The organism is Lysobacter sp. Root916, from assembly GCF_001429785.1.
Taxonomy (GTDB): Bacteria; Pseudomonadota; Gammaproteobacteria; order Xanthomonadales; family Xanthomonadaceae; genus Lysobacter.
The window spans coordinates 293-57963 of record NZ_LMJF01000011.1 but is presented as its reverse complement, the minus strand read 5'-3'; the positions used below and the strand labels follow the sequence as shown (position 1 = coordinate 57963).

At 69.1% G+C, this 57671-nt stretch carries 44 protein-coding genes (1 of these 44 cut by a window edge); 16 read left to right on the top strand and 28 right to left on the bottom strand.

The features are described 5' to 3' along the window. A protein-coding gene (locus tag ASE35_RS07945; RefSeq protein WP_057163500.1) for a DUF3106 domain-containing protein crosses the window boundary here: on the bottom strand, window positions 1-338 show its 5' portion. The gene continues 322 nt to the left of window position 1, outside the view; only the first 338 of its 660 coding nucleotides appear in the window; its start codon is at window positions 336-338; its stop codon lies beyond the left edge, outside the window. After that, entirely contained in the window at window positions 325-1356 is a 1032-nt protein-coding gene (locus ASE35_RS07940; protein WP_057163499.1) for a hypothetical protein, read from the bottom strand. Before ASE35_RS07940 ends, ASE35_RS07945 begins: the two co-directional genes overlap by 14 nt. A 440-nt stretch (window positions 1357-1796) precedes the next feature. Here ASE35_RS07940 and ASE35_RS07935 point away from each other — a divergent pair, with 440 nt between their 5' ends. After that, entirely contained in the window at window positions 1797-4028 is a 2232-nt protein-coding gene (locus ASE35_RS07935; RefSeq protein ID WP_057163498.1) for a primosomal protein N', read from the top strand. A gap of 19 nt (window positions 4029-4047) precedes the next feature. Here ASE35_RS07935 and ASE35_RS07930 read toward each other — a convergent pair whose 3' ends face one another. The 4 genes from ASE35_RS07930 to ASE35_RS07915 all read right to left on the bottom strand — a co-directional run bounded on the left by ASE35_RS07930 (window position 4048) and on the right by ASE35_RS07915 (window position 9322). Then, window positions 4048-5847, bottom strand: a complete 1800-nt coding sequence (locus ASE35_RS07930) for a 7TM diverse intracellular signaling domain-containing protein (RefSeq protein WP_057163497.1) — start codon at window positions 5845-5847, stop codon at window positions 4048-4050. Window positions 5848-5906: 59 nt separating this feature from the next. After that, on the bottom strand, window positions 5907-6590 hold the full coding sequence (locus tag ASE35_RS07925; RefSeq protein WP_057163496.1) for a response regulator transcription factor: 684 nt from the start codon (window positions 6588-6590) through the stop codon (window positions 5907-5909). A gap of 117 nt (window positions 6591-6707) precedes the next feature. Further along, a complete protein-coding gene (locus ASE35_RS07920; protein ID WP_057163495.1) occupies window positions 6708-8423 on the bottom strand; it encodes a VanW family protein in 1716 nt (571 codons plus the stop codon). Window positions 8424-8491: 68 nt separating this feature from the next. Next, window positions 8492-9322, bottom strand: coding sequence for an NYN domain-containing protein (locus tag ASE35_RS07915; protein ID WP_057163494.1), 831 nt, complete (start codon window positions 9320-9322; stop codon window positions 8492-8494). A 151-nt stretch (window positions 9323-9473) separates the two neighbouring features. On the opposite strand from ASE35_RS07915, the gene tal reads away from it, so the two are divergent. From tal to ASE35_RS07900, 3 genes are all read left to right on the top strand, one after another. Then, entirely contained in the window at window positions 9474-10427 is a 954-nt protein-coding gene (tal, locus tag ASE35_RS07910) for a transaldolase (protein WP_056177946.1), read from the top strand. A 10-nt stretch (window positions 10428-10437) separates the two neighbouring features. Continuing rightward, window positions 10438-11712: an NAD(P)/FAD-dependent oxidoreductase gene (locus tag ASE35_RS07905; protein WP_057163493.1), complete on the top strand. Its 1275-nt coding sequence runs from the start codon at window positions 10438-10440 to the stop codon at window positions 11710-11712. Window positions 11713-11827: 115 nt separating this feature from the next. Further along, window positions 11828-13318: a hypothetical protein gene (locus ASE35_RS07900; RefSeq protein ID WP_057163492.1), complete on the top strand. Its 1491-nt coding sequence runs from the start codon at window positions 11828-11830 to the stop codon at window positions 13316-13318. Window positions 13319-13382: 64 nt separating this feature from the next. Here ASE35_RS07900 and rpoH read toward each other — a convergent pair whose 3' ends face one another. From rpoH to ASE35_RS07855, 10 genes are all read right to left on the bottom strand, one after another. Then, complete coding sequence (gene rpoH, locus ASE35_RS07895; protein ID WP_056177941.1) at window positions 13383-14261, bottom strand: RNA polymerase sigma factor RpoH; 879 nt, start codon at window positions 14259-14261, stop codon at window positions 13383-13385. A 331-nt stretch (window positions 14262-14592) separates the two neighbouring features. Further along, entirely contained in the window at window positions 14593-14778 is a 186-nt protein-coding gene (locus ASE35_RS07890) for a hypothetical protein (RefSeq protein ID WP_057163491.1), read from the bottom strand. Window positions 14779-15165: 387 nt separating this feature from the next. Then, window positions 15166-15618, bottom strand: coding sequence for a hypothetical protein (locus tag ASE35_RS21120; protein ID WP_157489352.1), 453 nt, complete (start codon window positions 15616-15618; stop codon window positions 15166-15168). Between the two features lie 1406 nt (window positions 15619-17024). Then, complete coding sequence (locus ASE35_RS07885; protein WP_057163490.1) at window positions 17025-22133, bottom strand: non-ribosomal peptide synthetase; 5109 nt, start codon at window positions 22131-22133, stop codon at window positions 17025-17027. Between the two features lie 309 nt (window positions 22134-22442). Beyond that, entirely contained in the window at window positions 22443-24419 is a 1977-nt protein-coding gene (locus tag ASE35_RS07880) for a serine hydrolase domain-containing protein (protein WP_057163489.1), read from the bottom strand. Next, on the bottom strand, window positions 24416-25567 hold the full coding sequence (locus tag ASE35_RS07875) for a hypothetical protein (protein ID WP_057160163.1): 1152 nt from the start codon (window positions 25565-25567) through the stop codon (window positions 24416-24418). Before ASE35_RS07875 ends, ASE35_RS07880 begins: the two co-directional genes overlap by 4 nt. 7 nt (window positions 25568-25574) lie before the next feature. Next, complete coding sequence (locus ASE35_RS07870) at window positions 25575-26630, bottom strand: DUF1611 domain-containing protein (protein WP_057163488.1); 1056 nt, start codon at window positions 26628-26630, stop codon at window positions 25575-25577. A gap of 72 nt (window positions 26631-26702) precedes the next feature. Next, entirely contained in the window at window positions 26703-28958 is a 2256-nt protein-coding gene (locus tag ASE35_RS07865) for a TonB-dependent receptor (protein ID WP_057163487.1), read from the bottom strand. Window positions 28959-29020: 62 nt separating this feature from the next. Continuing rightward, window positions 29021-30172 (bottom strand): membrane dipeptidase, encoded by a 1152-nt coding sequence (locus ASE35_RS07860; protein ID WP_057163486.1) that lies wholly within the window; start codon window positions 30170-30172, stop codon window positions 29021-29023. Continuing rightward, on the bottom strand, window positions 30169-31212 hold the full coding sequence (locus ASE35_RS07855; protein WP_057163485.1) for a dipeptide epimerase: 1044 nt from the start codon (window positions 31210-31212) through the stop codon (window positions 30169-30171). Before ASE35_RS07855 ends, ASE35_RS07860 begins: the two co-directional genes overlap by 4 nt. 141 nt (window positions 31213-31353) lie before the next feature. Here ASE35_RS07855 and ASE35_RS07850 point away from each other — a divergent pair, with 141 nt between their 5' ends. The 4 genes from ASE35_RS07850 (at window position 31354) to ASE35_RS22200 (ending at window position 33732) form a co-directional block, all read left to right on the top strand. Further along, window positions 31354-31956, top strand: a complete 603-nt coding sequence (locus tag ASE35_RS07850) for a TetR/AcrR family transcriptional regulator (protein ID WP_235570031.1) — start codon at window positions 31354-31356, stop codon at window positions 31954-31956. Window positions 31957-32050: 94 nt separating this feature from the next. After that, complete coding sequence (locus ASE35_RS07845; RefSeq protein ID WP_057163484.1) at window positions 32051-32914, top strand: SDR family NAD(P)-dependent oxidoreductase; 864 nt, start codon at window positions 32051-32053, stop codon at window positions 32912-32914. 10 nt (window positions 32915-32924) lie between these two features. Then, entirely contained in the window at window positions 32925-33608 is a 684-nt protein-coding gene (locus tag ASE35_RS07840; protein ID WP_057163483.1) for an NAD(P)H-binding protein, read from the top strand. Next, the gene (locus ASE35_RS22200; RefSeq protein WP_255356373.1) at window positions 33601-33732 is read left to right on the top strand and encodes a hypothetical protein; all 132 of its coding nucleotides are present in this window, start codon (window positions 33601-33603) and stop codon (window positions 33730-33732) included. Before ASE35_RS07840 ends, ASE35_RS22200 begins: the two co-directional genes overlap by 8 nt. Here ASE35_RS22200 and ASE35_RS07835 read toward each other — a convergent pair. From ASE35_RS07835 to ASE35_RS07825, 3 genes are all read right to left on the bottom strand, one after another. After that, on the bottom strand, window positions 33729-34163 hold the full coding sequence (locus ASE35_RS07835) for an EamA family transporter (protein ID WP_057160157.1): 435 nt from the start codon (window positions 34161-34163) through the stop codon (window positions 33729-33731). The two genes, ASE35_RS22200 and ASE35_RS07835, sit on opposite strands and share 4 nt — an antisense overlap. Before the next feature lie 64 nt (window positions 34164-34227). Continuing rightward, on the bottom strand, window positions 34228-35901 hold the full coding sequence (locus ASE35_RS07830) for a phosphoethanolamine--lipid A transferase (protein WP_057163482.1): 1674 nt from the start codon (window positions 35899-35901) through the stop codon (window positions 34228-34230). Next, window positions 35898-36758: a phosphatase PAP2 family protein gene (locus ASE35_RS07825; protein ID WP_235570030.1), complete on the bottom strand. Its 861-nt coding sequence runs from the start codon at window positions 36756-36758 to the stop codon at window positions 35898-35900. Before ASE35_RS07825 ends, ASE35_RS07830 begins: the two co-directional genes overlap by 4 nt. Before the next feature lie 272 nt (window positions 36759-37030). Between ASE35_RS07825 and ASE35_RS07820 the strand changes: the two genes are divergently transcribed. Both ASE35_RS07820 and ASE35_RS07815 read left to right on the top strand, forming a co-directional pair. Continuing rightward, entirely contained in the window at window positions 37031-37738 is a 708-nt protein-coding gene (locus ASE35_RS07820) for a response regulator transcription factor (protein WP_056177913.1), read from the top strand. Then, window positions 37728-39023: a HAMP domain-containing sensor histidine kinase gene (locus ASE35_RS07815; RefSeq protein WP_056177911.1), complete on the top strand. Its 1296-nt coding sequence runs from the start codon at window positions 37728-37730 to the stop codon at window positions 39021-39023. Before ASE35_RS07820 ends, ASE35_RS07815 begins: the two co-directional genes overlap by 11 nt. Window positions 39024-39038: 15 nt before the next feature. Here ASE35_RS07815 and ASE35_RS07810 read toward each other — a convergent pair whose 3' ends face one another. The 3 genes from ASE35_RS07810 to ASE35_RS07800 all read right to left on the bottom strand — a co-directional run bounded on the left by ASE35_RS07810 (window position 39039) and on the right by ASE35_RS07800 (window position 40983). Continuing rightward, window positions 39039-39443: a DUF3037 domain-containing protein gene (locus ASE35_RS07810; protein ID WP_057163481.1), complete on the bottom strand. Its 405-nt coding sequence runs from the start codon at window positions 39441-39443 to the stop codon at window positions 39039-39041. Further along, a complete protein-coding gene (locus tag ASE35_RS07805; protein ID WP_057163480.1) occupies window positions 39421-40197 on the bottom strand; it encodes a HipA family kinase in 777 nt (258 codons plus the stop codon). Before ASE35_RS07805 ends, ASE35_RS07810 begins: the two co-directional genes overlap by 23 nt. Before the next feature lie 96 nt (window positions 40198-40293). Continuing rightward, window positions 40294-40983 (bottom strand): NAD(P)H-dependent oxidoreductase, encoded by a 690-nt coding sequence (locus ASE35_RS07800; RefSeq protein WP_056177906.1) that lies wholly within the window; start codon window positions 40981-40983, stop codon window positions 40294-40296. Window positions 40984-41129: 146 nt separating this feature from the next. Between ASE35_RS07800 and gcvA the strand changes: the two genes are divergently transcribed. Next, window positions 41130-42026, top strand: a complete 897-nt coding sequence (gene gcvA / locus ASE35_RS07795; RefSeq protein WP_057160153.1) for a transcriptional regulator GcvA — start codon at window positions 41130-41132, stop codon at window positions 42024-42026. Here gcvA and ASE35_RS07790 read toward each other — a convergent pair. Then, on the bottom strand, window positions 42023-42421 hold the full coding sequence (locus tag ASE35_RS07790; protein WP_057163479.1) for a 4-oxalocrotonate tautomerase family protein: 399 nt from the start codon (window positions 42419-42421) through the stop codon (window positions 42023-42025). The genes gcvA and ASE35_RS07790 overlap by 4 nt on opposite strands. A gap of 93 nt (window positions 42422-42514) precedes the next feature. Between ASE35_RS07790 and ASE35_RS07785 the strand changes: the two genes are divergently transcribed. The 4 genes from ASE35_RS07785 to ASE35_RS07775 all read left to right on the top strand — a co-directional run bounded on the left by ASE35_RS07785 (window position 42515) and on the right by ASE35_RS07775 (window position 46159). Next, window positions 42515-43396: a LysR substrate-binding domain-containing protein gene (locus tag ASE35_RS07785; RefSeq protein WP_057163478.1), complete on the top strand. Its 882-nt coding sequence runs from the start codon at window positions 42515-42517 to the stop codon at window positions 43394-43396. A gap of 88 nt (window positions 43397-43484) precedes the next feature. Next, the gene (locus ASE35_RS07780) at window positions 43485-45527 is read left to right on the top strand and encodes a TonB-dependent receptor (protein ID WP_057163477.1); all 2043 of its coding nucleotides are present in this window, start codon (window positions 43485-43487) and stop codon (window positions 45525-45527) included. A 30-nt stretch (window positions 45528-45557) separates the two neighbouring features. Beyond that, complete coding sequence (locus tag ASE35_RS22195) at window positions 45558-45692, top strand: hypothetical protein (RefSeq protein ID WP_255356371.1); 135 nt, start codon at window positions 45558-45560, stop codon at window positions 45690-45692. Beyond that, on the top strand, window positions 45689-46159 hold the full coding sequence (locus ASE35_RS07775) for a copper chaperone PCu(A)C (protein ID WP_057163476.1): 471 nt from the start codon (window positions 45689-45691) through the stop codon (window positions 46157-46159). Before ASE35_RS22195 ends, ASE35_RS07775 begins: the two co-directional genes overlap by 4 nt. 645 nt (window positions 46160-46804) lie before the next feature. Here the strand turns inward: ASE35_RS07775 and ASE35_RS07770 are convergent. From ASE35_RS07770 to ASE35_RS07740, 5 genes are all read right to left on the bottom strand, one after another. Beyond that, window positions 46805-47341: a response regulator gene (locus tag ASE35_RS07770; protein ID WP_235568676.1), complete on the bottom strand. Its 537-nt coding sequence runs from the start codon at window positions 47339-47341 to the stop codon at window positions 46805-46807. Further along, a complete protein-coding gene (locus ASE35_RS07765; RefSeq protein WP_057163475.1) occupies window positions 47338-48558 on the bottom strand; it encodes an ATP-binding protein in 1221 nt (406 codons plus the stop codon). The genes ASE35_RS07770 and ASE35_RS07765 overlap by 4 nt, the downstream gene beginning before the upstream one ends. A gap of 405 nt (window positions 48559-48963) precedes the next feature. Continuing rightward, window positions 48964-49158: a hypothetical protein gene (locus tag ASE35_RS07760; protein WP_200943987.1), complete on the bottom strand. Its 195-nt coding sequence runs from the start codon at window positions 49156-49158 to the stop codon at window positions 48964-48966. A 321-nt stretch (window positions 49159-49479) separates the two neighbouring features. Next, window positions 49480-53196 (bottom strand): hypothetical protein, encoded by a 3717-nt coding sequence (locus ASE35_RS07755; protein WP_057163474.1) that lies wholly within the window; start codon window positions 53194-53196, stop codon window positions 49480-49482. Window positions 53197-56713: 3517 nt separating this feature from the next. Continuing rightward, the gene (locus ASE35_RS07740; RefSeq protein ID WP_162259040.1) at window positions 56714-57301 is read right to left on the bottom strand and encodes a hypothetical protein; all 588 of its coding nucleotides are present in this window, start codon (window positions 57299-57301) and stop codon (window positions 56714-56716) included. Here ASE35_RS07740 and ASE35_RS21945 point away from each other — a divergent pair. Next, the coding region (locus tag ASE35_RS21945; RefSeq protein WP_057163470.1) for a hypothetical protein at window positions 57290-57671 on the top strand (382 nt) is incomplete at its 3' end. The two genes, ASE35_RS07740 and ASE35_RS21945, sit on opposite strands and share 12 nt — an antisense overlap.

Genomic DNA, 57671 nt, shown 5'->3' with positions numbered 1-57671 from the left:
TAGCGAGCGGCCGCGGCCTGGGCCAGCGCGCGCTCGTCCGCGGGCAGGGCCAGCCAGGCGGCGTAGCGTTCGCGCGCGTTTGCGCGTTCGCGCGCGGGCAGCGCGTTCCAGCGCGCGGCGCGGGTGGCGAAGGCGGCGCGTTGCTCGGCGTTCCAGGCCGCCCATTGCGCCGCGTTGGCCTGCAGGCGCGCGCGCGCGTCGGCGGGCAGGCGCTGAGCGAGTTTTTCGTACTCCGGCGGCAAGCTCTGCGCCGCGACCGCGCCCAGCAGCAGGCTCAGGCCCAGGAGGGCAACGGCGCGCAGACAGGCGCGCGGGCGGGCCGCGTCAGCCCGGGACATCGGCGCTCTCCGTTTCGGATTCGGTCGAGGTTTCCGCGCCCGGCGCGGTCGCCGCGTCGGACTCGGCGGGGACCGGCTCGGCGTTCTCGCCGGGCAGGCCCGCGGGGCCGGCGCGCTCGCGCGCGGCCAGCCAGCTGTGGAAGGCGAGCTCGCGCGCACCGGCCTCGCCCTCGGGATCGGCCAGCAGAGCGAAGTCGCGGTCGCCGATCAGGCCCGCTTCGTGGCTGTAGCGCGCGGCGGGGGCCTCGGCCTCGGGCAGGGCCTCCACCTGGATGGGCGGGCCGCCCAGCCAGTCGGCGACACCGCCCAGCGGCCACCACCAGGTCGCCGCGAACGCGAGCGCGCACAGCGCCAGCAAGGTCCACAGCAGGGCCATGAGCCAGCGCGGCCGTCGCCCGGCAGCGACGACGCGCGCGTCGCCGCGCTGGCCCTCGGCCGCGACCGGCGCGCCGCGCAAGGCGGCTTCGCGCGCCGCGGTCAGCCGCGTCAGCCGTTCCGGCGGCAGGGTCTTGATGCGGCGATGGATCTGCTCGCGCAGCTGCTGCCAGGCCGCCGGATCGGCGCTGCCGTCGGCGTGGTGCGGCAGCGCGCGCTGCAGGGCCAGGCGGTAGGTCGGCTGTGCCACGCCCAGGGCCGCGGCCGCGTCGGGCTCGGACAGCCCGGCCGCCAGGCGCAGCAGCAGGGCCGCGCGCGGGCCATGGCCGAGTTCGCCGAGGCGGTCGGTGGCGTCCAAGGGGATCGCGACGCGGGTGCGCTGGTGCAGCCCGGGCTGGGCCAGCAGCTGCGACCAGAAGCGGCGCGGCCAGTCGGCCATGGGCGTGGCCTCGATGCCGGCGCGGAAGGCCTGCATCGCCGCCGCCAGGGCCGCGTCGCCGGCGCCGGCGTCGCCCGCCTGCAGCTCGGCCAGGACCGCGCCGCGACGCTCGACGCCGCGCAGAAACGCGGCCAGGGCGGCCGGCGCATCGTTCGAGTGCCCGGCGGTGCCGGAGGGTGTGGAGCCCGTTGCGGCGGGGCTCATCGCGTACGCATCAGCATGGCCGCATCATAGCGAGGCGGCCGTCGCATAAAACCGCTTGACACGGCGCCAATACCTGCTCCGCGAAGCAGGACGCGGCCTGCAGGAAAAAACGGTTGTGCACAGCGGTAACGGAACCGTCATGGGGCTGAGGAAGAACCCCCAAAAGCCCTGCATTACAACGATGTTTCACGATCAAGCCTTTGATTATCAAAGAGATATACGCATTGGCGATTTTTTCACCAACCTGGCTGCAGAGCTTATTCCAGCGTCATCGCGCAGCCCTGCCGACACGGCATGCACAGATTTATCCACAGCTCGTGTGGATAAGGGTGAATTTTCTTTAAGCACCGCCACTTGCGTGCGCTTTGTCACGGCGGGGGCAGCAATAGGTCGCAACTGCGTCGGCGCCGATTCGCGACCGCGCTCGCTAGACTGAGCGCATGTCCGACGGCTCCGCTCAGTCACTTACACACGTCTGGCGGGTCGCCCTGCCCGTGCCCCTGCCGCGCCTGTTCGATTACCGCCCGGCCGACGGCCTGGAGGCGACGGCGGCCGACGTCGGTATGCGGGTGCGCGTGCCCTTCGGCAGCCGCGAGCTGGTCGGCGTGGTCGCCGACACCGGCGCCGCCGACGCCAGCGCGCCGGAACCCAAAGCCGCGCTGAGCCGGCTCGACCCGCAGCCGCTGTTCCACGGCGAGCTGCTGGAATCGCTGCGCTGGCTGGCCCGCTACACCCACGCCCCGCTGGGCGAGGTGTTCGCGACCGCGCTGCCGGCGCCGCTGCGCCACGGCGAACCGCTGGCCGACACTCACGCCTGGGCCTGGCGGCTCACCGAGACCGGGGCGACCGCGCGGCCGGGCCTGCGCGCGGGCCGCCCGCGCCGCCTCGCCGACCGGCTGGAGGCCGGCCCCTGCGACGAGGACGCGCTGGAGCTCGTCGACGCCGCCCACGATCCCGACTGGCGCGCCGCCGCGCGCGCGCTGGCCAAGCGCGGCCTGGCCGAGCGCATCGCGGTGCCGGCCAACACCATCGCCGCCGCGCCGCAGCCCGGGCCCGCGCTCAACGAAGAACAGCAGGCCGCGGTCGACGCCATCCTGGCCGTGCGCGACGGCTTCGCGCCGCTGCTGCTGGACGGCGTCACCGGCAGCGGCAAGACCGAGGTCTACCTGCGCGCGATCGCCGACTGCCTGGCGCGCGGCCGCCAAGCCCTGGTGCTGGTGCCGGAGATCGGCCTGACCCCGCAGACCCTGGCGCGCTTCCGCGCGCGTCTGGGCGTACCGGTGCATGCGCTGCATTCCGGCCTGGGCGACGGCGAACGCGCGCGCACCTGGGCCGCCTGCCTGCGCGGCGAGGCGCGGGTGATCGTGGGCACGCGCTCGGCGATCTTCCTGCCCCTGCCCGAGGCCGGCCTGATCGTGATCGACGAGGAGCACGACGGCAGCTTCAAGCAGCTCGACGGCATCCGTTACCACGCGCGCGACTTCGCCCTGGTGCGCGCCAAGGCGCTGAACGTGCCGGTGCTGCTGGGCAGCGCGACGCCGTCGCTGGAATCGCTGCGCAACGCCCAGGCCGGCCGCTACGCGCACCTGCGCCTGCTGCAACGCGCCGGCGACGCCAAGCCGCCGCGGGTGCGCGTGGTCGACGTGCGCAAGCGCCCGCTCGAGGCCGGCCTATCGCCGGAATTGATCGACACCATCGCGCGCGCGCTCGACGCCGACGGCCAGGTGCTGGTGTTCAAGAACCGCCGCGGCTACGCGCCGGTGCTGATCTGCCACGACTGCGGCTGGAGCGCGCACTGCCACCGTTGCAGCACGCCGACTTCGCCCACGCCGATGACCGTGCACGCGGCCGGACGCCGCCTGCAATGCCACCACTGCGGCGCGCGGCGACCGGCGCCCAACGCCTGCCCGGACTGCGGCGGGCTGGCGCTGCAATCGCAGGGCGCCGGCACCGAGCGCATCGAGGAGGCCTTGGCCGCGCGCTTCCCGGACGTACCGGTGCTGCGCATCGATCGTGGGACCACCCAGCGCCGCGACGCCCTGGAGCAGCACCTGGCCGAGTTCGGCACTGCGCGCGGCATCCTGGTCGGCACCCAGATGCTGGCCAAGGGACACGACCTGCCGCACCTGACCCTGGTCGCGGTGGTCGGTATCGACGAAGGCTTGTTCAGCGCCGACTTCCGCGCGCCGGAAAAGCTCGCGCAGCTGCTGATCCAGGTCGCCGGCCGCGCCGGCCGCGCGCACAAGCCCGGCGAGGTTGTGCTGCAGACCCATCATCCCGAGCACCCGCTGCTGAGCACCCTGCTGGCCGGCGGCTATGCCGCCTTCGCCGAGCTGGAACTGGCGCAGCGCGAGCTGGCCGGGTTCCCGCCTTACGCGCACATGGCCTTGCTGCGCGCCGAGGCCAAGGAAACCGAGATCGCCAACGCCTTCCTGCAGGCCGCGCGCATGGCCCTGCGCGAGGTCGGCGACGACAGCCTCGAACTCAACGGCCCGGTGCCGGCGCCGATGCCGCGCCGCGCCGGCTATCAGCGCGCGCAGTTGATCCTGTCGGCGCCGGAGCGGCGCGCGCTGCACGCCGCGCTGGATCGCGCGCTGCCGACGATCCACGCCCTGCCCGAGGCGCGCAAGGTGCGCTGGTCCTTGGACGTGGACCCGGCGGACTTGTACTGAGACGGCCGCGCTGTCGGCCTCAGGCTGGCAGCGGAAAGTCCAAGCGCAGGCCGGTGCCGTGGGGGCCGGACTCGATCCGCAGCTCGCCGCCCAAACGCTGCGCGCGCAAGCGCATGCTGGCCACGCCGGCGCCGCCGTCGGCGGCCATCGGCGCGGATGCGATGCCTTCGCCGTCGTCGTCGATGCGCAGCTGCAGGCGGTCGTCGACGCGGCGCAGCTGCACCTCCACGCGTCGCGCGCGGCTGTGCTTGAACACGTTGGTCAACGCTTCCTGCAATAGCCGCAGCAGGTCCAGGCTGCGCGCGCTGCCCAGCTCGATCCCGTCCAGCCCGTCCAACTGCCAGCGGCTGTCGATGTCGGCCGTCTCCAGCAATCGGCCCAGGCGATGCCGCAGCGGCGCCAGTTGCGCGCTCAGATCGGCGTGTTCGCGCGCGGTGCTGTCGATCACCAGGCGCAGGTCGTCGCGCAGGTCCTTGAGGGTGGCGATCACCGCCGCCTTGGGCATGTCGTCCGGCGCCTGCTGCAACTGCGCGATCGCGCCGACCAGGGTGCCGCCAAACCCGTCGTGCAGATCGCGCACCAGTTGCAGGCGCTCGCCGGCGCGGCTGTGCGCAAGCTCCAGCGCGTGCTGGCGCGACAGCGTGGTCGCCAGCTCGGACGTCGCCGTATCGACCTCGCGCTTGAGCTCCAGGTTGAAGCCTTCCACGCGCCGCATCGCGCTCACGAAGCGATAGGACAGCACGAAGCCGATGCCGACCAGGGTCAGTACCGATGTCAGGCTGAGCCAGTAGGTGGTGCCCTGCACCCAGCCGAAGAACAGCGCGAAATCGCGGAACGAGACCAGCACCGGCAGCAGCAGGCAGGCCGCCAGCACCAAGGCGTCGGGGCGGCGGCTGCGCCAGGCCTGGATCAGGAACCAGCCGATGCTGATGTAGTAGAACGAGCCGCCCAGCGCGAACCACAGGTTGCGATGGTGGCCCATCCAGGTCGGCGCCAGCGCGGCCACCAACAGCGACAGCGCCGACAGCGCGGCCAGCACGCGCTCCAGGCGCGGATGGCGGCGCTCGCAGTAGCGCAGCAGGAACAGCGCGTAGCAGGCGCCGGCGGCCACGTAGAACGCGGCGTTGAAGGCCTGCCAGGCATCGGTGCCGGGCAGCGGCCATATCTCGGTGGCGATGTGGTTGTAGGCGTACAGCGAGCCGGTCAGTTCGGTCAGGGCGAACCAGCCGTACACGCTGTCCTTGCGCCGCAGCAGCCACATCAGCAGGAACACCCCGCCCAGCACCACCGCCATGGCCAGGTTGATTAGCTTGATGTCGTAACGCAGGAAACGCTCGCTGCGATAACGCTGCTGCAGGGTCTGCGGATCGCCGACCCGCACCGGCCCGGCGCCGGGTTGGTAGGCCGACAGGCCGGACACGCGCAGCCACACGACGTTGTCGCCGGCGCGCAGCAGCGAAGGCGGCAGCAGCACGTAGTGAGGCGTGTTCCAGGTACGCGACAGCGGTTCGACCAGGTGCGGATCGCGCGCCACCGCTTCGCCGTTGACGTAGATCGCGCCGCTCAGGCTCATGTAGTCGGCCAGCAGCGCGGTCGGCCGCCGCGGATCGTCCTGTTGCCAATGCAGGCGGTACCAGACCACGCCGTCGTGGCCAGGCCAGCGCTGCTGCCACAAGTCCAGCAATCGCACCGGCGTCCAGCCCGAGGCCGGCGGCGCGGCGGCGTTCCAATCCGAACGCACCGCCTCGCCGCGATCAAGCAACCGCACGCCGGCCTCGTCGGCCGCGCGCGTCGACAGCGGCGCCAGCGCCAGGGCCAATACGATCAGCAGCCAGCCCGCGCACGCGCGCGCGCTGTCCGTGCCGGCGCGCCACGGCTTCAGTTGAGCAATCCCAGCGCGCGCGCCTCGAACACCGCCGCCGTGCGCGAACCCACCGCGAGTTTTCGATAGATGTTCTTGGTGTGGCATTCGATGGTGAGCTTGGACAAGGCCACGAGTTCGGCGATCTCGCGGTTGCTGAAGCCCTGCGCGACCAGGCGCAGTATTTCGCGCTCGCGCTCCGACAACTGCGCCGCGGACTCCTGCTCCTGCGGCGCCTGCGGGAGCGCGCGTGCAGGCGTCTGCTGCATCAGAGCCAGGATCCTGCGCGCGATCAGGGGATCGATCGGCGCGCCGCCGCTTTGCAGACTCCGCAAGGACAGCCGCAGTTCGTCGTCGTCGCGGTCCTTGAGCAGGTAGCCGATCGCACCGGCCTGCACCGCAGCCAGGATGGTCTCTTCCTCGGCATAGGCCGACACGATCACCGCCGCGGTCTGCGGCCGATGCGCGCCCATCCACGCGATCAGATCGATGCCGCTGCCGTCGGGCAGATGCACGTCCACCAAGGCCAGGTCATAGCGCCCCTGCTGCAAGTGAGCCCGTGCCTGCGTCAGGTCGGAGGCGGTGTCGATGCATGCCTGCGGCCCGGCCAGCGCGCGCATCAAGGCGAGCATGCGCGCGCATGCACCCGCCTCGTCCTCGACGATCAGCACCGTACTCAGATCGATGGGCTGCGGTTCCATGCTCTGGTCTCGCGCGAGCGGGCGTAACGACCGTGTCAGTGTAGCGCCCGCGCGCGCGCGCGGAGGATCGGGCCGCGCCGCCGTACCGCGGCGCATGCGCGCGGCACGGGCCGCGCTTCAGTGCGGCAAGGCGTCGAGCACCGCCGCACGCAGCGCCGCGACGTCGCCGGCGTCGACCTGGCGCCAGCCGCCCATGCGCGGGTCCAGGCCGCAGGCCGCGGTCGCGATCACCGGCACGCCGCTGGCCAGCGCGCTCAACAAGGCGCGCGGTTGATGTTCGACCCAGGCGGGCAACGCGACCGCATCGGCTTCGAGCAACCCCTGTCGGTACGAGGCGACACGACGCAGGCTCGCGCGTCCCGGGTCCAGACCGCGCTCGCTATCGCCGGGCGGGAGCAGGATCTCGACCTCCTGATCGCCCAACGCGGCCAACAATTCAAGGATGCCCTTGCGCGCCAACGGCGACGCCGGGAAGAACACGCGCGCGCGGCCGCCGCGGGGCAAGCGCGCATCGACGGGCAAAGGCTCGGGCAGGGCCCAGGCCAGCGGCTGCGCGCGCGCGCCGGCCAGATCGAGAATCTGCGCATGCGGGCTCCACCAGGCCTCCGCCGCCAGCAAGCCGTTCCACTCGGCCTCGATCAGCGCCGGATCGGCGCGGAAATCGCGCAGCGACAGCACCTGCGGATGCCGCTGCGAGGCGCGATCGAGTTCGGCCTGCAGGGTGCGCATCGGCAGCGCGCTCATCATCACCGCGTAGCGGCGGCCGGCCAGTTCGCCTTCGCGCCACAGGAAGGGCAGCAGGCTCTGCGGCAGCACCAGGTCCAGATCGTTGGGCCGCAACTGCCGCGCCAGATCGCGCGCATGCGCGCGCAACTGCGCCAGGCGCACCTGCGGCAGGGCCTGGCCGCGCCAGCGGCCATAGCGCCAGGCCAGCGATTGCAGCACGCGCCGCGGCAGCGCCTGAGCCGGAAAGCGACGGCCGCCCGGACCGAACACGCGGTCGCCGTCGCCACGCTGCTCCTTCAGCGCGGCGCGGAACTCGGGCCAGGCGTCCTCCATCCACCACAGCCGACGCAGTCCGTCCGCGCTGGGGCCGGTGTGCCGATGGCATTCGTGCTGTTCGCAACTGCCGCAGTCGTTGCTGGCTTCGGGCGGACGCCGCGGCGATACCGCCAGCGGCCAGCCGTGCTCGCTCGCGTTGCGATGGCCGCGAATGCGCAGCCGCAAGCGCTGCGCGTCCATGCTCACCTCCAGCCGCCAGGCGAACGGCGCGCGCAGGCGCAGGTCCAGGTAGTTCCAGAACACGGTGGCGTCGCGATCCTGCTCGGCCAGCGAGCCGGGCAGCACGCGCGAATGACGATGACGCTCGACGATCTCCAGCCCGGCGCGCACCGCGCCGTCGTAGAGCGCATTGCTGAGCTGGCACAGGCCGCCGCCCACCGCGGGAATCACGCAGCCCTCGCGCAGTTCGCGGCCGACCGCATAGCCGCGGCGGCGGGTGGCGCGGCCGACCTGCTTCCAGAAACCGAAGGTGGCGCCGGCCGCCACTTCCACGCCGTGCAACCGCTTCAGCGCCAGGCGCAGGTTCTGCAATTTGCCGGCGACCAGCAGCGGATCGGCCTCGTCCAGCGGCCACAGCGGGCTTTCGAATTCGGCCAGCACCGGCGCGGCGCGCAATGCGTCGGCGCGCGCGTGCCGGCGCGGGCGCTGCCGATCCAACGCGTCGCGCCACCAGCGCAGCCCGCGCAGGCCCCAGGCCTTGCACTCGAACACCACCGCCTGCCACCGTGTCGGCAAGGCGGTGCCGGCCGTCTCGATCGCCGCGACATTCATGATTTCGGTCCCCTGTCGAAACCCAAGCGATCGCCGTACGACCGCCGCATCCGTAGCGCAAGCGATCGCTAGCCGCCGGCCTTGCCTGTGCCGGACTTCGCGCCCGCCTTGGCGACGCTCGGTTTTCCTGCGCCCGACTTGGCGACGGCCGGCTTCGCGCCGCCCTTGGGCTTCTCGCGGACCCATACGATTTTGTTGTCGCGGCGCACCTCGAACAAGCCGATGGCCTCGATCAAGTCGCTGAGCTTGCGATAGCCGTAGTTGCGCGAATCGAACGAGGCCTGGTTGCCGATCTGTTGTCCGACCGCCGCCAGCGGCGACCAGCCGTCGTCGCCGTTGACCGCATCGACGGCGCTGCGCAGCATCTGCAGCAGCTTGGTGTCGCCTCGCAGCTCCTTGGCGCTGCGTAGCGGCGTGGTCGCAAGCTCGGCCGCCGGCACGTCGGCGCCCGCCGGTTGGCCCAGCGCTTCGACATAGGTGAACTTGGAGCAGGCGTTGACGAAAGGCTCGGGCGTTTTCTTCTCACCGAAGCCGTAGACCTTGACGCCGTCGGTGAGCAAACGCATCACCAGCGGCGTGAAATCGGCATCGCTGGACACGATCGCGAAGCCGTCCAGATTGCGCGCGTACAGCAGGTCCATGGCATCGATCACCATCGCCATGTCCGAGGCGTTCTTGCCCTTGCTGTAGGCGAACTGCTGGATCGGCCGGATCGCGTACTCATGCAATACCGCTTCCCAACTCTGTAGATTGGAACTCTTCCAGTTGCCATAAGCGCGGCGCACGTTGGCGGCGCCGTAGCGCGCCACCTCCGCCAGGATCACATCGATCTTGGCGGCCGGCGCGTTGTCCGCGTCGATCAGTAGCGCGATACGCTTTTCTTCCGTGGCGACGGCCATGCTATCGGTCTCCGAGGCCGCGGCCGGCCCCTTGCCGCCAGCCTAGCGCAACCGCACCTGCGGCGCGTGTCAGAAGATAGGCCGGCTTCATCACCGCCCCGCCGCGATAGGCGAGAATGGCGGCGAATCCGACGACCAAAGAAACCCACCCATGACCAGCCAACTCGAACACCTGCGGACGCTGTCCTCGGTGGTCGCCGACACCGGCGACATCGAGGCGATCGCGCGCTTCCGCCCGCTCGACGCCACCACCAACCCCTCCCTGCTGCTGAAGGCGGCCTCGCTGCCGGCGTACGCGCCGCTGATCGACGCCGCGCTCGCCCGCAGCCGCTACGAATTCAGCGACGACCGCATCGCCGACGCCAGCGACCGCCTGGCCGTGGCCATCGGCGGCGAGATCCTCAAACTGATTCCCGGCCGCGTCTCCACCGAAGTCGACGCGCGCCTGAGCTTCGACACCGAGGCCACCCTGGCCAAGGCGCGCCGGCTGGTCCAGCTGTACGCCGAGGCCGGCATCCACCGCGACCGCCTGCTGATCAAGATCGCCTCGACCTGGGAAGGCATCCGCGCCGCCGAGCAGCTCGAACGCGAAGGCATCCACTGCAACCTCACCCTGCTGTTCTCCTTCGCCCAGGCCATCGCCTGCGCCGAGGCCGGCGTCTATCTGATTTCGCCCTTCGTCGGCCGCATCCTCGACTGGCATCTGGCCAACGGCATGAGCCCGCCGGCCACGCCGCAGGACGATCCCGGCGTGCAGTCGGTGACCCAGATCTGGCGCTACTACAAGGCCTTGGGCTACAAGACCGTGGTCATGGGCGCGAGCTTCCGCAACGTCGGCCAGGTGTTGGCGCTGGCCGGCTGCGACCGCCTGACGATCTCGCCGGACCTGCTGGGCGAACTCGAAAAGCGCGACGGCGAGGTGCCGCGCGCCCTCATCGACGACGGCGAACGCTACGAAGGCCCGCGCCCGATGAGCGAGGCCGAGTTCCGCTGGCTGCACAACCAGGACGCGATGGCCACCGACAAGCTCGCCGACGGCATCCGTCGCTTCGCCGCCGACCAGCACACCCTGGAAGACCTGCTGCGGCAGCGTCTGGAAGACTGAGGACGCGCGCATGAGCCATGAACCTCCGGGAGGCGGCAAGCGCGTCGCCCATATCGTGATCGTGGGCGGCGGCTTCGGCGGCCTGTGGACCACGCGCGCATTGGCCTCGGCCGACGTGCGCATCACCCTGATCGACCGCCGCAACCACCACCTGTTCCAGCCGCTGCTGTACCAGGTGGCCACCGCCGGCCTGTCCTCGCCCGACATCGCCGCGCCGCTGCGCCACATCCTGCGCGGCCAACGCAACGTCGAGGTGCGGCTGGGCGAGGTCGTCGGCCTGGATGCGGCCGCGCGCGAGGTCGAACTCGCCGACGGCGACCGCATCGGCTACGACATGCTGCTGCTCGCCAGCGGAGCCTCCCATGCTTATTTCGGCCACGACGACTGGGCGCAGGACGCGCCCGGCCTGAAGACCCTGGACGACGCCCTGCACATCCGGCGCCGCCTGCTGCTCGCGTTCGAACGCGCCGAGGCCGCGCAGGACGAAGCCGAACGCGCGGCCTGGCTGAGTTTCGCCGTGGTAGGCGGCGGCCCCACCGGCGTCGAACTGGCCGGCACCCTGGCCGAGATCGCGCGCAAGACCCTGCGCCGCGAGTTCCGCCGCATCGACCCGGCCCAGGCCAAGGTGCGTCTGATCGAAGCCGGCCCGCGCGTGCTGTCCAGCTTCCCCGAGGAACTGTCGGAGAAGGCGCGCAAGCAGCTGCAGAAACTCGGCGTCGAAGTCGTCACCGGCACGCCGGTCAACGCGATCGACGAGCACGGCTACACCCTGGGCGACACCGTCGTGCCCGCGCGCACGGTGATCTGGGCCGCCGGCGTGGCCGCGTCCAAGCTGGGCGCGCTGCTGGACGCGCCGCGCGACCGCGCCGGCCGGGTCCAGGTGCAGCCCGACCTCAGCGTGCCCGGCCATCCGGAGATCTTCGTCGCCGGCGACCTGGCCAGCGTGCAGCAGGACGGCAAGCCGGTGCCCGGCGTCGCGCCCGCGGCCAAGCAGATGGGCGCATACGTCGCGCGCGCGATCCTCGACCGCCTCGCAGGCCGGCCGACCGCACCATTCCGCTACAAGGACTACGGCAACCTGGCCACGATCGGGCGCATGGCGGCGGTGGTCGACGTGCACGGCTTCAAACTCTCGGGCCTGCTGGCCTGGTGGTTCTGGCTGGCCGCGCACGTGTTCTTCCTGATCGGCTTCCGCAACCGCGTGATCGTGCTGATCAACTGGGCCTGGGCGTATTGGAGCTATCAGCGCCACGCCCGCATCATCCTCGGCGATCGCGACGACTAGCCGCGCACTCGGATTCGAGGATCGGTCCAGACGCGCGCGGCCGCCGGCCGCGCGTGCCGACGATGCGTTAGCATCGCCCGGACCGAGGCCCGCCTCCTCTCATCGCAGGGACGCTATGAGCGACGCACCGCACCCCAATGCCATCGCGGACCGGCCGCGCGGTAGCGCGCTCGCCCCGCTGCTGCTGGCGCTGGCCGCCTGCTCCTGCGGCGACGCGCCCAGCGCGCCCGCTGCCGCGGCGCGCGCGCAGTTCGCGGACACGGCCAAAGCCCAGGCAGCGCCCGCCAGCGCCGACGCGGTCGAGGAGTTCCTGCAGCAGGTCCGCGTCGAAAGCGACGCCGCCGACGCCCGCGACAAGCAGCAAGGCAACATGGGCTACACCGGCCGTCTGGCCGAAGCCATCGCCAGCGAAGTCGCCTATGCCGAAAAAGGCGGCGCCGCACGCCGCTTCGTGGTCGCCAACCGGCTATGGGCGCTGGCGCCGGCGACTTCGGAGCGACTGCATCGCAGCGCCGACGAACTGCTGCCGGACCAGCCGCTGATCGTCTATGAGCTGGCCTTGCACTACACCCGCAACGACGACTGCCCGCGCGCTCTGCCGCTATGGAAGCGACTGAAGACCGTTGGCGCGTTGCCGCCGCAGGCGACCTTCCTGTACGCCTACTGCCAACTCGCCACCGGCGACGAGCGCGGCGCCTACGACCTGGTGCAGACCTCCAAAGTGCGCGAGACGCATGTCGGCGCCGAGAAAATGTCCTACGCCGTGTTCGGCGGCACCGACTACCTGACGCTGCACGACGAGGACTACCGCAAAGCCGAAGCCGGCGACCGCGTCGCCCTGGACCGCGCGCTGGCGCGCGCCTTCGACTGGCGCAGCGACTGGTGGAACTACGGACAGAACGCGGCCGCGCGCGACGCGCTGCACGACCTGATGGCGCGCCTGTGGTCCGCGCAGAAGCGCGAACGCGCCGAATGGGACTGCCTGTGGCCGCTGTTGATCGACAGCGAGCGCAAACTCGGCGTCGCCGACCTCGATCGCTGCCAGCTCCTGGTCGGCGCGCACTCCTATCCGGCGAGTTCCGCGCTGGGCCGGATCGTGCTCGGGCGTCTGGCCGCGGACGCGGAGGACGAACTCGACTTCTCGGCGTTCCACGCCCGCCACGCCGCGACCCTGCGCGAACGCGCCTACAGCAGCACCGGCGATTTCGAGGCCCTGCGCGTGCTGGCCTTCCTGCAGCAGAGCGTCGGCGACGAAGCCGGCCTGGCGCAGACGGACGAACTGGGCTGGAAACGCTACCGCGACGAGACCTTCGCGCGCAGCCGCATCGAACATGCCCACCCCGCCCCGGGGCAAACGCCGGACGCCGCGTTCCGGGCCATGCTGCAACAGGCGATGCGCGACTTTCCGCAGGTGCCGCGCTTCATCCTGATCGATGCGGTCTACCGGCATCCGGATGGGGAACTGCCGGTCGCGGATCTGAGCCGTCTGCTGCAGGCCGAAACCCGCGACCTCAACCTCAGTCAGGGCCAGGCCGGCGTCCGCTCGTCCACGCAGTTGCTGTCGATGTACCGCCGCCTGGGACAGGCCTTGAACGCGACGCCCTGAGGCGGCGCCCAAAACGAAACGGCCCGGTTTCCCGGGCCGTTTTGGTTGCGTTGGCTACCGCGGATCAGGCCGCGAACAGCGCCCGCATCTTCTTCAGCGCGTTGGCTTCGATCTGGCGGATGCGCTCGGCGCTGACGCCATATTCGTCGGCCAGTTCCTGCAGCGTGATCTTGCTGTCGGCGTCCAGCCAGCGGCGCTTGACGATGTCGCGCGAACGCTCGTCCAGGCCCGACAGGCCTTCGCGCAGCAGAGCGAGCTGGTTGTCTTCCTCGTCCTCGCGCTCGTAGCTCTGCGACGGGTCCTCGTCGTGCGCGCGCAGGTACGCGGCCGGCGACGGCGGCGCGTGGTCGTCGTCCTCGTCGGCCGGCGCATCGAAACCGACGTCGCGGCCGGACAGGCGCGACTCCATCTCCAGCACTTCGCGCTCGGAGACGTTGAGGTCCTTGGCGACCTGGCTGACTTCCTCGGCGTTCATCCAACCCAGGCGCTTCTTGCTCTTGCGCAGGTTGAAGAACAGCTTGCGCTGCGCCTTGGTCGTGGCGACCTTGACGATGCGCCAGTTCTTGAGGATGAACTCGTGCATCTCGGCGCGGATCCAATGGACCGCGAACGAGACCAGGCGCACGCCCTGTTCCGGGTCGAAGCGCTTCACCGCCTTCATCAGGCCGATGTTGCCTTCCTGGATCAGGTCGCCGATCTGCAGGCCGTAACCGTTATAGCCACGGGCGACGTGCACCACGAAGCGCAGGTGCGAATGCACCAGCTCGCGGGCGGCGTCGAGGTCTTCTTCGTCGCGGAAGCGACGCGCCAAGTCCTGCTCGTCCTCGGCGGTCAGCACCGGGATGCGGTGCACCGCGCCGATATACGCGTCCAGCGAACCGAGCGCGCTGGGCACAGGCAGGTTGTTGGCGACTAGGGCGTTCGAGAGGGGGATCTGGGTCATGGCAGCCATCTTAGCAGTCGGGGTCTATGACTGCTAAAGACCCCGGAAGTTCCGCAGTGTTGCGTGGATAGAACGAACGCCGATCCGGGCCGGGCCCGGCACCAAGCCGCCCCCTTTCCTGGAAAGACAAGAAATTAACATTTAAAATCAATTACTTATGAAAACACATTCCGGGTGTCCAAGGACTGAACCGAGCGGCCCGGCCGCAGAGCGGCCCGGCCGCAACCGCACGGTCATCGCGCCCCTGTAAACGACGTGGGGCCGCACTAGGCGGCCCCAAGCCCTGACCTTCGGCAGGGGGCCGGCCCCGTGGGACCGGCCCGCCGCCCGCTTACAGCTTCCAGGGCAGCACGTTCCAGAACCACAGACCCCAGGCCGCGGCCAGGAACACCAGCAGGGCCAGGCTGTGGCGGAGCTTGCGCCAGAAGCCGAAGTCCGGCGCGCGCCAGGCCGACCACAGCCGCACCAGGCTGAGCAGGCTCAGAACCAGCGGCAGCAGCGCCGACCACAGGGCCAAGAGTAAACAGGGGTCCGAGTGGACTTTCTAGAAAGCCCACTCTGACCCCTGCTTCTGGTTGCAATAAGGGCCGCGGCGCATGCCGGGTCGTTACTCCGTATGCATCACTGCCTAGGTTCTCTGTGAGCTGCAGCGGTTCCTGCGTGTCGCCGCGCGGGGCAGGCCCAGGTGCGGCGCGAAGCCAGCTTCTACTGAACCGAGCGCGAGACGCGGTTGAGCGACATGCGGGCCAGGCAGCCTTCTACATGGTCCACTCTGACCCTGTTTCGGGACTCACCGATCAACTGCCTTGCGCCCGCGATCACTTCCACTTAAGTCATCGCTTATGGCTGAGAGATGCCCAACGAGACCCAGAGCGAGCCAGGAAGCTCTTACAAGTTTGCTACATCACTCCGATTGCGAGCCAAAACATGGAGTTCCGGAGAGACGCCTAGCTTCAATGCTCGGACAGCTCTTAAGTTGGACTTGCGCATCAACATAGCCATTAGCGGCAGATTGCTTCAACCAGAACAGTGCCCTGATCTGCTTTGATCTTTCATCACTCGTACTCAATAGCGAGTACGCCTGGAACTGAGACTCTGCGGAGCCGTTCTCAGCACCGATCAGCGCCCATTCGAGCGCCTTTACCCGCATCTTTCGTTGTTGACCTTTCGTCAGATCATAGAAGTATCTATCTGAGAGCCTTATAGCGGCCTCCTTTGAACCAGCATTCGCCTGATCCGAAAGAATGGCCAACTCACTCTCAGAGAGGCTATGACTTTGGTTTGCCAGGGTCACACGATCCTGCGCACTCGCCATAGTCGCACCGAACAAAAACAAAGCCACGACCATTCCTTTCATACGCGCCTCCTAGTTCGGCGAGAAATGTACCCAATCGCCAACCTCAGTCGATGACACTCCGTCGGCCATCACTGCTCCTTCATCCGTGTGATAGTCGAGATGGTGAATGCTCGGAGCTATCAAGTACCAGGCAATGCCGAGTTCATTTTCTGGGATGAGCCACCCCCAATTGTTTGGCGCCCCTACCCACTGCCCCGTTTCCTTTGCCAGCCTCGCACCATACGCCTTCTTGCTTCCTTCTTCCGGTCGAACTCAAGTAAACAGGGGTCAGAGTGGACTTTCTAGAAAGCCCACTCTGACCCCTGCTTCTGCGGATCACTCTCACATAGCGCCCAGAGCTGGGGTCGTAATCGCGAAAGTAGTTGTGGTTCAGCCCGCTCGCCGCGTCATAACGTTGACCCGGAAGTGTTACGCCCCCCTATAAAGCACCCTCCGCTTTGACGCTGTTGCCGGCCAATATTCCGTGACGCAGAAACACAAAGCCCCGCCATTGGCGAGGCTTCGATCAACTCGCCGTCGTTTCCATAGATGGATACGGTTCGCTAATCCGCCCTACGGGTCTTGAGAGTAAACGGTGTCGACGAAATGCAAGCGTTGGAAGTCGTGCCGTGAGGTAACGTATCGAACCGTAGCTGCAGCTTGACTAACTCCGCGTTGCGGGGGACGTATACCGCAACCGGAGCTCTAAAAACGATATGCGCTCCAGGGCTTACCGAAATACGCCTAACTCCGGCGCCAATAAACGAACCCGGATTCATTACGGGAGCGCTCCAGGAGCTGTCTTTCGCAGACTTAAAAAGCACTTCAACGCCCGGATAGTCCGTCCGATACGTTTCCCCGTCTTGTATCAAATTTACAAATATCGGAGCACCACTTAGATTATCGAATCGAAAGTAAGGATCATTCGGCGCAATTTTACTCACCACCAACCGATAACGAATATTCTCCCCTGGGCAAATTTCGCTGCTATCAACGACACGCTGAGGCTTCCTGACCTCTCTTTTTTTTGCAATCACAATCCCATCGTCTTCCGCCATCACGGCACAAGCCGGCACGAACAAAGAGCAGAGAAGTGCAGTTATAACTAATCGAAGCATTCTATTTTCTAACATTTGGCTCACCCCACAAGTGACGACCGGTCGCGTCATGCGTTGCCCTTGTTTCTTGAATCACTTTGTCGAACGACGGACCGAGCGGCCCGGCCGCAACCGCACGGTCATCGCGCCCCTGTAAACGACGTGGGGCCGCACTAGGCGGCCCCAAGCCCTGACCTTCGGCAGGGGGCCGGCGCCGCTTCGGCGCCACAGTTTCAGAGCCGCAGGCTCAGGCCACCGCCAGCGCGCCCGCCGCAAGGCGCTTGGCCGCGCGCCGCGTTCGCCCAGCGCCTCCCCGAAAACGCAGCGGCCTCAAGATCGGCCGCCCCCCCAGCCCGCGCGAGCGATGCGCGACAGCGCCGTGCGCAGCCGCCGCCAACCGTGTTCCCACAGGCCGCTCAGCGCGCGCTTCGTGGGCGGCCGCGCATTCGCCGCCACCTGCTTGGCCAGCACATGCAGGCTACCGGTCGCGAGCTGGAGCATGGTGATCCTGGCGCCGGTCGCGGCTTCGATCCGTGCGACCGCCCGCATCGCCAACAGGGAATGGCCGCCCAGCTCGAAGAAGTTGTCGTGGCGGCCGACCCGCTCCACGCCGATCAGCGCCTGCCAGATGGCGGCGATCGTCTGTTCGATCTCGCCGCGCGGCGGCTCGAAACCGGAACCGGCCTGCGCGGCTTCGGGCGCCGGCAGGGCGGCGCGGTCGAGCTTGCCGTTGGGCGCCAAGGGCAGGCTCGACAGGCACTGGATGTGGCTGGGCAGCATGTACTCGGGCAGCGCCTCGCGCAGATGCGCACGCAGCCCGTTCGCGTCCGGCGCGTCCGCCGTCGGGACCACATAGGCCACCAGCCGCGGATCGTCCACGGCGTCCTTGCGCACCACCACGACCGCATGCGCCACCTGCGGATGGCTGAGCAGCCGGGCTTCGATCTCTCCGGGCTCGATGCGATGCCCACGCAGCTTGACCTGGAAGTCCAGCCGACCCAGATGCTCGAGCAGGCCGTCGGCGCACCAGCGCCCGCGGTCGCCGGTTCGATACAGGCGCGCGCCGACCCGGCTGTCGAAGGGATCGTCCACGAATCGTTGCGCGGTCAGCTCGGGGCGGTCGTGATAACCCAGGCTGAGCCCGGCGCCGCCGATGTAGATCTCGCCCGCCACGTCGAGCGGGCACGGACGCAGATGGGCATCGAGCACGTGAATGCTGGTATTGGCGATGGGACCGCCGATCGACATGGCGCGCTCGGGCCTGACCTGCCAGCAGGTCGACCACACCGTGGTCTCGGTCGGGCCATACAGGTTCCAGGTTTCCGCGCCGCGCGCGAGCAAGGCCAGCGACAGATCGTCGGCCAGGGCTTCGCCGCCGACCAGAATCTTGAAGCGGGCGTCGCCCTGCCAGCCGGCCTCGATCAGCATCCGCCAGGTCGCCGGCGTGGCCTGCATCACGGTGGCTTGGCTGGATTCCAACAGGGCGCACAGGGCGACGCCGTCGGATGCGATCTCGCGGCTGGCGATGACGACCTCCGCGCCGACGCACAAGGGCAGCAGCAACTCCAGCGCGGCGATGTCGAAACTCAGGGTGGTGACCGCCATCAGGCGGTCGGACGCGCTCAGCCCAGGCGCCGACGCCATGCTGGCGAGAAAGTTCTCCAGCGCGCGATGCGGCACCACCACGCCCTTGGGCGTTCCGGTCGAACCGGAGGTGTAGATCACGTAGGCGGGGTCTTGCGCGCGCGCGTCGCGCTGCGGGTCCGCGCTCCATTCGATGTCGGCCCCGTCGTCCGACTCGGCGATCAAGTCGGCCAGATCCAGCCCGCGCTCCGGGGGCAGGATCGCCTGCCATCGTTCCGCGGCGCCCACCATCAGATCCAGGCCCGCGTCGCCGGCCATATAGGCCAGACGCGACCACGGATACTCGGGGTCGAGCGGCACATAGGCGGCGCCCGCCCGCAGGATCGCCAGCAGCGTCACCACCATTCCGGTGCCGCGCGGCAGGCAGACGCCGACCCGGGAGCCGCGCGCCACGCCGCGCGCGCGCAACCGATGCGCGGCGCGGTGCACGCGCGCACAGAGCTCGCGATAGCTCAAGCGTTCGTCGCCGTAGCGCAGTGCCGGCGCATCGGGGCGATGGGCCATGCGCGCGGCCAGCTGGTCCACGACTCGACCGTCCTGCCCCAACGGGCGAGCGGTCGCATTGCCGTCGACCACGAGCCGCCGATATTCCTCGCCTGGCAGCACGTCGAGGGTGGCGATGTCGTCGTCGCCGCCGGCTTCCAAGGCCGACACCAAGGCGGCGATCGCGGTGGACGCGTAGGCGGCGATGCGCGCCGGATCGGCGCCGGCGATGCATTGGGCGGCGAGGACGAAGCCGTCGCCGGACTGGTCGACCGTCAGCGAGATCGGATAGTTAGTGCGTTCCTCGTCGGACAGCAGGGTGATGCCGGACAGGCGCGGATCGCGGGCGGCCCCGCTACCGGCGTGGAAATGCCCCGCGTCGCCATGGCGGTAGTTGAGCAGGGAGTTGAACAGCGGCGCAGGCGCCGGCACGGCGCTGCAGGATCGCGCCAGCACCAGCGAGGCGTGTTCGTGTTCCAGCAACTCCGCCAACTGCGCATGCACCGCCGCGACGGTCCGGCGCACGCTGCCCTGCGTCAGTCTGACCCGCAGCGGCAAGGTATTCATCAACAGGCCCACGCATCCGTTGGTCTCGTCGCCGGTGGCGAGGCGGCCGGAAAGCACGGTGCCGAACACGACGTCGTCGCGGCCGTCGCAGCGCGCGAGCACCATCGCCCAGGCCACATGGAACAGCACGGCCGCACTGACGCCCGCCGCGCGCGCCGACGCGGACAACCGCGCGCACATCGCCGGGTCCAGCCGGATCCGGCTTTCCGTCGCCTGGTGGCCATCGTTGCGGACATCGACCAGGCCGAACGGGGTCGTGGGTTCACACAGGTCGCCGAGCTCGCGTTCGAAATAGGCTTTCGCGCCGGCCTGGTCGCGCGACAAGGTCTGGCCGACGAAAGTGCGGAACGACGGCACCGGCCCGGACAGGCGCTCCGGCGTGCCCGCCAGGATCGCCGCGACTTCGTCCCACAGCACATCCTCGGACACGTTGTCGTTGATGATGTGGTGCGACAGCAAGGCGAGCGTGCAGCCCTCGCCCTTCGCATCGCCCAGCATCACCGCGGAGAACAGCGGCGCCTGGTCCAGGGCCATGCGTCGCATCAGCGGATCGGTGCACGCCAGCAGGCGCGCGCGGCCATCGCGCCGACCGCGCAGCTTGAGCACCGGCAGCTGCGCGCGCCGCAATACCACCTGCACCGGTCGCGACAGGCCGCGCCAGAGTATCGCCGTGCGGAACGCATCGTGGCGATCGATGACCTGTTGCAGCGCGGCCAGGAACCGCTGCGCGCGCGCTCTCGAATCGAAGCCGAGCAAGCGTCGCGACAGATAGGCATCGCCCTGCTGCTGCAAACGGTGATGGAACAGCATCCCCTCCTGCAGCGGCAGCAGCGGATAGATGTTCTGGATGTTGCCCGCCCCGCCCGGCACCTCGGCCGCGATCCGCGCCAGTTCCCGCGCATCGAGATCGAGCAAGGGAAACATCTCCGGGGTGATGACGATCGCGTCTTCCGGCACGTGCGACACGGGCAGCGCGACGACGGCGGGTGGCCGCGTGGCGGTCATCGCGGCGCACAGGCCCGCGAGCGTGGGATGGGCGAACACCATGTGCGCGTCCACCGTCCACCCGTGTTGGCGCAGCCGGTGCAGCATCGCGACCAGTAGCAGCGAATGGCCGCCGAGTTCGAAGAAGTGGTCGTCGCGGCCGACCTGCTCCAGACCCAGCAGCGACCGCCAGAGGCCGGCGACCTCCTGCTCGAGCTCGCCGCGCGGCGCATCGAAGGCCTGCTGGGCGAGGGACGCGCGCGACGGCGCCGGCAGCCGCGCGCGATCGATCTTGCCGCTGGCCAGCATCGGCAGCCGCGCAAGCAGCACGAAGGCGGAGGGCAGCATGTGCCCGGGCAAGCGCAGCCGCAGCGCCACACGCAGCGCGTCGGCCTTCAGATCCGCGCCCGAGGCATAGGCCACCAGCCGCGGCTCGCCGCGCGCATCCTCGCGCAGCACCACCGCGCAGTCCACGACCCCGTCGATCGCGGCCAAGGCCGACTCCACCTCTCCCAGTTCGATCCGATAGCCGCGCACCTTCACCTGCGTGTCGGTGCGGCCGATGAAGTCGAAGTTGCCGTCCGCGCGCTGGCGCACCCGGTCGCCGGTGCGGAACATGCGCGCGCCGGGACGCGAGGGATGCTCGATGAAGCGCTCGGCCGTCAGCCGCGGCTGGTTGCGGTAGCCGCGCGCCACGCCCGCGCCGCCCACGTGCAATTCGCCGACCGCTCCCGGCGGCACCTGCCGTTGCTGCGCGTCCAGCACTTCGCACCAGACGCGGTCGATCGGTCGGCCGATCGGCACGGTCGCATCGCCCGCCAGCTCGGCGGGGACTTCGTAGTGGGTCGCGTCGATGGTGGTCTCGGTCGGCCCGTAAAAGTTGCCCAGCCGCGCGCCGGGCGCGATCTCGCGCAACCGGCGCGCCAGTTCCGCGGTCAGCGCGTCGCCGCCGCAGGCCACGTAACGCAAGCTGGCCGGGGCCAGCGAGGGCTCGCCGAGCAGGCCGCGCAGAAGCGAGGGCACGCAGTTCAACAAGCTCACTTGCCGCCCCGCGATCAAGGCGGCTAGGTAGGGCATGTCCAATTGCCGCGAGGGATGGGCCAGCACCAGCGCGGCGCCGCTTTGCAGGGGCGCGAAGAATTCCACCAGCGTGGCATCGAAACTGATCGAATTGCACTGCAGGATGCGGTCGTCGGGAACGATGGCGACGGCCTCGCGCAACCATGCCGCATGACTGGCCAGTCCCCGGTGCAGCAACTCCACGCCCTTGGGCGGCCCGGTCGAGCCGGAGGTATAGATAACGTAGGCGAGTTGTTCTTCCGCTATCTCGATGTCCAGATCGCTCGCCGCCCACTGCGACAGCGCATCCCAGGCCGTATCCACGCATACGCATTCGACGCCATGGCTATTCGCAGGCAGTCGCTCGCGCAGCCACGACTGGGTCAGGACCACGGGCGCGGCGGTGTCGGCGAGCATGAACGCCAGCCGGTCCGCCGGGTAGTTGGGATCCAGCGGTACGAACGCGCCCCCCGCCTTCAGGACCGCCAACAGCGCCACGGGCAGATCCAGCGAGCGCTCCATCAGAACGCCGACGCAGACCTCCTCCCGGACGCCCAACGCGCGCAGGTGCCGGGCCAGGCTATTGGCGCGGGCGTTGAGTTCGGCGTAGCGCAGCGATTGTTCGCCGCAGAGCGCGGCGACTGCATCCGGCGAACACGCGGCCTGACGCTCGATCGGTCCGTGCACAGGATCGAAGCGCATTCTTTCACGCGCGAGCGCGACCTGTACTGTCGCCAACATGAGCCCGATGCCCCCTTCGTCGCACGCGGGACAGAGGAGACGATGGCGATCCGCCCACGGCGAGGCCTGTTAGATCGGTCACGCCCAACCACCCGAGACGGCGACTCAATAAGCCTAACGACGGCCTTCGGGGAATCCGGTCAAATCGTCAGGCGAGACTCGGCGTGTTGCCGGTTGCGCCACCGGCAAAGCAGGTGGGGCCGCTCTCGGCGGCCCCAGACCCTGGCCCTCGGCAGGCGGCCAGCCCCTAGGGACCGGCGCGCCCTTTGCTCAGACCTTCCAGGGCAGGACGTTCCAGAACCACAGGCCCCAGGCCGCCGCCAGGAACACCAGCAGGGCCAGGCTGTGGCGGAGCTTGCGCCAGAAGCCGAAGTCCGGCGCGCGCCAGGCCGACCACAGCCGCATCAGGCTGAGCAGGCTCAGCGCCAGCGGCAGCAGCGCCGACCACAGGGCCAAGCGCAGCAGCGGCGCGGGATAGCTGAAGACGGCGTCGTTGCCGGCCGCAGCGATCTGGGCGAAGGCCACGCCGAACAGCACCGCGAACAGCAGCCAGGCCACGGCGGTCCAGGCCAGCAGGCGCGCGCTGCCCTGCCCGGCCGCCTTGCGATCGGCGGCCGGACGCTTGCGCCGCAGCCAGGCGCCGGTCAGCACGCCCAACGCGGCCAGCACCGCCAAGCCCAGCGCCACGTACAACAGATTGGGATCGTTGAAGGCGCCGACCCGGTCGAGCACGTCGTGGCCGTAGGGCGAGACGAAGCCGACCACCGCCCCGCCCTCGCGCAGGAACGCGAGCCGGCCGGGGCCGTCGACCGCGCGGAACACGTCCGGCTTCTCCAGCACCCAGCGCGAAGTCTCGCCGCCCGCGCTCAGGGTCAGATAGCCCTCGTCGGTGACGCCGACCTCGGCATTGGACGCGGTCAACAGCTTTTCGAACGCGCGGTAGTTGCGGCGCTCGCCCTGATACTTGCCCGCGTAGGGCTGGGCCAGCTTGGCCGCGTCCTTGGACAGTGCCGGCAAGGGCCCGGGCCGCGCGCGTTCGAAGTAGCGCTGCAGCAGCAGCGCGGGCAGCTCCGCGGCCAGGCGCACGCCGGTGTCGGTGTTGGTGGACACGAACACGCCGAAACCCAGCTCCGGCACCGCGACCATATTGGAGTGGAAGTACAGGGTGGCGCCGCCGTGCTCCAGGCTGTGCACCTGTCCGTACTGGCGACGGAAATAGCCGTAGGCGAAGCCGGTCGCATCCGGCGCGGTGCGGAACAGCGGCGCACCCTCCAGCTTGGCGAACGCCGCCGCCGGCACGATGCGCTGGCCGTCGAGTTCGCCGCGGTTGAGCAGCATGCGCAGGTAGCGCGCCATGTCGGCGGCATCGCTGGACACCGCGCCGGCCGGGCCGACCTGGGCGATGTACTCGAAGCCCTCGGTCTTGTAGCCGCCCTGGCTGCGCAGGTGGCCGTCGGACCACAGGCCCTTGAAGGCCGGCCCGGCGTTGCGCGGATCCTGCGCGCCCAGCGGCTCGCGGAAGGTGGTGCGGTGCATGCCCATGGGCTGGAACAGGTCGCGCTCGATCAGGCTCTCGAACGGCACCCCGGCCACGCGCGACAGCACCAGACCCAGCAGGGTCACGCTGTAGTTGGAATACACCGCGTGCTGGCCGGCCTCGCGCACGCGCTGCGGGCGATGGCGCAGCACATAGTCGTGCAGGCTGAGCGCGGCCTTGGGCTCCTTGGCGAACAGGTGGCCGAACGCGGAGTCCTCGTAGCCGGCGGTGTGGGTGAGCAGGTGGCGCACCAGCACCGGACGATAGCCGTCGTCGGGCAGCTTGAGCTCGTCGGGCAGATAGTCGTTGACCGGCGCGTCCAGCTTGAGCTTGCCGGCCTCGATCAGCTTCAGCGCTTCCAGATAGGTGAAGGTCTTGGACACCGAGCCGATCCGGAACAGGCTGGCCTCGGCGGTGACCGGCCGCGCCGGGTTCTGCCCGGCCAGGCCATAGCCCTTCAACAGCAGCGGGCCCTGCGCATCGACCACCGCCACGGTGACGCCGGCGATGCCGTAGCGACGGCGGTAGGCATCGACGACGCCGTCGACATAGGCGGCGACGTCCTGCGCGTCCAGGCGCGCGGGCGCGACCTCGGCGGACGCCGTTGGCGGCGCTGGCGCCGGCGTTGGCGCGGGATCGGCATGGGCAATGCCGATGCCGACGACCAGCGCGGCGGCGGCGAGCAGATGGGTGCAGCGCGGGAACCTCATGCTTGTTCTCCGGTATCGATCGATGGATAGGGTTTTGGGATTGGCCGCAAACGTCCGTACAGCAACAGCCACAGCCCCCAGCTCAGCAGCGGCAGCACGTACACCGCCAGCAGCACGTAGGACAGGCCGCGATAACCTTGTGCGATCAGCGCCACCAGGCCCACGTGGTCGGCCAGGAAGATCGAGCCGGCCAACAAGGCCGTCGCGATCAAACCGCGTCCGCCGCGCGACAGATCGCTACCGCGACGCGCATGCCAGGCCGTGGCGACGCGTTCGTTGATGGCGTGAACGGCGCCCGCGCCACTCTCCAGCAGGGCGGACAAGATCATCAGCTGGAACAGGCTGTGAAACAGCGGCCAGCGCAATCGTTGCAGCAGGAAATCGGAAGGCAGCGCTTCGTCGGCGATCTGCGGGTAGTAGGCGATCATGCAGACGAAGAACGCGATCGCCGGCAGCATCGCCAACGGCCCGGCGATCAACCCCGCCACCGCCGCTTCGCGACGGCTGCGGAAGTGGCGCACGATCGGCAGGATCACCACCGCGCCGATGATGTTGTAACCGGCGTAGGTCAGACCGTTCAGCGCCCAGTCCTCGGCGGCCGGGGCGCTGGCGAAATTGGCCGCGATGCGATCGCCGAAGCGCGATAACGCGAGCAGCAGAAACAGCGCGTAGATGCCGTAGAGGAAGAACGACACCCACTTGAACAAGCGCTCCACGGCGTCGTTGCCGAAGCTGACCACCGCGGCGATGGCCAGCATCAGGCCGAGGGTGCCCAGCAGCGGCGGCCACCCGAACATGGCCTGGCCGATGGCCCCGGCGGCGGCGCCGAACACCGCCAGCAACACGATCAGCAGCGCCAGATAGGCGAGTTCGAACAGGCCCCAGAACGGTCCCAGCAAGGCGCGGAAGAAACTGCGGTAGTCGTAGGTGCGCGCGGCATAGGCGAACGCGAACGTCGCCATGCAGATCGCGCTCCACAAGGCCATCGCCAACAGCATGCCGGCGATGCCGCCCCAGGGACCGCCGGGCAGGAAGAACTCCGCCAACTCGCGCCCGGTGGCGTAGCCGCCGCCTATGACCACCGCCTTGAAAGCGAAGCCGGGCAGCAGATAGCGCTGGAACCACGACGCACGCGCGGTGTCGGTCATCGCCGGCCTAGCCCGAACGTGCGAGGCAGGAATGCACCAGCGCCTGCAAGGCGGGGCCGCCGCGGATCGGATCGGCCACCGGCAGACCCAGCCGCAGGCTTTCGCTGGCGATCAGCGCCTGCGCGGCGGCATCGTCCAGATGCGCGGTGTTGAGGCTGATGCCGGCGCAGCGGATCGCCGGATTGGTGCGTCGGCCCAGCAACAGATTGAGTTCGATGGTCTCCTCGATCGACGGCAGCGCATAGCCCGGATAGCCGAGCACCTCGCGCCGACCGGGCTCGTGGCAGACCACGATCGCATCGGGCTGGCTGCCGTGCAGCAGGGCCAGCGCCACGCCCGCATAGGCCGGATGCGACAGCGACCCCTGGCCTTCGATCACATCCCAGTGCGCGGGATCGGCGTCGGGACTCAACCATTCGGCGGCGCCGGCGGCGAAGTCGGAGACCACCGCATCCATCGGCAGACCGCGTCCGGCGATCAGGATGCCGGTCTGGCCGCTGGCGCGGAAATCAGCATCCACGCCGAGTGCGCGCATCGCCCTCGCCACGCTCAACGCGGTGTATTTCTTGCCCAAGGCGCAGTCGGTGCCGACGGTGAGCAGGCGCTGGCCGCTGCGCTTGCGGCCGCTGGCCACCGGCAGGCCCCGTGGCGGCTCGCGCACGTCGATCAGGCGCCGCCCATGCCGCGAGGCCTGTTCGCGCAAGGCCGGGATATCGGCCAGGCGCGCGTGCATGCCGGCGACCAGGTCCAAGCCCTGCGCCAGCGCCTCCAACAGCGCCGGCAACCAGTGCGCGGGGATCACGCCGCCGACGTTGGCCACGCCGATCACCATCGCGCGCGCACCGGCCGCGCGCGCCTGCGCCGGCGTGAGCGCGCTCATGCCCAGGCTGACGCCGCCGGGCAAGGCGTACTCGCCCAGGCAGCGCTCGCTGGCCCAATCGCGCAGGCCGAACGCGGTCTTGGCATAGGCCGGCGCGGCGGTGTCGCCGAGAAACAGCAGATAGGGCTGCGGCAGATCCAGCATCGGCAGGGCATCGTTCGAACAGACGTTAGCTAGCGACATGCGGGCATTCCGTTGCGAGACATTCCACGGGATCGTGCCGCGCGGCGACGCGCGGCACCGGTACGGGCGGGCTCAGAACCAGACATCGAATTCCAGGCCCACGGTGCGCGGTTGCAGGCGGACGGCCTGCCATTCGCGCAAGCCCTCATTCGGAGCCCTGCGTCCGTTGACGGCATCGAAGACCGGCCCGATCGAGCTGTAGTCGCGGTTGTCGGTCAGGTTGCGCACGTACAGGCGCAACGTCCATCGGCCTTTTGATATGTCGGCATTGAGATTGAGCTGGCCACTGCTATCCAGCTTCACCGCCCGCGGATTGCTGTCGACGTTGGTCTTGCGCTCGCCGAGCCAGTGATAGCTGCCGCCGATGTGGCCGGACATGCCCGCGGGCAAAGCGAAGTTGTAGTCGGCGGTCGCAGCCATAGTCCACTTCGGGACGCCGGGCAGATGGTCGCCCTTGCGGCCGCCCAAAGCCGGCCCCGCTTTGTTGTCGAGCAGTTTCGCGTTGGTATAGGACGCGTTGAAGCCGGCGAGCAAATTGGGAGTGAGCTTAAACGCCGAAGTCAGCTCGACACCCTCGCTTCGCGCCCGCCCGGCATTGGTCAGATAACTCAAGCCATTGGCTGTCGTAGCCGAGAGCTGTATGTCTTTCCAGTCGATCCGGTAGGCAGCCAAATCGATCGACGCGCGTCCGTCGAGCAGCAAGGACTTCCAACCCAGTTCGTAGTTCACCAGGCTGTCGGCGTCCACAGTCGGCGGAACGTCCTGCAAGGCGACATTGGGCCCGCCGGGCCGATAGCCGCTGGCCACTCGCAGGTACAGCATGTCGTCGTCGCTCAGATGCCAGCGCGAACCGAGCAGGTAGGTGACGACCTCCTCGGACGAGGCGCCAGGCGTGACCCCCACGTCGGCCAGGCTGCCGGCGCTGATGATCTGCTTGAAGCTCTGATCGTTGCTCGCATAGCGCAGGCCGGCGGTGACGTCGAAGCGCTCGCTGAACTTGTAGGTCAGATTGCCGAACAGTGCGTGCTCGCGATAGCTCGACGGCAGATCGGCGACCAGCAGCGGGTCCAGAACCGTCGGCACGCCGGCCAGCGATTCGGCGCTGGCGCTTTGATGGTTGGTGGAACGCTCGTCGGTGTAGAACGCGCCCAGCATCCATTCCACCGGCCCTTCGGACTTGGACGCCAGACGGAACTCCTGGGTCCATTTCTTCAGTCCCAGCGTCAGCGGAAACACGGATCGACCCTCGGGCTCGCCAAGCAGCAGCGGAATGATCGGCCCGTAGGTCTTGCTCAAATCGTTGACCTGGAGCAAGTCAGTCTTGGAGTAACTGGTGGCGGAGACGAAGTTCGCCCACGCCAGATCCCAGTTGAGCGTGGCGGCGAGATAATCCACCTGCTTCTCGAAACGCTCGCGCACTGGCTTGCCGGTGGCGTCGCGGCCGAAGCTGGGCTGCAGGGTCAGGGCATCGAGCGTGACCAGACTGTTGTCGTCGGCATCGATGCGCTGATGCAGCGCGGTCACCTTCAAGCGCACATCGTCGTTGGGCTGCCACAGCACAGACGCCAAGCCGCTGCGTTGGTGCGTGTCGTTGATGCCTTTGCGGCCGCTGAAGGCGTTGTCGACCCAGCCGGGGGTGAATTCGTTGGCGAACGACGCGCGCAAGGCGAGCTTGCCGGGAATCAACGGCGCATTGACGCTGGCGCGCGCGTTCCAGCCGGTGCCGTCGGCGCCCTTGACGTTGGACACGCCCACGCCGGCACGGCCCTCGTGGGCGTCCAGATCGGGATCCTTGAGCACGTACTTGAGCAAGCCGCCCATCGCGCTGGCGCCGTACAGCGTGCCTTGCGGACCGCGCAGCACTTCCACGCGCTCGATGTCGTAGGGCAGCAGATCGAGCAGGAAGGCGCCCGAACGCGCGAGGTTGCCGCTGGAGCCCAGCGGGGTATCGTCGATGTAGGCCGCGACCACCGCGCTCGGGCCCAAGGTAGGAATGCCGCGCAACGACACGCTGGTCTGCCCGGGCGTGCCGCCGTCGTCGATGGTCATCGCCGGCAGGTAGCCGTTGAGGTCGGACAGCTGGGTGACGTGCTGGCTCTCCAACTGCTGCTCGCCCACCACGCTGATTGCCGCCGGCACCTTGCGCTCGTCCTCGGCGCGCTTCTGCGCGGTGACGGTGACGGTTTCCAAGGTCGCCGAGGGTTTGCGCTGGTCCGGTTCGGCGGCGGCGTCCTGCGCCAGGGCGATGCCCGGCGCCGCGGATAAGGCCAGGGCGATGCACCAGCCTAGGGCATTGGGGTCGAGACGACGGCGATCTTGGTTGTGCATGAGTTCCCCCCCGGGAATGGAATGCGACTGCGGATGAAACACGGATGGTGCGGATCGATCGCTCAGCGCCAGACCTGGCCGAGCAAGCGACGGAAATTGCCGCCGAGCACGGCTTCGATGTCGGCGTCGGCGTAGCCGCGCTTGATCAGCGCTTCGGTCAGCTCGTAGATCTTGGTCGGGCGGTCGAAGCCCTCGATATCGATGCGCTCGCGGAAGCCGTAGCTGGCCTTGTAAGCCGCGCGCAGGGCCTTGAGCTGGTCGGCCGGCATGGCGTCGTAGCCGTACAGGTCGGCGTCGGAGCCGATGCCCACATGCTCGATGCCTACCAACTTGGCGACGTGGTCGATGTGATCGACGATGCCGTCGATGGTGGTCGGCTCCTTGGCGCCGACGAACATGCGCACGCCGGTGATGCCCATCACGCCGCCCTTGGCCGCGAGCTTGCGGATCGCCTCGTCGGTCTTCAGGCGCGGATGGTCGTTGAGCGCGCGGCAATTGGAATGGGTGATCGCGATCGGCCCCTTGGCCAGTTCGATCGCATCCAGGGTGGTGCGCGCGCCGCAGTGCGACACGTCGACCAGCACGCCGACGCGCTCCATCTCCTGCACGATCGTCACGCCGTAATCGCTGAGGCCGCCGTCCTCGCGCTCGGTGCTGCCCGAACCGATCAGGGTCTGGGCGTTGTAGGTCAGCTGGGCGCAGCGCAGGCCCAGGCCGTGGAAGAACTTGACGTCGTCCTTGCTGCGGAACTGCTCGGCGTTCTGCACGCCGGCGATCACCGCGATCTTGCCGTCGCGCTTGGCGCGGTCCAGGTCGGCGGCGCGGTCGACCAGCAGGAACAGATCGCTGTGGCGGGCCAGGAATCCGTGCCAGCCCGCCAGGTACTCGGCCACGCGCTCGCGCGCATCGGCGCCCTCCAGGCCCCAGGCGTTGTGGAACACGTCGATGCCGCTGGCGCGGAAATCGGCGATCTCGGCTTCGCTGAGCGTGCGCGTATAGACGTCGGGCCGCAGGTCCAGGCGCAGCGGCGCCAGCATGTCGATCACCAGCGCGCGTTCGACGACGGCGCGGGCGCGCGCCGAGTAGCGCCCGGGATCGGCGCGACGCGGCCGCTTCGCGGCGGCGGCGCCGCGCAAGTTGAGGGCCAGGGCGGCGCCGGCCGACGCCAGCAGCAGCGCGCGCCGGCTCAGGCGCGGGGACAGATCGTCGCTCATGCGATGGACTCCGTGGAGATCGGGGATAGGCGGGACGCGACGCCGTCGCCCCAGACGGACGCCGGGCAATGGATGTGCCCGTCGCGGTAGAACACCGCCTCGGCGCGGTCCTGGGCGATGAAGCTGGGGCCGTCGAGATCGACGTAGTCGCAGCGCTGCGCGAGCACGAACGCCGGCGCCGCCGCCCAACTGCTGCCGAGCATGTTGCCGACCATGGTCTTCAGGCCCAGCGCGCGCGCGCGCTCGACCATCAGCAGGGCTTCGGTGAGGCCGCCGCATTTGTCCAGCTTGATGTTGACCACGCGATAGCGACCGACCAACGCCTCGATGTCGTCCAGGCCCTGCACGCTTTCGTCGGCGATCAGTTCCAGGCCACTGTCCAGCGTGTCCAGGTCGGCGTCGCTGCCGCGCGCGAACGGCTGCTCGAGCAAACGCACGCCTTGCTCATGCAACACCGCGATCAACGGCGCGATGCTGTCCAGGCGATAGCCCTGATTGGCATCCACCGCCAAGGTCGCATCGGGTCGGGCCGCGCGTGCGGCGCGCACGCGCGCGCAATCGGCATCGGCGTCGCCGTCCAACTTGAGCTTCAGCACCCGCGCTTGCGCATGCGCGCGCGCGCCGGCGGCCACGGTGGCGGGGTCGTCCGCGCCCAGGGTGAACATCGTGGTCAGCGGCTGCGGCGCGTCGATGCCGGCCAGCGCCCACACCGGCCGGCCGCTCAACTGCGCCTCCAATTCCCACAGCGCGCAATCGATCGCGTTGCGCGCGCCGCCCGGCGGCAGCAGTGCGCGCAAGGCCTCGCGATCGATGCCGGACTCGATCGCCTCGCGTTGCGCAAGCACACTCACCTGCATCGTGGGCGGGTCGTCGCCGAAGTAATAGACGCCGCTGGCCTCGCCGCGGCCGCGACAGCCGTCCTGCTGCAACTGCGCGACCAGGGCCGGCATCGCCGCGAAGGCATGACCGGCGATGCGCAGCGGCGTGCGCAGCGGCAGGGGTTCGATCGCGAGCTGCAGGCGGCGGGACGGTTGAGGCATGCGCGCTGCGGCTCCGTTGGCGGTTACAACCACGCGGACCGTGGTTATTTTCTATATTGGAAAGCTATTTTTTCCATTTCGTCAAGTTCCGTCCAGAACCGCTCGTCGGCACAGGCTTGCGCCGACCGCCAAAACCCCAATATGATTGAGTACGCACTCAATTACTGCCTGGCCATGGCCCGCCCCAAAAGCGAAGACAAGCGCAACGCCATCCTCGCCGCCGCGATCCAGGTGATCGCCGAGCTGGGCGCGAGCGCGCCGACGGCGAAGATCGCCCAGCGCGCGGGCGTGGCCGAGGGCACCTTGTTCACGTACTTCAGCACCAAGGACGAGCTGTTCAATCAGCTCTATCTGGAGATCAAGACCGAGATGCACGAGGCGATGCTATCGACCTATCCGCGCGACGCCGCGCTGAAGGAACGCGCACGCCACATCTTCACCGGCTACGTGGCCTGGGGCGTGCGCCATCCGGCCAAGCGCAAGACCATCGCCCAACTGGGCGTGAGCGAGCGCGTGACCGCCGAGAGCCGCGCCGAGGGCATGCGCATGTTCGCCGAGTTCGGCGCCCTGCTCGACGAGAGCATCGCCGCCGGCGCGCTGCGCGATCTGCCGCAGCAATTCGTGGCTTCGATCATGGCGGCTTTGGCCGACACCACGATGGAATTCGTGGGACGCGAGCCCGAGCGCGCCCAGCGCTACACCGACTCCGGTTTCGAAGCGTTCTGGAACGCGATCACCCACTGAAACGCGGCGGCGACGCCGTGTTCGTTTGCTCGATTTAATGAGTGATTAAGCACTCACAAACAACCCATCCACCTCACCGCCCAGGTCCCCGCCCATGTCCTCCCAAGTCTGGTTAGTCACCGGTAGTTCCCGCGGCCTCGGCCGTCAGATCGTCGAAGCCGCGCTCGCCGCCGGCGAACGCGTGGTCGCCACCGCACGCGATCCCGACACCCTCGCCGACCTGGTCGCGCGCTACCCCGGGCAAGTGCGCGCGGTCGCGCTGGACGTCACCGATGCCATCGCCGCGCGCGCGGCGGTGCAGACGGCGATCGACGTCTACGGCCGCCTCGACGTGCTGGTCAACAATGCCGGCTACGGCGAGCTGGCGCCGTTCGAACAAACCGACGAAGCCGCGTTCCGCGCCCAGATCGACACCAACTTCTACGGCGTGGTCAACCTGACCCGCGCCGCCCTGCCGGTGATGCGTTCGCAGCGCGGTGGTCGCATCCTGCAGATCTCCTCGGTCGGCGGCCGCATCGGCGCGCCCGGCCTCAGCGCCTACCAGGCCGCGAAGTGGGCGGTCGGCGGCTTCAGCGAGGCCTTGAGCCAGGAAGTCGCGCCCTTCGGCGTGCGCATCAGCGTGCTCGAACCCGGCGGCATGCGCACCGGCTGGGGCGAGATCGCCAGCCGCAACCTGCCCGAGATCTGGCCCGATTACCGGCCCTCGGTCGGCGCCTTGGCCGAACTGCTGAGCCAGTACCTGGGCAACGAGAACGGCGATCCGGCCAAGGTCGCGCTGGCGGTGCTCACGGTCGCGCGCATGGAGGATCCGCCGCTGCACCTGCTGCTGGGCAGCGATGCGCTGCACTTCGTCGATGCCGCCGAATCCGCGCGCACGGCGCAGGCGCAACGCTGGCGCGAGTTGAGCGTGTCCATCGATCATGGCGCGCCGGCGATCCCGTCGCTGCCGCAAGCCTGAGGGCGCCGTCATGAACGTGTTGATCTTCGGCGCCACCGGCATGGTCGGCCAGGGCGTGCTGCGCGAATGCCTGCTCGCCGACGACGTGAGCCGGGTGACTACGGTCGGGCGCAGCGCCAGCGGCCGGCGCGATCCGAAACTGCAGGAAATCGTGCACGCGAATCTGTACGACTACCGCGCGATCGAAGACCGCCTGCACGGCTACGACGCCTGCTACTTCTGCCTGGGCGTGTCCGCCGGCGGCATGAACGAGGCCGACTACAGCCGCATCACCTACGAGCTCACCCTGGCGGCCGCGCAAACCCTGGCGCGCCTGAATCCGGACATGCGCTTCGTCTACGTCTCCGGTGCCGGCACCGACAGCAGCGAGCGCGGCCGCAGCATGTGGGCGCGGGTCAAGGGACGCACCGAGAACGCGCTGCGGCGCCTGCCGTTTCAGGCGGTGTATCTGTTCCGGCCCGGCGTGATTCAGCCGCTGCACGGCGCGCGTTCGAGCACGCCGGCCTACCGCTGGTTCTACGCCCTGACCCGGCCGCTGCTGTCGCCGCTGCGCGCGCTGCTGCCGAACCAGATCCTCAGCACCGAGAGCATCGGCCTGGCCATGCTGGAGGCCGCGCGCCACGGCGCGCCGAAAGCGGTGCTGGAAGCGCGCGATATCCGCGCCCTAGCCGAGCGGGCGCGCGCGCATGGCTAGGCGCGGACCGCATTCGCGCCGGCGCGGCATGCGCGGCGGCCTGGGCGGACACGCGCTGCGCTGGAGCGCGACGATGCCGGCGCTGGGCCTGATCGGCGCGATGCTGGGCGCGCTGCTGCGCTAGCGCCGCCAGCCCAGCACCAACACGCCCGCGCCGACCATCGCGATGCCCAGCCACTCGCGCGGACTCGGCCGCTCGCCCAGGAACACGACCGCGAATACCGCGACCAGCAGCAGGCTGAGCTTGTCCACCGGTGCGACCTGCGAGGCCTGACCGATCTGCAAGGCGCGGAAATAGCACAGCCAGGAAGCGCCGGTGGCCAGGCCCGACAGGATCAGAAAGGTCCAGGTCTTGGCCGACAGCTGGCTGGGATCGCTCCACTTGCCGGCATAGACGACGAACATCGTCAGCGCCAGCACGATCACCCAGGTGCGGATGAGGGTGGCGTAGTCCGAGTCCACGCCGCGCAAACCGAGCTTGGCGAAGATCGCGGTCAGCGCGGCGAATGCCGCCGAGCCCAAGGCCCACAAGAACCAGGTCGGTAAGGTGTTCATGCGCGGCCTCGCGGCGAGCGGTCCCGTCCCGATTCTGCGCCCGTCGCGACGAACGCGCAGCGGCTCAGGCGGGTCGCCCGCAACGCCCGAACAGATCCAGCTTGTGGTCGTATACCGAGCTGCGCACCTGCATCAGGCCCAGCACTGAATGGAACAGGTTGTCGTGGCTGGCCGGTTGCCCGGCCTCGCGACGCAGGCAGGCAGTGTCGATGCCGCGGCTGGCGGCGAAGCCCGGCGACAGCCACATCACCATCGGCACGTGCAGCTGGGTCTTCGGCGCGATCGCGTAAGGCACGCCATGCAGGAACAGGCCGTTCTCGCCCAGCGATTCGCCGTGATCGGACACATAGATCATCGCGGTGTCGCGCCCGCTCATCTCGGACAGTTGGCGGATGGTGCGGGCCAGGAAATCGTCGGTGCCCAGCACCGCGTTGTCGTAGGCGTTGACGATCTCGGCCAGGCTGCACTGACCCAGGTCCGAGGTCTCGCACACCGGCGTGAATTTCTTCAGCCGCTGCGGATAGCGCTTGTAGTAGGCCGGGCCGTGGTTGCCCAACTGATGCAGCACCACCACCGCATCGCCCGGTCGCTTGGCCAACTCGGCGTCCAGGCCCTGCAGCATGACTTCGTCCATGCAGCCTTCGGCATTGCAGTACGGCGTTTGCGTACCGTGTTCGAAGGACTCGAAGGCCAGACCGTCGCAGACGCCCTTGCAACCGGTCTGGTTGTCGCGCCACAGGGTCTTCAGGCCGGCGTATTCGAGCACGTGCAGCAGGGACTGCGAATGCTTGATCCGGTCCTTGTCGTAATGGCCGCGCCCCCAGGGCGAGAACATGCACGGCACCGAGACCTCGGTGGCCGACCCGCAGGCGGTGACGTCGGGGAAATTGATCGGGCCGATCTTGGCCAGTTCGGGCGTGGTCTGGCGCGCGTAACCGTTCAAGCCCCAGTTCTGCGCGCGCACGGTCTCGCCGACCACGATCACCAGCAGACGCGGCTTCGCGCCGGCGGGCCGGCCCACGAGCTTGGCGTCCTGGCCGACCGGTTCGCGCGCGCGGTTGCCGCCGCTGCGGTCCTCGAACGCGACCCGCGCCAGCGACATCACATAATTGCCCGGCGTGATCAGGTGCCGCACCTCGCGGTGGTTGCGCATCAACGACGACAGGTTCTGGAACGACAGCAGCGCCGCGCCGCAGGCGATCGCGAGCGCGCCGACCACGCAGGCGACGCGGATCAGCGCCGCGCGCTTGAACGAGCGCGGCTTCAGGCGCACGTGCCAGACCATCAGGGACGGCAGCACGCCGTACAGGAGCAGCGACGGCAGCAACCGCCAGGAGATCAGCTCGCTCGACTCCTTGGTGTCGGTGTGCAGGATGTTGCGGATCATGTCGGTGTCCAGGTACACCGTGTACTGGCTCATGTAGCGCACCGCCATCGCGGTGGTCAGCAGCAGCACGATCAGCACCGGCTTGGCGATCGGCCGGTACAGCACCAGGCACAGCAGCAGCATGTTCAGCGCCGCGACCATCGCGAACAGACTCAAGGCGGTCAGCCAGCCGCCGGGCCCATGCAACACGCCGGTCTGGGCCACGGCGGTGAAGAAAGAGCCGTTGCAGAACACGGTGAAGAACAGGCTGGCGATCAGCGCCAGCGTTTCCAGGCTCAGCTGCGGGCGATAGGTCAGCAGCGCGCTGGTGCGATCGGGCTGGGCGACCTGCGGCCGCGCGATCGCGCTCATGCGAGGTCCTGCCGGCGGGTGGCGGGCGAGCCGGCGGCGATGTCCCCGGCGTAATCGAAGGCCGCGACGTCGGCGCGCTCGCGCGCTCCGGCCCGTCCCCAGAACAAGCGGTACATGCCCAGCGCGCTCATCCAGCAGATCGTCACCGTCCACAGATCGTGCGAAAGGAAGTGCGCGCCGCGCAGCTGCTGGGAAACGCCGAACAGCAAGCCCGTGCCCACGCCGATCGCCAGGCCCAGCCAACGCAGCCGCGGACGCACCGCCAGGAAGAAGAAGTACAGCGCCATCCAGGCGTAGCCGCCGCTGGCATGGCCGGCCGGAAAGCAGACCCCGCGCGACAGGCCGATCGGGCGCAGCCCGAGCAGGCCGATGTAGGGCCGGTCGCCACCGTAGCGCAGCAGGTCCCAGGGGCAGTCCATGTTCGTCCAGGACTTGATCCAGGCCACCACCGCCGTCGCCAACAGAGTCGACAGCACCAGATACGCCAGCGGCTTGCGCAGCGGTGCCAGATCGCTGCGCAAGCGCGCCACCAGCCAGGCCACGACGACCGCCAGCCAGGCCGCGGTGCTGAGGTCGCGACCGCCGATATGGATCAGGGTCTGGGTGGCGAACGCGTTCTTCAGCGCCCAGCGATGGCCCTGCCAGGCGTACAGGCGGTCCGCCAGCCAGACGTCGCCGTGCAGCAGCATCAGGCCGACGGCAAGGATCGCGAAGGCCAGCAGGGGCAGCCAGAAATGGCTGAAATAGAAGGACTCGTCGCGCGCGGCGGCGCCCGCGATGCGGTCCAGGCCGGGATGGTGGGCCGGCCAGGACGGGCCGCTGTGCATGCTGTGCTTGGGTGCCGCGGGAGATTTCATCGAGTGCGGCCGGTCCGAGCCGGCACGAAGTGGAAGCTGCGGCGATGATCGGAACGCGCGTGTCGGAGAGCGGTAGGAGCCGAATTCGGGCTTCGTTAAAAACCGACTCCGCGGCGGCCCGCAGCTAAACGCCGGCTGACCGCGGGCGCCGCGCCGGGCGCGCGGGCGTAGGAGTATCGTTTCCGCCGTTCCTACGTCGTTCCGACGTGGCGGCGCGAATACTGGTCAGTCGGGCGCGCCTGGCGACTGGCGGGCAGGGAGAATCCGGACGTATGCGTGTGTTGGTGGTGGAAGACAACCGGAGCCTGGTGGCGAACCTGTTCGAGTACTTCGAGGCGCGCGGCTACACCCTGGACGCCGCGCCCGACGGCGCCACCGGCCTGCATCTGGCCGTGACCCAGCGCTACGACGCGATCGTGCTGGACTGGATGCTGCCGCGCCTGGACGGCCACGGCGTGCTGCGCGCCTTGCGCGACGCCGGCAACGAAGTGCCGGTGCTGATGCTGACCGCACGCGACGAACTGCCCGACAAGATCGCCGGCTTCCGCGCCGGCGCCGACGACTACCTGACCAAGCCGTTCGCGCTGCCGGAGCTGGAAGTGCGCCTGGAGGCGCTGATCGCGCGCGCCAGCGGACGCGGGCGCAGCCGCGTGCTGCAGATCGCCGACCTGCGTTACGACCTGACCACGCTGGAGGTCAGCCGCGGCGGCCGCGCCCTGCACCTGTACCCGGCCTGCCGCAAGCTGCTGGAAGTGCTGATGCAATCCAGCCCGGCCGCGGTCACGCGCGAACGCCTGGAGCATGCGCTGTGGGGCGATAGCCCGCCCGACGGCGACATGCTGCGCTCGCATATCTACGAACTGCGTCGCAGCGTCGACGGGCCCTACCCGAACAAGCTGATCCAGACCCTGCCGCGGGTCGGCTACCGCCTGGCCGAAGTCGCCGCCGCGGACATGATCGAGGGCGCCCATGGCGGATAAGCGAAGCAGCCTGCGCCGGCGCATCCTGCTGGGCCTGCTCGCCTTCACCGCGCTGCTGACGGTGGCGGTGGTCGCGCAGGGCATCATCGTCAACGAGCATGTCGAGCGCCTGGTCTGGCAGACCCTGCTGGAATCCGAGCTCGACCATTTCGGCGAACGCAGCCGCGTCGACCCGAACTACCACTGGACCGACACCGCCAGCATCAAGCTCTACGACAGCCGCGAATCCGCGCGGGTGCCGGTCGAATTGCGCGGGCTGCCTCCCGGGGTGCACGACGAGGTGCTGGTCGGCGGCGTAGAGCACGTTGCGCTGGTGCGCGATATCGACGGCCGCCGGGTCGTGCTGTCGCTGGACATCAGCGACCTGGAGGCGCGCGAGTTCGACATGACGCTGACCATCGCCGGCGCGGCGATCACGACCTTGGTGATGCTGTCGCTGCTGATCGCGCTGGGCGTGGATCGGCTGATGCAGCCCTTGAGCACCTTGGCCGAGCGCATCGCGCGCCTGCGCCCCGATCAGTCCGGCCAACGCATCGACGTGCCGCACGCGGCCAGCGCCGAGCTGGTGGTGATCGCCGACTCGCTCAACGACTACCTGCAGCGCAACGAACGCTTCGTCGAGCGCGAACGCGCCTTCATCGACAGCGCCAGCCACGAGCTGCGCACCCCGATCGCGGTGATCGTGGGCGCCACCGAGCTGGCCCTGGATCAGCCCGACCTGCCCGCGCCCGTACGCCATCAGCTAGGCCGCATCCGCCGCACCTCGCAGGACGTGGAGCGGCTGATCTCGCTGCTGCTGGCCCTGGCCAAGGATCCCGCGCGCCTGGCCCGCGCCAGCGACCGCGTCGCCCTGGACCAGTTGCTGCCGGAGATCGTCGACGACCATCGCCAGCTCACCCGCGACAAGCACCTGCGCCTGACCCTGGCACCGTTGCCGGCCTGCGAGATCGTCGCGCCGCTGCCCATCGTGCAGGCCGCGATCGGCAACCTGCTGCGCAACGCGATCGAACACAGCGACCGCGGCGAAATCCTGATCCGGCTGCAGGCGCCGGCCACGGTGATCATCGACGACCCCGGCCACGGCATGAGCCCGGAAGAAATCAGCGCGATCTATGCGCGCATCGCGCGCGGCGGCGGCGACCGCGACGGCGGCGGCATCGGCCTGGACCTGATCTCGCGCCTGTGCGAACACCTGGGCTGGACCCTGAGCTTCGAGTCCGACGTCGGTCGCGGCACCCGCACTACCCTGGTGCTGGGCGGCCAAGGCGACGCGACCCGCGCCTGAGCGACGCGACGCGCGTCAGCGCGCCTGCGGCGCGATCGGACGCACCATGCGCGCGAGCAGATGATCGAGGATGCCCTCGGGCTGCAGGCAACGCCCGGTGTGCACAGGCGACATCTGGATGATGGAACTGCGCCGCGCGGTCAGCCAGTGGAAGCGCGCGCGCGCCGGCAGTTCGCCGATCGGCCCGGAGCCCGGACCGCCGCGGCAAATGCGTTCGATCGCGGCCAGGTGCGCGCGCAGCGATTCCAGATCCAGGTTCGGGTCCAGCGCCAGCACGCGCGCTTCGTCCAGCTCGATCCCGGCCTGGAGCAGGCCGGCGCCCGGGCACGACACCAGCACGCCGGCATTGACGAACTCGCCGCGCTCCACGCGCGGCACCACCCGCACCACGGCGTAGTCATAGGTAGCGCGATTGGGCACGCACGGCCTCCTCGACGAAACCGGCGCGCTCGGCGACCCGGCGCTGGAGATAGTCGGCATAGCCGCGACGCAGGGCGTCGGCATCGGCGAAGCCGGGTTCGTCGCCCAACCAGGCATCGGGCAGCAGGCCGACGACGCGCTCGATCAGCGTCGGCGTGAGCTGCGGCGCGAGCTCGGCGTCGGCGGCACGCAACTCGCGCGCCAGCGGCAGCAGCACGTGGTCCTGCACCTGCGCGAACGTACCCGCGCTGGCGCGTTGCGCGCTGTCCCAGTCATGGTGGAAATACAGCGCGGCGCCGTGGTCGATCAGATGCAGGCGGCGATGCCAGATCAGTAGATTGGTGTTGCGGGCGGTGCGGTCGACATTGCTCAGGTAGGCGTCGAACCAGACCACGCGCGAGGCCAACGCCGCATCGGGCTGGTCCACCAGCGGGTCGTAATTGACCGCGCCGGGCAGGTAGTCGAGCGCTAGGTTGAGGCCGGCGCTTTCGCGGATCAGGTGCTGGATCTCGGGATCGGGCTCGGTGCGCGCCAGTTCTGGGTCGAGCTCGGCCAGCACGATCTCCGGCATCGGCAGACCGAGCGCGCGCGCGAGCTCGCCGCCGATCAACTCGGCGATCAAGGCCTTGCGGCCCTGGCCGGCGCCGCGGAACTTGAGCACGTACAGGCCGTCGTCGTCGCCCTCGACCACGGCCGGCAGCGAACCGCCTTCGCGCAAGGGCGTGACATAGCGGGTGGCGGAAACGGTTCTCAAGGTCGCGCGAGTTCGATCGGCCGCGGGCGGCGGCGTGGGCCGCCCACATTAGGTGGCGCGCGCGGAAAATCAAAGCGCCCTGCGCGCGGGCCCGGCTCAGGCCGCGTCGCGCAGGCTGCGGGCCGCCACCAAGTCCTCGACCAGCGCATCCACGCGCGCTTCCGCGTCGGCGATCGATGCGGCCAGACGCGCGTCGGCGAACTCGTCGTACTCGATCGCCACGCCGTGCGCGTCGACGATGCCCAGATAGCCGAACGCGGTGCGCACGCTGGCTTCGCCGTGGTTGAGATGGCCCAGGCGTTCGCCGTCGTAGCCGTAGTCGCCGCGCGAGCCCAGCAGCACCAGGGTCTTGCCGGCTTCGGCCAACAGCGGCCAGTAGGGCTCGGCGCCGCGGCTGCGGTCGAAGCCGAAGGTGCGGCCGACCCGCACCACGTTGTCGATGTAGGCCTTGAACTGGGCCGGGACGTTGAAGTTGTACATGGGCAGGCCGACCGCGATCACGTCGGCGGCGATCAGCTCGTCGACCAGGGCGTCGCTCTCGGCCAGGGTCTCGCGCATCCACGGCTCGCGCTGGGCGGCTGGGGTGAACGCGGCATGGATCCAGGCCCCGCTGACCGGCGCCGGCGGCGACTGGCCGACATCGCGGTAGTCCACCGGATCCTGCGGCCGCAGCGCCTGCCAGCGCCGCACGAAGCGCGCGCTGAGGCGGCGCGTGTGCGAACCGTGGGCGTGGGTGTCGGAACCGTGGGGACGGGCACTGGCATCGAGGTGGAGCAATCGGGTCATGGCGGCAGTCTCGGAGTGGCGCCGGAATGCATGAGCGATCCTCATCGATAAGCATCGCGATTCCCGGCTTAGGCGCCCATTTGACGCGCACTATTGGCGGACGACAAACTCCGATTCCTCAGGCATCAGATGAATTTTTCGCATCCATGAACCCTCGTCGCCTGCCCCCGCTCGGCGCCCTGCGCGCATTCGAGGCCGCCGCGCGCCTGGCCAGCTTCAAGCGTGCCGCCGACGAGCTCGCGGTCACCCCGACCGCGATCAGCCATCAGATCCGCCTGCTCGAGGAATACCTGGGCGTGCGCCTGTTCGAACGCCGCACCCGCCAGGTCGCGCTGACCGCCGATGCCCTGCGCCTGTACCCGGTGCTGCGCGAAGGCTTTGACGCCTTCGCCGCCGCGATCGCGGCGATCGCCGCGCGCCGCGCCCGTCGCGCGATCACCCTGTCGGCGACGGTGTCGTTCACCGCCAAGTGGCTGGTGCCGCGCGTGGCGGCGTTCCGCGCCGCCTACCCGGAATTCGATCTGCGCCTGCACGCGTCCGACGATCCGGTCGACCTGCTGGCCGGCGTCGCCGACGCGGCGATCCGCTACGGCCAAGGCCCCTACCCCGGCCTGGTCTGCCTGCCGCTGATCGAGGACCGTTTCGCGCCGGTGTGCAGCCCACGCCTGGGGTTGCACGCGCCGCAGGACCTGCGCGCCCTGCCCTTGCTGCATGTGGAATGGCGGCATCCCGCCGCGCGCACGCCGAGTTGGCGCGGCTGGTGCGAACGCGCGGGCCTGCAAGGCGTCGCGGTCGACGCCGGCCTGCGCTTCACCGACGACAGCCACGCCATCCAGGCCGCGATCGCCGGTCAGGGCGTGGCCCTGCTGAGTCTGTCCCTGGTCGCCGACGACCTGGCCAGCGGCCTGTTGGTGCAGCCGTTCGGGCCCACACTGGAAGGCTATCGCCACAACCTGGTCTACGCCGACAACGGGCCGCCCAGCGCCGAGGTCGCGGCGCTGCGCGACTGGCTGCTGGCGCAGATCGCGGGCGAGACCGGCTAACGCGCGGCCAGCTGGTAACGCCGCTCCTGGGTCAGGCCGCCGTAGCCGTAGGCGGCGGCGCGGGCGTCGATCACGTGGATGTAGGAAGTCGGGTGCAGGTTGCCGATCAGTTCCTCCATGCGCGCATACACCTGAGCCAGGTAACGCGCCTTCTCGGCCTTGGTGTTGGTCTCGTCGGTGATGCTGATATCCAGCTGGAACGCGTTGCGGCCGGAGTCGCTGAGCGGATGGCCGTCGATGATCCACTGCGCGGGATCGAGGTACTGCAGGGTCAGCGCGATCAGCTCGCGCGGCTTGCCCAGCACCTCGACGGTGAGGTCGGCGATCGCGGCCGCGACCGAGCGCGTGAGCGCGGCGTCGGGCTGTCCGGAAATCAGCAGGGCGATGTGCGGCATGGGCTTGTTCCTGTGGCGGGTGTGGGATCACACTAGCGCCGCCGCTATTATCGGAATAGCGGGATTATTTAATGTCATCCATCGGATATTCCGATGGATGGCGCCTCGTTGGGAGCCGCCGCATTGCGCAGCCTGGACCTGGAACAGCTCCGCTCCTTCGTCGCCGTGGTCGACGCGCGCAGCATTTCCGGCGGCGCCGCGGTGGTGTTCCGCTCGCAATCGGCGATCAGCGAGCAGTTGCAAAAACTCGAAGCCGTGGCCGGCGCGCCCCTGCTGCTGCGCTCGCGCGCCGGCGTGCGCCCGACCCCGGCCGGCGAACGCCTGCTCGCGCATGCGCGCCAGCTGCTGGCGATAGGCGAGCTGGCCCTGCGCGACGTGCAGGACCACGCGCCCGCCACCGAAGTGCGCCTGGCGATCAGCGACTACTTTCGCCCGTCCGAGGTCGCCGCGCTGCTGCGCCATGTCGCGCGCGCCTGCCCGCAGTTGCGCCTGCAGGTGACGGTGGGCCAGAGCGCGGCCCTGGTCGAAGGCCATGCCCGGCGCGACTACGATCTGGCCCTGGTGATGGAGATCAAACCCGGCCGCGCCGGCGGTCGCGCGCTGCGCCGCGAAGCGCTGTCCTGGCTGGCGGCGCCGCATTTCCGTCCGCGCCCGGGCGAACCGCTGGCGCTGGTGCTGCTGCCGGACAGCTGCGCCGTGCATCGCAGCGCGGTGCGCGCGCTCGAACAGCGCGGCATCGCCCACACCGTCGCGCACACCTGCAGCGGCGTGGCCGGTCTGCAGTCGGCGATCGCGGCCGGGCTGGGCGTGGGCTGCCTCAACGCCTCGGCCATCGTCGACGGCCTGGTGCCGGCGCCACGCGCGCTGCGCTTGCCGGCCCTGCCGCCGGTCGCGTTCCGCCTGCTGGCGCCGCCGCGCGGCGCGCCGGCCGCCCTGCTCGAAGCCGACGCGGTGCTGCGCGCCCACTTCCGCTGAGCGCGGCGGGTGCGGCGTTTTGCCGCATCGGCAGCGCGAGGCGCGCTGCCTAGCATGGTCGGCTTCCGCGCTTCAGGAACGCCACCGCATGCCTCGCGTCGCCCACCCAGCCCTGCTCGCCCTCGCGATCGGCCTCGCCCTGCCCGCGCATGCCGAGGACGGCGATGCGCCGACCCTGCCCCGGGTCGAAGTGCATGGCGTGGCCGCGCGGCCGGACACGGTGGACGACATCGAACGCGCCCGACGCCGGCTGGACGAGCGCCCCGGCGCGACCGCGCTGGTCGATGCCGAGCGTTATCGCGAAGGCCGCGTCGGCACCCTCAGCGATGCGCTGTCCTACGCGCCCGGCGTGTTCGTGCAACCGCGCTTCGGCGCCGACGAGGCACGGCTGTCGATTCGCGGTTCCGGCCTGCAGCGCAGCTTCCACGGCCGCGGTCTGGAACTGCTGCAGGACGGCAGCCCGCTCAACCTCGCCGATGGCGGCTACGACTTCCAGGCGGCGGAGCCGCTGTCGGCGCGCTACATCGAGATCCATCGCGGCGCCAACGCGCTCGAGTACGGCGCGGCGACGTTGGGCGGCGCGATCAACTTCGTCTCGCCCACAGGCTATGACGCGCCACCGATCGTGCTGCGCGCCGAGACCGGCAGCGACGGCTATCGCCGCGGTCAGGTCGCGGTGGCCGGCGTATCCGGGCGCGCCGACGGCTACCTCAGCCTCAGCGGCGTGCATCAGGACGGTTATCGCGATCACGCCCGGCAGGAGAACTACCGGCTGTTCGGCAACGCCGGCTGGCGCATCAACGACGAGCTGGATGCACGCGTCTACCTGACCCATGTCGATACGCGCTCGCAACTGCCCGGCAACCTGACCCTGGCCGAAGCGCGGCGCGATCCGCGACTGGCCGCGCCCGCCAACCTCGCCCTGGACCAGCGCCGCGACTATCGCCTGGACCGGCTCGGCGCACGCCTGGCCTGGACACCGTCGCAAGGCCGCAGCCTCAGCGTATCGGTCTACTACGCCGACAAGGCGCTGGACCATCCGATCTTCCAGGTACTGCGGCAGCGCTCGCAGGACTACGGCCTGGACCTGCGCTGGCGCGCCGAAGGCGAGCTCGCGGGCCGCCGCAACCTGTTCGTGGCCGGCTTGGGCTGGGCGCAGGGCGATACCGACGACGATCGCTACTTCAATCTGAGCGGACGAGCGGGTGCGCGCAGCAACCGCTTCGAGCAGCGCGCCCGCAATGGCCGCCTGTACATCGAAAACCAGACCTGGCTGGATCCGCGCTGGGTGCTGGCGCTGGGCGCGCAGGCCATGGACGCGCAGCGGCGTTCGCGCGATCGCTACATCAGCGGCGGCCGCGACGAGAGTTTCGACGTCGACTACGACGGCCTCAGTCCCAAGCTCGGCCTGCGCTATCTGATCGACGAGCGCGCGCAGGTCTACGCCAACCTCAGCCGCAGCCTGGAGCCGCCCAGTTTCGGCGAGCTCACCGGCGGCCCGGGCGTGAGTCAGGTCGATCGTCAACGCGCAAGCTCGGCCGAACTCGGCCTGCGTCTGCAGCGCGAGGCGCTGTCGCTGGACGCGGCGTTGTACCGCGCCCGCGTCGACGGCGAATTGCTGTCCTTGAACGACGAGGCCGGCAATCCGCTGGGCACGATCAACGCCGACCGCACCCTGCATCAGGGCCTGGAACTGGGCCTGAGCTGGCGCCCGCATCCGACCTGGCTGCTGTCGACCCACTACCTCTACAACGACTTCCGCTTCGACGCCGATCCGGTTTACGGCAACCGCCGCCTGGCCGGCATTCCGCGCCAACAGCTGCGCACGCAATTGCACTGGTCCACCCATGAGCGTCTCTATCTCGAGCCCAACCTGGAATGGGTGCCGCAAGGCGCTTACGTCGATCACGCCAACAGCTATCGCGCGCCCGGTTACACCCTGCTCGGCCTGCGCGTCGGCGGCCGGATCGACGGCGCTTGGCGCTGGTTCCTCGACGCCCGCAATCTGCAGGACCGGCGCTGGATCGCCAGCACCAACGTGATCGCCGACGCGCGCGGCCAGGACGGACGCAACTTCCTGCCGGGCGACGGCCGCTCGTTCTACGTCGGCCTGGAATGGCGCCCGCAATGACGGGCCACTCAGCTACCTCGGGAGAATCGCATGCACGCATTGCTCGCCTTCGTCGGCGCCTGGCTGATCCTATGGGGCGCCTTGCTGGCGCTGTTGATCGCACGCGGCCGCGTCGGCGCCGCGCGCACGCTGACCCTGCTGGACCGGATCGAGGTGGCGTTGTGAGGCGCTGGGGTCTGGCGCTGGCGGCGCTGCTCGCCACCGGCTTGCTCGCAGGCTGGGTCGGCGAAGGCCAGCCCGTGGGCGCGCTGCGCGTCGCCGACGCCTGGTCGCGCGCGACGCCGCCCGGCGCCGGTGTCGCGGTCGGTTTCATGCGCGTGATCAATGCGGGCAAACGCGACGACCGCCTGCTCGAGGTGAGCAGCGACGCGGCCGAGCGCGTGGAGATCCACGAGGTCAGCCACGATGGCGGCGTGATGCGCATGCGCCAGCTACGCGACGGCCTGCCGCTGGCGGCGGGCGCGACGGTGCGGCTACAGCCGGGCGGCTACCACCTGATGTTCATCGCCCCGAAACGTCCGTTCAAGCAAGGCGACACGGTGAGCGCGCGACTGCGCTTCGAACATGCGGGCAGCGCGACGGTGCGTTTCCAGGTGCGCGCGCTGGGGGCTAAGACGCACGACGGTCCTTGAAGATTTTTTCGCTGGTAGGGTGGAAAGACACAGCCAAAGCAAATCCCCCCTAGCCCCCTTTTTCAAAGGGGGGAATCGTTTGCGTTGTTTCGTAGGGCCGCCTGGCGGGGCCTTCGATTCGGGTCCTGTTCGTCCTACGTTGCTGCTCTGTTCGTCGCAGTTGGCACGACGAGCGCAGAAGGGTTTTCGCTGGTGGGGCGGAAGGACACAGCCAAAGCAAATCCCCCTAGCCCCCCTTTTTCAAAGGGGGGAATCGTTTGCGTTGTTTCGTGGGGCAGCCTGGCGGGGCCTTCGAGTCGGGTCCTGTTCGTCCTACGTTGCTGCTCTGTTCGTCCCAGTTGGCACGACGAGCGCAGAAGGGTTTTCGCTGGCAGGGCGGAAGGGCACAGCCAAAGCAAATCCCCCCTATCCCCCCTTTTTCAAAGGGGGGAATCGCTGCGTTGTTTCGTGGGGCAGCGTGGCGGGGCTTTCGAATCGGGGCCTGATCGTCTTACGTCGATGCGCTGTTCGCCGCCGTTGGAACGAACCTAAGGCGATAGCCGCGCGCCCTCGAACACCCCAAAAGCGACCGCTCTAATCCCCCCTTTGAAAAAGGGGGGCTAGGGGGGATTTGCTCTTACCGCCCCACCCATCCAAGCCCCGCCCTCAAAGCCGCTCACGCACCGGCCGCTTCGCCAGCCGCCGTTGCAAGGTGCGCCGGTCCACCCCCAGCACGCGCGCCGCCGCGGACACGTTGCCGCCGCATTCGGCCAGCACCCGCTGCACATGCTCCCAACCCTGACGCCGCAACGACGGCGCCTCGGCGGGCGGCGGCGCCTGCTCGGGCGCGTGCTCGAACGCGCGCGCCAACGCGTCGATGTCGAAGGGCTTGGGCAGATAGTTCCAGGCGCCGCGTCGCATCGCATCGACCGCGGTGGCGATGCTGGCGTAGCCGGTGGCGAGCACGATGCGCGCGTGTGGACAGCATTCGCGCAGGGCCTGGATCAGCAGCAGGCCGTTGTCGGCGCCCAGCTTCAGATCCAGCAGCACGCCGTCGGGCCTGAAGGCCTCGGCCGCTCGCAACGCCGTGCCCGCGTCGTGGGCGAGGCAGGTATCGACCTCGCAGCGCTGCAGATGCCGCACCAGGATGCGGCAGAACGCCGCATCGTCGTCGATGACCAGCAAGCGCGCGGGCAGACTCAAGCGCATTCCTCCGCCGGATCCAGCAGCGGCAGCTCGATCTCGGTGATGCAACCGCCGTCCACGCGCGCGATCCGGCGCACCCGGCCGCGACTGCGCTCGATGCTGGCGTTGGAAATCAGCAGACCCAGCCCCAAGCCCGGTCCATGGCGGTCGATCGAAACTGCGTCGGTGGCGCGCTCGGGACCGTGGCCGCGATCGGCGATGGCGATGCGCAGCCAGTCGCCGTCGCATTGCGTGCTCACTTCGATGCGCGCCGGCGCGCCCGCAACCTCGTTGGCGTCGGCGGCGTTGTTGAGCAGATTGAGCAAGGCCTGCGGCAGGCCCGGATCCACGCGCAGGCACCGCCCGCCCGCATCCAGCGCCGTCGTCACCTCGACGCCGGGGCGCAGCAGCAGCCAGCGCTCCAGGCCGTCGCGCACGAACGCGTCGGCGTCCTCGATGGTGGCCTCGCCCAGGGCGCCGCGTCGCGCCAGCGCGGCCAAGGCGCGCACGTGCTCGCGACAGTGAGTGAGCTGGTCGCGCATGCTGGCCAGGTCCTCGGTGCTGGGCGCCTGCGGATGCCGCGACCAGTCGTCCAACAGCAGGCCCATCGTGGTCAGCGGGGTATTGAGTTCGTGCGCGGTGCCCGCGGCCAGCGAGCCCAAGGCCAGTAGCGACTCGTCTCGCATCGCGCGTTCGCGCGCGGCCGCCAGGCGCCGACGCTGATCGCGCACGATCGCCATGAAGCGTCCCAGCACCACCGCCATGATCGCGGCGCTGAGCAGGAAGTTCACCCACATGCCGGTCACGTGCAGGCCGAACCCGTCCTCGCCATGCGCGTGCGGCAGCGGCTGATGGTGGCCGAGCAGCCAGGTGTAGAGCGCGGCGGTCAGCACGGTCAAGCCGATCATCGGCCCGATCTCCAGCGCGATCGCGGCCAACGCCACCGGCACCAGGTACAGCGACACGAAAGGGTTGGCCGGGCCGCCGGACCAGTACAGCAAGGCGGTCAGCGCCAGGGTATCGACCAGCAGTTGCAGCGCGAGCGCGCGCGCGCCACCTTCGCCATGCCGCCTCAGCCATAGATGGCTGGCCAGATTGAACGCCAGCAAGCCCAACGATATGCCTAGCAGCGGCGCCACCGGCAGGGCCAGGCCCAGGCGCTGAACCACGAACGCGATCGCCAGACATTGACCGGCCACGGCCAGATAGCGCAGGTAGACCAGGATTTGGATCACAGCAGGACTTGGATCACGGCGAGGCGGCGATCACGGCCGGATGCGCGCTAGCGGGATGCGCAGGATACGGCACCGTGGCCCGCGGCGGCCCCGACGACGCGCACGCAGCGGTTGCGGCACAGGGGGTTGTCGTAGAACCCGCTGCGTCCGCCAGCCCGACGCCGTCGCCGGCCGGCTGTAAAACCCGGCCGTAGCGGCCGGTCCAACGCTTCCGCGACCGGGCCCGCGATCGGGCCTGGTCTGCTTGCTCCGCGAGCGGCCGCCGTGAGCGACGTCCGCCGCCGCGTATCCCTATCGGTACGCGCTCGTCGATCGATGGGCTGGCTCCGCGGCCGTGGATCGACGTGCGACGGGAACCGACGAGTATCCCTGTCGCACGCCTCGCGAAGCGCACTCATAAGCACACTAGAGCAGCATCAGCTCGGATCGCTCCTTGGTGGCGCCGTCGACGAAATAGAGCTTCTTGCCCGAATCGACTCGGTCTTCGACTACTTGGTACAGGCGCAAGGCCTGGCGGATCGCGGCCGTCTTGCTGACGCCCTTGCGCACGCACAGATCCTCCAGGAACTGCATCTCGGTCCCGGCGAGATTCAGCGTCATCCTACGTCTGGTTTCCTTCATATCGCACCTCGAATGGAAAGTTGATTACGAATGGAGCAAACGACGCGCTTTCGCTTTGTAGTTGTCGCGCGTCGAATCACTTGCAGCGATCCTTGTTGTTGTTTGACGTTCCTGTCGGTGTTGCTTGTAGCCGCTGTGTAGCCATCCCATGGTTCGCGCCGTACCGGCCGCATCCACCGGGCGCCACGGCCGGTCCTGGCCGTGTTGCCCTTCCGAAAACCCGGCCGCTAGGGGGCGGTCGGGTCGCGGTATCGCTGCATTCGCATTCGGTGAGCTAGCGCCGAATACAACGCAATATCGTCAATAACTCCCCACTAGGTTAAGAAACCAGCCTTTGTGGTCGTAATCGAAGTCGGTCAGGTCGTCGCTGAACTCGGTGAAGTTGTAGCCGACGCCGACGCGGAAGTTCCGGCCCACGTCGCGGTCCACGCCCAGCAGGACGCCCTGGCGGTCGCCGCCGTCCTTCACGCCCAACCAGCGGTACTCGGCCAGGCCGTGCCAGACCTCATCGAGTTCGTAACGAACCTGAACGGCTCCGAAGGTCGCCGAGGAATCGGCCCACTCGCCTTGCAGACGTCCGTAACGCACGCTGCCCTCACGGCGCGCCAGCTTGCCGGCGAACTCCCAGTGATGGTCCGGGTTGTAGACGCCTTCCAGCGCCAGCACCTGGCTGCGCTGGTCGTAGCTGGCCACATTGGGGCCCACCTGCGGCAGCGAGGACACGTCGTAGAGGTAGGTGTACTTGCCCAGCAGCGCCCAGCGCGTGCTGTCGTAGGGGCGCCAGGCGAAGCCGGCATTGCCCTCGACGAACTTGGCCCCGGCCTCGGCGTTCAGCTGATCCTTGGTCTCCGAATAATTGAAACGGCCGGCGACGCGGAAGCTCTCGTTGAACTTGTGCAGGTAGCGGTTGGTGGTCACCCACTGCTCGCGGCGTTCGGCCCCGGTATCGCGGCGCCATTCCAGCTTGCTCTGCCACTGGGTGTCGACCGAGCTGCGCCCGCCGTTCAGGCTGATCGCGCGGCGGTCGACCTGGCCCAGGTTGAGCTCGCGGTCCAGGGTCGCGTTCTGCAGGGTGAAGCCCAGGTTCCAGCCCTCGCCGGGATAGAAATCCATGCCGAAGGTGTGGGCCAGGCCGGACTCGTCGGGCTGCTTCAGGAACTGGCTTTCGTTGAACATGTTGACCTGGTTCGACAGGCGCCAGCGCTGGCCCAGGGTCCAGCCGCCGTTGACGCGGTCGCCGAACAAGGGGTCGTAGTCGCTGCGGTCGGTCGAATAGGTGTAGCTGCCGTAGACCGTGTGCTCCGGATTGATGCGGTACTCGGCGTCGATCTTGGCCGCGTCGCCGCGGTCGCCGGTGGTCAGCTCCGCGCCGATGCTGGACAGGTCGCCGAACAGGTACTTCGCGCCCAGCGAGTAGGCGTTGTTGTCGGCGTACTTGCCGCCGTCGTCGTCCAGGGTGAGCTGGGCGGTGCCGAACAGCTCCAGCTGGGTGCCGATGCGTTGCTTGTACTGCAGCGCGGCGAGCGTGCCCACGGCGTCGCCGCTCAGGCGCTGCTCGTCGACGCGGCGCAGCTCGGCGCTGAGGGTGGCATCGTCGTTGAGCCGCCACTCGCCGGTGAGCTGGGCCTGGGTCAGCGACTCCGGCCCGCGCTCGGCGATCGAGTAGCGGCCGAACAGACGCACCGCCGGACCGAGCTGGCCCTGGAACTCGGCGCCGCGTTCCTCGATGTCCTCGCCCGTGCTCAGGCGCGAGATCGAATAGCCGTCGCTGACCCGACGCCACCAGGCGCCGACCGTCCAGTCGTCCTGGCTCCAGCCCAGTTCCTTGAAGTTGACCCGCGCCTCGACCGACTTGGCCTCGCCCGAATGCGCGCCCAGGCCGGAGGTGATCTCGGTGAAGCTCAGGCCGCCGTTGTCGGAACGGAAGATCGGTGCGCTGTTGGCTTCGGTGCGGCTCTGCTCGAGCTTGAGGTAGGTGCCGCGACCGGCTTGCAGGGTCAGATCGGCGCCGCGCAGCGAATAATCTTCGCCGGCGCGGTTCTCGTCGACATAGGTCGCGCCGACGGCGACGTGCTCGCCGAACCAGTGCTTGCCGCGGAAGCCGAGGGTGAGCTCGTCGGCATCGAAACCGCTGGGCACGAATTCGTAGTCGACCAGCAGCATCTGCGCATAGCCGTCCAGCGGCGTGTCGCGGGTCAGGGTGCGCACGTTCTCGCGCGTGACCTGGGCCAGCGGACGCGAGAGCAGCAGTCGGCCCTGCAGCTCGTCGATCTCGTAATCGGCGCCGCGCACCAGCTCGACCCGGTTCTCGACCCGGCCGGTGGTGAGGTCGCGAATTTCCAGCACGACCTTGTCCGAGCCCGGCAGCACGTCGGTGTGCTTGAGGTAATACAGGCTGCCGCCGGTGCCGACGAACTCGCTGTGCCCGGGCGCGGACTGCGCCTGCGAGCCGAACGCACGCAACTCGGTGCCGGGTTCGCCGACCTCGGTGGTGCGGCGGCTGCGCCAGGACACGGCACCGCCGTACAGCGAACGGCTGTACTGGCCGTACTCGGTGCCGGTGATGCCGGTGTTGAAGTTACCCCACAGCGCCTGGTTCTTGTCCCAGTCCACGCGCAGATAGAGCCGGCCCTGCGTGTCGACGTCGCGATAGGTGGTCGAATCGTCGCCGTAGACCGGGTAGTACAGGTCCGGATCCAGGCGGCGGAACACGTCCTGCGGATCGGCGTCCCAGAAGCCGTTGAACAGCTCGCTGACTTCGCGTTCCTGGGTGTCCGCCTGCGCGGTCACCAGATACTTGCCCTTGATCTTGCCCTTCAGATAGAACGCGAGGCGGCCCTCGAGCAGGAAGCCGTCGTCGAAGCGATCGTCGGCGGCCAGCGGCTCGATCGAGCCGGACACGCTGGTCTTGGACGCGGTCAGGTCCGCCAGCGCGACCGCGAACATGTAGCGGCCGGTGACGTCGATATCCAGTTCCTGGTGCGAGGCCTTGCCCGCACCGCCGCCGACTTCGACGTCGAAGCGATGCTTGCCGACCGGCACCAGGTACTCGGCCACCATCTTGCGCTCGAGATCGATCGGATGGCTCTGGCCGTTGATCTTGAGCGTGTAGCCGGTGGGGATGTTGCGGCCCTGGATGCGGATGCGCGAGCCGTACACCGCGATGTTCTGCTGGCGCAGGCTGTTCTCGCCGAACACGCCGTCCAGCAGACTGCGCTGTTCGGCTTCCTCGGCATCGAAGCTGCTGCCCAGTTTCTTCTCGACCGAATCGCGCAACAGTTGCAGGCCGCGCTCGGCTTCTTCCGGGCGCACCAGCTGGAAGCGGCGCGGATAGGTCTCGTCGTAGCTGCCATCGGCGCCATGCGCGCGCACGATGTAGATCAGTTCGTCGCCGGTGCGCAGTTCCAGCCCGGACGGCAAGGCGCCGTCCCAGGTCGCCTCACTGACCGAAGCGGTCGGCAGTTCGACGGTGGCCAGCGGCGTCACCAGGTCGCTGTCGCTGGCGCGGTAGATCAGCACCTGCGCGCGCTGGATGAAGGCCGCGTAATTGCTGTAGGCGTAGAAGCGCACCGGCTTGACCACGCGGGTGCCGTCGTAGGCCAGCAGCGAGGGCGCGGAGACGTTGAACTGCGGCTGGCCGAGATTGGGATCCTCGGTCGCCCAGACCACGCCGCCGCCGGGCAGCTGCAGGGACCACTTGCCGATCGCGACCGCCTGGCCGGGCGCCAAGGCGTCCTTCCAGGTCGAGCGCGAGTCCTCCACCTCCACCGACACGCGACGGTCCGGCTGCAGGGTCTGCGAGCTGGAACCGTCGGTGGTGCCCTGGGTGACCGGCTGCCGCTCGCCGCGCGTGCGCAGCTCGAACAGCATGCCGTCTTCGCTGCGGCAACCTTGGTCGCCGCAATCCAGACTGGCCGCCTTCGCCGGTTCCGGCGCCTTCGCTTCCTGTGCGGAAGCGACCGACGCCAGGCCGGCGAGGATGCCGATGAGGGTGTAATCGAGCAGTTTCATCTTCATGGCATCCCCCTTCACTTCTCGGTATCGCCGGCAGGGGCGGCCGGATCGTTGCTGAGATCGACGCGGAACGTGCGCCGCAGCTCCGGACTGATCTTGGCTGCGATAGCGTCGTAGACCGCCTTGGCGCGGCGCATGCCGAGGGCGACGTTGTAGTCGTCCGAAGCGCGCTTGTCGGTGTGACCGGTGATGACGATCCGGGTCGAGCGCATCTGCTCGATCGCGACAGCCATCTTGTCGATCAGCGGCAGGTACTGCGGCTTGATCGTGCTGCGGTCGGTGTCGAACAGGACCTCGCCCAACAGCGGCCACTCGGCGAAGCCGACCACGATCGACTCCGGCCGCTCGGCCTCGGTGCGCACGCTGATCGTCAGCGCCTTGAACTGCTCGGGCGTCAACATGTCTTCCAGCGCCTTGCGCACCGCCAGCGCACGATCCATCGCCAGGGTCTCGTACTCGCCCTGGGCGACGATCACGACTTCGCCGCTGCCGTACTCGCGCACCTTCTCGGCCATCTTCTCCACCGCGGGCAGGTACTGCGGCGTAACCGCCGCACTGCCCGGGGCGAAGAAGACCTCCCCTATCCGCATCTCGACCTGCTCCTTGGCGCCCGGGATCTCGCCCGGGGGCAGGCGCACGCCGAAGTCGAAGCGCACCGGCAGGCCCGGAGTCACACGGCGCACCACCGGGTTGTCGGTGGTGAACACGCTGCCCGGAGGCAGGGTGGCCGGATCGACCTTGAGGATGAAGTTGCGCCCGCGCTCCCACGGCCCGCCGGCCACGCCCTCGAGGTGGTAGCGACCGAACTGATCGGTTTCGATCAGCAGGCCTTCCACCGACGCGACTCGCACGCCCGGGATGCCGCGTTCGTCGACACCGGCATTGCTGACGATGTAGTCGACCCGATAGCCGCCCTCGACCTGGGCCACGCGGCGCTCGACCTTGGGATCGGCACCGGTCAGACCCTTGGCGGCGTCGCCGCTGCGCTCGACGCGGCTGTTGCCTGCCTTGTCCATGCGCACCGTCAAGCCCTCGGCGGTGGTCAGCGCGAAGCCGTCGTCGAAGTCCAGCGCGTTGAGCGTCTGGCTGATCACCACGCGGTGCGCGGCGATCGGATCGGCGTCGGACTGACGGGCGGAGATCGTGCCCAGCTCGATGCCATGCAGCAGCGGTGAGCTCGCGTCGGCTTCCGGCGCAGGGCCGGTACCGCGATCGACCGTGGTCGAGTTGGCGACGTAGGCGCCCGGGGCGAAACCGCCCTGGATGCGGATGCCGCTGAGCCCGGCCGGATCCTGCCAGCCGTCCTGGTCGCGGTCGTCGAACACGGTGCCGATGATCAGAGACTCATCCAGCAGCGGATCGGCGACCAGTTGCACCTGCGCGGTGGCCACGTTCGAGCGCACGCCGTTGTCCTCGGCGAACACGCTGTTGACGTGCATGCCCGGCCGCACGCCGGCGCCGACCTTCAGCAGGTACACCAGGGTGGCGCGCCCGCCCGCGACGATGTCGACCTGATCGACCCGCACCGGGAAGGTACCCACCAGGCGACCGGCACCGTCGGTGTCGGCGACCTGCAGGCTGTTGGCGACGTAGCTGAAGCCGGCCGGCGGCGTATCGATCACCGTGACATCGGTTGCGTCGACCCGACCGGTGTTCTCGATCGTCACCGTGTAGCGGACCAGGTCGCCGATCTTCACGTCGCGCGGATTGGCCTGCTTGCTCACGCGCAGGGTGGTCGCCAGCGGCTCCACGGTCACGACCGCGGTGCTGGTGGCGGTAACCGTGGCGGTCTGGCTGGTCGAAGCGTGGGTGCCGGTGGCGACCACGACGTTGTCCAGGGTGCCGCCCGCGTTGGCTTCGGCCTCGGTGATGGTGTGCGTGTAGCTGTTGCAGGTGGCCATGGCCCCCGGCGTCAGCGTGGTCGGCGCACACGTCAGCGTGGTCGGCGTGCCGTTCTCGTAGGTGTCCAGCGCGGTCAGGTTGGTCAGGGTGACATTGCCGGTATTGGTGACCGTCACCGCGTAGGTGATCACGTCGCCGGCATTGCCCGTCCCGACCGTACCCAGGTCGGTGGTCAGCGTCGCGGTCTTGGTCGCGGCGATGGCCGGACGGCCCTGGATCACGACCGTGAACGTCGGGTTGCACTCCGGCGCGGTCGAACCCACCGGGCAGGCGCCCGGCGTGCTGGTGGTGACCACGGCGGCGTTGAACACGCTACCCGCGTCGACGTCGGCCTGGGTCACGCGGTAGGTACCGGTCAGCACGCAGGTGCCGGCCGGCGCCACGCTGGCGCAGGTGATGGTGTTCGGCACGATCTTGCTGTCCGTCACCACCACATCGGTCAGGGTCACGTTGCCCGTATTGGTCGTCGTCACGGTGTAGGTCAGGGTGTCGCCCGCGCTCACCGCACCGTTGCGGTCCTCGTCGGCGTTGCCGGTCATGGCCTTGACCGAGTTCAGCGCAGGCGTCTGCACCACCGGCACGGTCACGGTCGGGTTGCACTCCGGCGCGGTCGAGCCCGGCGGGCAGGTGCCCGGCGTGCTGGTGGTGACCACGGCGGCGTTGACCACGTTGCCGGCATTGGCATCGGCCAAGGTGACCCGATACGTACCGATCAGCACGCAGGTGTTGCCCGGCACGACGCTGGCGCAGGTGATCGAAGCCGGGGTGATCTTGTTATCGGTCACCACCACATCGGCCAGGGTCACGTTGCCCGTGTTGGTCRTCGTCACGGYGTAGGTCAGCGTGTCGCCCACCGTCACCGTGCCGCTGCCGTCTTCGTCGGCGTTGGYCGTCATGGCCTTGGTCGAGGTCAGCTGCGCCGTCTGGATCACCGGCACGGTCACGGTCGGGTTGCACTCCGCCGCGGTCGAGCCGACCGGGCACACACCCGGGGTGGTCGTGGTGACCACCGCGGCGTTGACCACGTTGCCGGCATCGGCATCGGTCTGGGTCACGCGGTAGGTACCGGTCAGCACGCAGGTGCCAGCCGGCGCCACGCTGGCGCAGGTGATGGTGTTCGGCGTGATCTTGCTATCCGTCACCACCACGTCGGCCAGGCTCACGTTGCCCGTGTTGGTCATCGTCACGNTAGGTACCGGTCAGCACGCAGGTGCCAGCCGGCGCCACGCTGGCGCAGGTGATGGTGTTCGGCGTGATCTTGCTATCCGTCACCACCACGTCGGCCAGGCTCACGTTGCCCGTGTTGGTCATCGTCACGSYRTAGGTCAGCGTRTCGCCYACCGTCACCGTGCCGCTGCCGTCTTCGTCGGCGTTGGCCGTCATGGCCTTCACCGAGGTCAGCGCAGGCGTCTGGGTCACCGGCACCGTCACGGTCGGGTTGCACTCCGCCGCGGTCGAGCCGGCCGGGCACACGCCCGGGGTGGTCGTGGTGATCACGGCCGCATTGACCACGTTGCCGGCATCGGCATCGGTCTGGGTCACGCGATAGGTACCGGTCAGCACGCAGGTGCCAGCCGGCGCCACGCTGGCGCAGGTGATGGTGTTCGGCGTGATCTTGCTATCCGTCACCACCACGTCGGCCAGAGGTCAGCGTGTCGCCTACCGTCACCGTGCCGCTGCCGTCTTCGTCGGCATTGGCCGTCATGGCCTTGGTCGAGGTCAGCGCAGGCGTCTGCGTCGCGTTCACCGTCACCTGATCGGTCGGCGACGTCGTGCCGTCCGCCGTCGCGCTGGCGATGTTGGTCACGCTGCCGCTGTTCAGATCGGCCAGGGTCACCGTGTACGTCGCCGTACAGGTCACCGACTCGCTCGGATCCAGTTCGCCGTCCAGGTTGCCGACCGTCGTCACCGCCGGGCAGCTCACCGTCGTCTTGTCGTCCGCCACCGTCACCGGGCCCGTCAGCGACACGTTGCCGCTGTTGGTCACCAGGTAGCTGTAGCTGATCGTGTCGCCCACGGCGGCGTAGTTCGCCGTTGTAGTGGTCTTATCGATCGTCAGCGAAGGCGCAGGCGCCAGCGGCGTCGTCGTCGTGTCCGGCGGACTCGTCACAGGCGGCTGGCCGCCCGGCGGGGTGCCGGTCGCCGTCGCGCTGTTGTTCGACGTACCCGCGTTCACTTCGGCCTGCGTGATCGTGTGCGTGCCCACATCGTGGTGCTGGTCTCGCCCGACGGCAGCCGCGGCCTCGGATCCGGCGCCAGCGGCGTCGTCGTCGTGTCCGGCGGACTCGTCACAGGCGGCTGGCCGCCCGGCGGGGTGCCGGTCGCCGTCGCGCTGTTGTTCGACGTACCCGCGTTCACTTCGGCCTGCGTGATCGTGTGCGTGCCCGTGCACGTCGCCACCTCGGTCGGCGCCAGCGTCGTCACGTCGCAGGTCGCAGGAGCGTCCAGCTGCGCGTCGGTCACCGACACATTCGTCAGCGTCACGTTGCCCGTGTTCGTCACCGTGAACGTGTACGGGATCGTGCTGCCCGCCGTCGCACCCGTAGGCGCACCGGCGACCTTATCGATCGTCAGCC

What these genes read in the sequence shown, in the direction of transcription:
- ASE35_RS07940 (WP_057163499.1), bottom strand. Translation starts at nt 1,356, where the DNA reads ATGAGCCCCGCCGCAACGGGCTCCACACCCTCCGGCACCGCCGGGCAC.
- ASE35_RS07935 (WP_057163498.1), top strand. Translation starts at nt 1,797, where the DNA reads ATGTCCGACGGCTCCGCTCAGTCACTTACACACGTCTGGCGGGTCGCC.
- ASE35_RS07925 (WP_057163496.1), bottom strand. Translation starts at nt 6,590, where the DNA reads ATGGAACCGCAGCCCATCGATCTGAGTACGGTGCTGATCGTCGAGGAC.
- ASE35_RS07920 (WP_057163495.1), bottom strand. Translation starts at nt 8,423, where the DNA reads ATGAATGTCGCGGCGATCGAGACGGCCGGCACCGCCTTGCCGACACGG.
- ASE35_RS07915 (WP_057163494.1), bottom strand. Translation starts at nt 9,322, where the DNA reads ATGGCCGTCGCCACGGAAGAAAAGCGTATCGCGCTACTGATCGACGCG.
- tal (WP_056177946.1), top strand. Translation starts at nt 9,474, where the DNA reads ATGACCAGCCAACTCGAACACCTGCGGACGCTGTCCTCGGTGGTCGCC.
- ASE35_RS07905 (WP_057163493.1), top strand. Translation starts at nt 10,438, where the DNA reads ATGAGCCATGAACCTCCGGGAGGCGGCAAGCGCGTCGCCCATATCGTG.
- ASE35_RS07900 (WP_057163492.1), top strand. Translation starts at nt 11,828, where the DNA reads ATGAGCGACGCACCGCACCCCAATGCCATCGCGGACCGGCCGCGCGGT.
- rpoH (WP_056177941.1), bottom strand. Translation starts at nt 14,261, where the DNA reads ATGACCCAGATCCCCCTCTCGAACGCCCTAGTCGCCAACAACCTGCCT.
- ASE35_RS21120 (WP_157489352.1), bottom strand. Translation starts at nt 15,618, where the DNA reads ATGAAAGGAATGGTCGTGGCTTTGTTTTTGTTCGGTGCGACTATGGCG.
- ASE35_RS07885 (WP_057163490.1), bottom strand. Translation starts at nt 22,133, where the DNA reads ATGCGCTTCGATCCTGTGCACGGACCGATCGAGCGTCAGGCCGCGTGT.
- ASE35_RS07880 (WP_057163489.1), bottom strand. Translation starts at nt 24,419, where the DNA reads ATGAGGTTCCCGCGCTGCACCCATCTGCTCGCCGCCGCCGCGCTGGTC.
- ASE35_RS07875 (WP_057160163.1), bottom strand. Translation starts at nt 25,567, where the DNA reads ATGACCGACACCGCGCGTGCGTCGTGGTTCCAGCGCTATCTGCTGCCC.
- ASE35_RS07870 (WP_057163488.1), bottom strand. Translation starts at nt 26,630, where the DNA reads ATGTCGCTAGCTAACGTCTGTTCGAACGATGCCCTGCCGATGCTGGAT.
- ASE35_RS07865 (WP_057163487.1), bottom strand. Translation starts at nt 28,958, where the DNA reads ATGCACAACCAAGATCGCCGTCGTCTCGACCCCAATGCCCTAGGCTGG.
- ASE35_RS07860 (WP_057163486.1), bottom strand. Translation starts at nt 30,172, where the DNA reads ATGAGCGACGATCTGTCCCCGCGCCTGAGCCGGCGCGCGCTGCTGCTG.
- ASE35_RS07855 (WP_057163485.1), bottom strand. Translation starts at nt 31,212, where the DNA reads ATGCCTCAACCGTCCCGCCGCCTGCAGCTCGCGATCGAACCCCTGCCG.
- ASE35_RS07850 (WP_235570031.1), top strand. Translation starts at nt 31,354, where the DNA reads ATGATTGAGTACGCACTCAATTACTGCCTGGCCATGGCCCGCCCCAAA.
- ASE35_RS07845 (WP_057163484.1), top strand. Translation starts at nt 32,051, where the DNA reads ATGTCCTCCCAAGTCTGGTTAGTCACCGGTAGTTCCCGCGGCCTCGGC.
- ASE35_RS07840 (WP_057163483.1), top strand. Translation starts at nt 32,925, where the DNA reads ATGAACGTGTTGATCTTCGGCGCCACCGGCATGGTCGGCCAGGGCGTG.
- ASE35_RS22200 (WP_255356373.1), top strand. Translation starts at nt 33,601, where the DNA reads ATGGCTAGGCGCGGACCGCATTCGCGCCGGCGCGGCATGCGCGGCGGC.
- ASE35_RS07835 (WP_057160157.1), bottom strand. Translation starts at nt 34,163, where the DNA reads ATGAACACCTTACCGACCTGGTTCTTGTGGGCCTTGGGCTCGGCGGCA.
- ASE35_RS07830 (WP_057163482.1), bottom strand. Translation starts at nt 35,901, where the DNA reads ATGAGCGCGATCGCGCGGCCGCAGGTCGCCCAGCCCGATCGCACCAGC.
- ASE35_RS07825 (WP_235570030.1), bottom strand. Translation starts at nt 36,758, where the DNA reads ATGAAATCTCCCGCGGCACCCAAGCACAGCATGCACAGCGGCCCGTCC.
- ASE35_RS07820 (WP_056177913.1), top strand. Translation starts at nt 37,031, where the DNA reads ATGCGTGTGTTGGTGGTGGAAGACAACCGGAGCCTGGTGGCGAACCTG.
- ASE35_RS07815 (WP_056177911.1), top strand. Translation starts at nt 37,728, where the DNA reads ATGGCGGATAAGCGAAGCAGCCTGCGCCGGCGCATCCTGCTGGGCCTG.
- ASE35_RS07800 (WP_056177906.1), bottom strand. Translation starts at nt 40,983, where the DNA reads ATGACCCGATTGCTCCACCTCGATGCCAGTGCCCGTCCCCACGGTTCC.
- gcvA (WP_057160153.1), top strand. Translation starts at nt 41,130, where the DNA reads ATGAACCCTCGTCGCCTGCCCCCGCTCGGCGCCCTGCGCGCATTCGAG.
- ASE35_RS07790 (WP_057163479.1), bottom strand. Translation starts at nt 42,421, where the DNA reads ATGCCGCACATCGCCCTGCTGATTTCCGGACAGCCCGACGCCGCGCTC.
- ASE35_RS07785 (WP_057163478.1), top strand. Translation starts at nt 42,515, where the DNA reads ATGGATGGCGCCTCGTTGGGAGCCGCCGCATTGCGCAGCCTGGACCTG.
- ASE35_RS07780 (WP_057163477.1), top strand. Translation starts at nt 43,485, where the DNA reads ATGCCTCGCGTCGCCCACCCAGCCCTGCTCGCCCTCGCGATCGGCCTC.
- ASE35_RS22195 (WP_255356371.1), top strand. Translation starts at nt 45,558, where the DNA reads ATGCACGCATTGCTCGCCTTCGTCGGCGCCTGGCTGATCCTATGGGGC.
- ASE35_RS07760 (WP_200943987.1), bottom strand. Translation starts at nt 49,158, where the DNA reads ATGACGCTGAATCTCGCCGGGACCGAGATGCAGTTCCTGGAGGATCTG.
- ASE35_RS07755 (WP_057163474.1), bottom strand. Translation starts at nt 53,196, where the DNA reads ATGAAGATGAAACTGCTCGATTACACCCTCATCGGCATCCTCGCCGGC.